A 57523-nucleotide genomic window follows, 5' to 3' on the forward strand; every position below is an offset into this window, starting at 1 on the left:
GCGATTGTAGCGACTTTTTATTTACAGCAGACTACAATAAGGCATTACAATGCCCACCCTACAATCTATTGTTACTACACAAAGTTGTCGTTTTCTTTCATGAAGAGTTTCTATACCAATCCGAGTTGAGTTAAAATCTCTAATCCACAACAGCGAGTTGACCTGGAAAATGTCAAAATTAAATGAGTTTTGCGTAGGCGCATACTCCTACGGAGAAGCAAGCTACGCGTAGCGTCTCCTTGGCGCAGCCTCTCGTAGAGAAGAGTTGCGACTTGTCGCCAGACATCGCCACTTTACATAACGTGGATTTGAGATAACTAAGTTGAAATTTATGGGCAAGCAACGTGTTCTTTCTGGAGTTCAACCAACAGGCAATTACCATCTAGGCAACTACTTGGGAGCCATTCGCAACTGGGTAGAAGGTCAGAGCGAATACGAAAATTACCTTTTTGTGGCTGATTTGCACGCGATTACAGTGCCACACGACCCAATACAGTTGGCCGCTGATACCTACACCCTTGCTGCGCTCTATCTAGCTTGTGGTCTTGATTTAAATCACTCCACCATCTTTGTCCAATCCCACGTTTCCGCCCACAGTGAACTTACTTGGTTGCTCAACTGCATTACACCTCTAAACTGGCTGCAAGATATGATCCAGTTCAAGGAAAAGGCACTCAAGCAGGGAGAAAATGTGAGTGCAGGCTTATTGGATTACCCTGTGCTAATGGCGGCTGATATTTTGCTTTACCAAGCCGATAAAGTCCCAGTGGGTGAAGACCAAAAGCAACACTTGGAATTGACACGGGATATTGCAGCTCGGTTAAATCACCAATTTGGTAAACCAGATCAACCAGTTCTGAAGTTACCAGACCCTTTGATTCGCAAGGAAGGAGCAAGGGTGATGAGTTTAGCAGACGGTACACGCAAAATGTCGAAGTCCGATCCTTCAGAGTTAAGCCGAATCAGTTTGCTAGATCCGCCAGAGCAGATTCAATACAAGATTAAGCGTTGTAAAACTGATCCGATTCGTGGGCTGACTTTTGATGATCCAGCGCGTCCAGAGTGTAATAACTTGTTAACGCTCTATACATTGCTTTCTGGTAAGAGAAAGGAAGATGTAGCAGTTGAGTGTCATGATATGGGCTGGGGACAATTTAAGCCATTATTGACAGACACGATAATTGAGTCCCTGAAGCCAATCCAAGAAAAATATCAGTCAATAACGGCGGACAAAAGCTATTTGGAATCTGTGTTGCGGGATGGAGGGGAAAAAGCTAGAGCGATCGCAAATCAAACTTTATCACAAGTAAAAACTGCTTTAGGCTACTCTCTTCCTTTATAGGTTTTCCCTTCAGGTGTGATTTGCTATACCATTTAATAAATGGAAATTCTTAATTTTATGCATTACACCCATAGCCGCACAGCCTTCAAGAGAGCTGTACAAGCAGGTGAATTTTTAGTTACCGCCGAGGTAGCACCGCCGAAAGGGGGAGATCCAGCCCACATGATTCAAATGGCGGCGACTCTTAAGGGAAGGGTTCATGCTGTTAATGTTACTGATGGTAGCCGTGCAATGTTACGGATGTCTTCATTAATGGCGTCGGTGATTTTGTCACAAAACGGCATAGAGCCGATTTGTCAAGTTGCTTGCCGCGATCGCAACCGCATTGGTTTACAAGCTGATTTGATGGGCGCTCATGCTTTGGGCATCCATAACATTTTAGCTTTGACTGGCGACCCAGTAAAAGCAGGCGATCATGCAGATGCCAAATCAGTATTTGATTTGGAAGCTGTGCGACTGCTGCAACTAATTCGGAAGATGAATCAAGGCGTTGATTGCAACGAGAAACCCTTGACTGATGGAGCGCTAGATTTATTTGTTGGTGCAGCGGTAGATCCGCAATGTAAAAGTTGGTCGGGTTTACAAAGTCGATTTGAACGCAAAATCGAAGCAGGAGCGCAGTTTTTTCAAAGTCAGTTGATTACCGATTTTGACCTGCTAGAAAAGTTTATGGACACAATTGCTGCTGGCTATAAAAAACCGATTTTGGCAGGAATTTTTCTGTTAAAATCGGCGAAAAATGCCCAGTTTATTAATAGGTGTGTTCCGGGTGTAAATATTCCCCAACATATTATTGATAGATTGGCAAAAGCCAAAGACCCTTTTGAGGAAGGGATAAAAATTGCCGCCGAGCAAGTGCAAATAGCGCGGCAATTATGTCAGGGAGTCCATGTGATGGCGGTGAAGCGTGAAGATGCGATCGCGCCAATTTTGGATTTAGCTGGGGTTGCTCCAGTTAATCAGTTGGTATCCAAGTAAACGAAATGATGGATTTTTTTATTAAAGTAGATGGAAGCAACCATCTGCTTTTTTTATGCTGAATCAGATGCGTCAACACTATTTTTGATAAACTTTCAATATCCAATTTTCGCTTGACTAAATCCAGGTGCAAACTGACAAAATATTTTATAGCTTATTTCAAGCTTTTCCTAGCATATTTTTTACGATAATTTGCGATCCGACTGTCAATGTCAACGCCTATGAATTTGTTTCAGTCGAACTAAAAGAAATTGCTTTTAGGATTGATGGGGTATTCATCCCCACAAATCAAACTACAAATCAACCACTGTACTTTGTGGAAGTCCAGTTTCAATTAGACTCAACTTTTTATAAACGCTTTTTTGCCGAAATCTTTCTTTACTTGCGTCAAAACGAATCAGTAAATTTTTGGCGTGCTGTTGTTATTTATCCGCAACGAAGTTTAGATCCCACCGATCAGTTACCGTATGAGTTGCTGCTAAACAGTTCACAAGTGCAACGCATTTATCTAAATGAATTAGATACGGGGGAGAACTCACTTCAAGTTGCGATCGTTAAATTAATTATTGAAAGAGAAGAGACGGCCGTTGACAAAGGTAAAGAATTGATTTTACAAGCAAGACAACAACTGACAGATGAAGCAACCAGAAGGCAAATTGTAGAATTAATAAAGACTATCCTGTTGTACAAATTTACCCGGTTAAGCCGAGAGGAGTTAGCAGAAATGTTGGGTATAGACGATGAATTCAAAAAGACAAGGATGTATCAATCAATCAAGCAAGACGGCTTGGAAGAAGGTCGCCAGGAAGGTCGCCAACAAGCTAAATTAGAAGCTATTCCCCGGTTGTTGGCATTGGGGTTGAGTGCAGAACAAGTGGCGGTGGCTCTCGATTTGACAGTGGCACAAGTACAGGAAGCCCAAAATCAGTCTGGCTGATAGTGGGCGCTACTTGAGTATTGCGCTTTATCTTTGGAAACACTCTGCTATATATTGCTTAAGCAAAGCGTGCAAGATATCAATAAAATTTTTTACCTGAAGTGCGACGCCGAACAGCCCGTCGTCGCAGTTAAACACTTGGGTTACATCTTACCGTGTTGCAGCACTTCTTGTAGATGTCGGCGAACCTCTTGTGCGTGTTCAATATCAGATTGGCGCAATTTTTGGAACAACTCTACACAAGGCTGAGAACCTACTTGCTCTGCATCTTTGATGTAAATATCATAAGCTTTAACGGCTTCAGCCTTGTTGTGCAATACGGTGATAAAATCGTACTCTAAGTTGCTAATTGGTTCTTGAGACTGTCCGTTACCTGTATTTGTAGTCATTGCTTGACCCTCTTTTAGAATTTCTAATTAACTTTATACTCACCCTTCAAGAGCGATTCATCTCCCCAAAAGAGTATAGTTGAATACGTCGGAAGTACCTTATGAGGGTAAGTTAGGTACTAATACTTCTGGCTTAACAGTCGTCAAAAAAACCGATATGGTTTCAACTCTTTCTCCCTACTCTCCCACTCCTCACTCCCTAATTTCATAGAAGTTTATCCAAGAGGTTGATTTTCATCACATTGACGTGAATACTGCAATTCCAACTCATTTTGCCGTTCCCTATCTCCTCTATACACAATCGGGCACAACTTAGTGTTAGCGCTCATACAATCCATGTGTGGCGTCTTAGCACAGACCACAAGTAATCCACCCAAAACAAACAACAAACCACAAATTGCAGCTGTATTAACCCAAGAAATTTCCAGCGCTCCCTGAACTACTACTTCTCGCAGTAGAGATACAATTGTTACCTCAACTGCTACTCCCACAGAGATACTATGTTCTTGCAAGTAGACCATTAACAGTCGAAATAACTCGACTAAAATCAACACGAATAGGATTTTTGCAGTCACATGTTTATAATCCAGTTGCTGCGTAATGGCGATAAATAACCCCCACAATTGCATCAGCATGACGGCAAACAAAGCCAAACACAAGACAATCACAATTAAGTCTTGAAAGGCTTCCATGTTGCGAACAATTGAGTGCCGATCAAGCCAGCGATCAGAAAATAAAAATCGACTCTTCAGGCGCTTTTGCATGTACGTTTCATTCCAATCGGGACAAGTTAAGACAACACCAGCGAGTCAACCCAATAGTTTTATGTTATGCAATATTAAGCTTTTGTGCTTCAGCGAGGTTGGTAATTTAAATTTTGTACCTGTTGTAACAATTGCTCGGCATTTTTTGCCCACTGGAGATTACCTTGAGCATTGTATAAATCTCTGGCAAATTGGAATACTTGTACTGCATCTCCATATTGCTGTAGCTGCATAAAAACTAACCCTGCACCATAATAAGCGTTGGGATAGTTGGAATTAGCTTCGGCTGATTTTCTAAAAGCTTCTAATGCCTCTTGTGATTTGCGTTGCTGAAACAAAATTGAACCAAGATTGTAGTAAGCTTCTGGATACTTCGGATTAATTTTTACTGCCTGATTAAAGGCATTTCTTGCTTGCTCAAGTTTACCTTGTTGGAGATAACACATCCCCATATGATAAGGTGGTTCTGGTGCATTTTTGCTATATTCTATGGCTTTTTTAAAAGATGCGATCGCTCGCTCACAATCTCGTTGCTGTTCTCGCACCAACCCCAAGTTATAATGGGCAAATCCTAGTTTGGGATCAAGTTCTAGGGCGCGTTGCAAATAATCGTTAGCTAACTTTAAATTATTACCTTCTAACAACGCACCACCTAAATTAGCAAAAGCAGGAGCAAATTTGGGATCGGCTTGCGTCGCTCGATAAAATGCATCCGCAGAGGGTTGTAATTGTCCCGTTTGTCGGAATGCTAGCCCTAAATTATAGTGCGCTGGTGCTAATGTCGGATCTAATTGGGCTGCTTGTTTAAAGGCTGCGATCGCATCTTGTACCCTTCCCGCCTGAATTTCCTGTAAACCTTGGTTTAACCAGTTTATGGCAGTTTTACCTTTAGATTGTGCCAGCTTTGAGGGGACAGGAGGAGATAAAGAAAGAGAAGGTGAAGGAATGCTAACAACCAGTAAAGTCAAACTTACTAACCCTGCTATACGATATTTAGATAATGATAATCCCATTGATTTCCTAACTTGCAACACTTTCAGTTAAATTTACTTCATCAGAAGTTTTTTACAAAAATTTTTAATTTGCTATGAAAGTTTGTGATAGTTAACTTTTCTTAAGCTAAATCTTACGACAGACTACAATTTTTTGAAGTTTCGATTAAAGGGAGGATAATAACAAATTAAAGAAGGGGTAATTTTGACTCCAGAGAACCATTTTTTATCCCTGATATATACAGCAGAATAATGCGGTTAGGAAAGACTTACCGCAAGGGGGGTTTTATGAACGAAAAAGTAAAATCGGGTTCGCGGAATGTTGCAATCGTCGGTCCTTATTTAAGTGGAAAAACCACTTTACTAGAAAGCTTGTTATTTGTCACAGGGGCAATTTCCCGCAAAGGGAGTATTAAGGATAGCAATACAGTGGGAGATAGTGCTGCCGAGTCGCGCGATCGCCACATGAGTGTAGAAGTCAGCGCTGCTAGCACTGAGTATAGCGGCATTCGCTTCACTTTTATAGACTGTCCGGGAAGTGTAGAATTTGCCCAAGAAACGTACAATGCTTTAATCGGAGTGGATGCGGCAATTGTAGTTTGCGAACCCATACGCGAACGAGTCCTTACCCTTGCCCCTCTATTTAAATTCCTAGACGATTGGGAAATTCCCCACCTCGTCTTTGTCAACAAAATGGATCGGGCAAATATTCACGTTTTGGAAACATTACACGCCCTGAAAGCAGTATCTAGCCGTCCCCTGGTAGCGCATCAATATCCGATCATGAACGGGGAACAACTCACCGGCTTTATTGATATGGTGAGTGAACAGGCATATCAATATCATCCAGGCGCACCTGCTGACCCCATCTCCTTTCCCGAAAGCTTAAAAGAAGAAGAACATATAGCACGGGCAGAAATGCTCGAAGCATTAGCAAATTTTGACGACCATTTACTCGAAGAACTTTTAGAAGACATCGAGCCACCCCAAGAGGAAATCCTCAAAGATTTAAAAATGGAATTAGGGGCAGATTTGGTAGTGCCCGTTTTCTTTGGTGTGGCAGAACAAGATTATGGTGTTAGACCTCTATTAGAAGCCTTGTTACGGGAAGCCCCCGAACCAGAAACCACAGCAGAACGTCGCTTAAAAAACTTAAAAGGTGATACACCTCTAGCGCAGGTATTAAAAACTTACTACACTCCCCAAGGTGGCAAACTCTCTCTGGTGCGTGTTTGGCGGGGCAAATTAACTGATGGTATTGTCCTCAATGGGATTCGGACTGGTGGAATTTACCGCCTCATGGGACAACAACAGCAGTTTGTTAACCAAGTTAGTGCTGGTGAAATTGTCGGATTGAGCCGTTTAGAAGGAATCAAGACAGGGGATACAATCTCTATAGAACAGCAGTCTGCAATAGAATTACCCAAAGCTGTACAGTTGGAACCAGTGTATGCTCTGGCGATCACACCAGAAAAGCGCAACGATGAAGTTAAACTCAGCGGTGCCATTACCAAGTTATTGGAAGAAGACTGCTCACTTGCGTGGGAACAACACGGCGATACTCACGAAGTAATCTTGTGGGGTCAAGGCGAGATTCATTTGCAAGTCACTCTAGACAGACTGCGCCGCAAATATAACCTACCGATGACAACCCATTTACCGCAAGTGCCTTACAAAGAAACCATCCGCAAAACGGTGGCTTCAGTTCATGGGCGCTACAAGCATCAAAGCGGTGGTCACGGACAGTTTGGTGATGTTTTTCTCGAAATCAAGCCTTTACCACGCGGTACAGGTTTCAATTTTAATGAAACCATTGTCGGCGGCGTGGTTCCCAAACAGTACATTCCTGGGGTGGAAATGGGCGTGCGGGAATTTCTAACGCATGGGCCTTTGGGCTTCCCAATAGTCGATGTGGCGGTAACTCTGACTAATGGTTCGTATCACAACGTTGACAGTTCCGAACAAGCTTTTAAGCAAGCTGCCCGATTGGCAATGCAAACGGGGATACCCCAAGCGGAACCTACCCTGTTAGAACCAATTCTGCGGGTGGATGTGACGACACCTAGCGAATTTACCTCCAAAGTGCTGCAACTGTTGAGTGGTAGACGGGGGCAAATTTTAGGTTATGAGGGTAAAAACGATTGGCAAGGCTGGGATAATGTCTCTGCATACTTGCCACAAGCAGAGATGCAAAACTTTATTGTAGAGCTGCGATCGCTCACTCTTGGCGTTGGTTCCTTCCACTGGGAATATGACCATCTTCAGGAAGTGCCAGAAAAGCTTGCCGAGCGTGTCATTCACAGCAATGGTAATGGTGGTAACGCCAACGGCAAATAATTTTGGATTTTGGATTTTAGATTTTGGATTAATCTAAAATCAACACTAGCCCGGAACTTTAAGTTTCGGGCTAATAACTAAAGTCTAATAAATCGTTGTCAGTCTATATCTTCTTCAGTAAGACCTGCATCCTTTAGCAGTCCTTTCAGTGTTCCAATAGGTAAATCGCGATTGCCATAAACAGGAATAGAGAGAATGACACCTTTGTTGGCATAAATATGGTGACTGCCAGAAATCTGTTTCAGGTTCCAGCCATACCGTTTAAGAATTTTACATAAGGCTTTACCAGAAACAGATTTCATAGAGATATTTCAATCAACTGTTTATCAGGTTCAAGTTCTTCCTGCTGGCTAGCAACTTCAAGCCAACCCTGAATCGCATCTTTAAGCATTTCTAACAAGTGTTCGTAGCTTTCTCCCCATGTGTGACACCCTGGTAGGGCTGGTACTGAAGCACACCACACATCATTTTCTTGCCAGATAACGGCTTTGATTTTCATGATAAATATAAAGAATCTGTAGATTGTACTTCATGTAATAAAAAATACGAAAAATTGTGTAAGATGTTTGTAATCACTTTAGGTTAAGTATTTATATTTATGATGTGAAGTCGTAGGTAAGCACTACCACTAAGCAAGCACTCAAGGAGAAAAACGTTAGTGTCTGAAGCAAAAGTAAATTGTGATTTAAATAATGGCGAAGAACGTTTAGAAAAAAGAATTCTTGTGCTTGGTTCAGCACCTCATACAAGACAGATAAGCGCTTACACTTGGGATAGATTGCCGGAATTTCTTAATGTTGCTGATTATGATGTAGTTATTCTTAACCTAAAACCATTTTTTGATCAGAATTTTGCTGACAACATAAATATAGAGACATTTCCCTCTTGGCAGCAATTTGCCCGACTTGTATTTAGCCAAGCAAGCGAACTGATTATTATTGGAGAGCCTACAATCTACACTGGAAAAAATTCTTATATTGATATTTCCATGTGGCTACCACCATTACTTCCACAGTTGGTATTTGATTTGGGTAAAGAAATTCGCAATATTAACCCTGAGTTTAGCTATTACTTCAAGTATGTGCGTCGATGGTTCTCTCATAGAACCTCTAATTATAATATTCCTAACGAATATATTCGGACTCATTATTTAAACTTAGTTCATCCTCAAGCTGAGAATTTAGAAATTCAATGTCATTCACTTGCACAAACCCGATTTCAAGAAGATATTGCTTTCCGAATGAAGTTTCAAGTATTGAGTGTAGATAGAGGAAACTTTATTGATTCACAGAAACCTCCAGCAGTTCTTCGAATATCAGGTGATGTCATTTGTCTTCCCATACCAACAGAAATTTCTGCCCAGGAAGCAGTTGATCTAATTTTACAAGAAAGATATAAGTTACAATTTGAGTCAACTCCACCAGCATGGGTAGAAGCATACAAACTTCCTCACGAGTTGCCCATTGAAGCTGAGATAGATCGGTGTAAAGATGCAATTAAACAATTGGAAAAGGAACTTACAGCAGCTACAATCCGATTGGGAGAAGAGTCACGATTTCGTAAATTACTTTACGAACAAGGTGAAGCTGCATTAGAACCGGTTGTGCGTGATGTGCTAAGGGAATTAGGTGCTCAGGTTGATGAACCAAAACAGCCAGGTAAAGAAGATGGACGATTAATTGATCCTAAGCAGCGGAGAGGAATGCTAGAAATTAAAGGCTTAACACACCAATTAAAGCTACGCGAGGTGCGTCAACTCGATCAGTGGGTACGGGATGCGCTTATTGATGAAGATTGGGAAAGTAAAGGAATATTAATTGTAAATGCATTCCGTAATGAACCTTTAGGGAATCGAGGTGAGCCTTTCCCGCCTAACTGTATTCAAGCTGCAAAAAAGTCTAATCAATGTCTAGTTACAACAATGCAGCTTTATAACGCCCTTTGTGCCTTGCAAAGAGGTGAACTGAACCTAGAAATATTTTGGGACACTATATTTAGCACAAGTGGTGTTTTTTCTTTACCTGGGCTAGATGTATTATGTACTAATAGCTAATGCTCGTAGATTGATTCGAGTAGAGCAGAGCATTTCGTCAATGGGTAACAAAGCAAATCAACCTAACTTAATGTAACCCTTGCTCTTTTAACAACTCACTCACCCAAGCTGCATTAACTTCTCCAAGGGGCGGAACTGCTTCACGAGTGTAGTCTATAGCCAAATCAAATCCGGCGCGATGGTAAACATAAATTTGCTTACAAATTTTACTTGACACAATTTCAATTCTATGTAATTTATACATCACACTATATTTGCTAGTAAGGTGCGTAGGCTTTGCCCGCCGTAGGCATCGCTCCGGCGTTGCTTCCTTCCACTGGAAATACTAATAGTTAGTATCTTTCGGCTTCCCACCTTGCTGCTAGCTGAATGATACAGTATGAGCGTTGCTAGAAACTGATGACTATGAGCGGCGAGATTGTCGAAAAACTAAAGGAAGCTAGTACTAGCTTGTTAATGATGAGCGAGTCGGATTACCCTTTCGAGGTTGTTCAGTGGGAAGGTGCTGCACCTGCAACACAGGAGAAAATTTTACAGCTAACAGGTTCTCAAGACCTGCCAGTAGAAGTAGTAGACTTGGACTATCTCTTTCGTAATTGTGCATTTGAGCAAGAGTGGCACAATGAATTACAGAAAAAAGATGTTAAAAAATTTCAAACACTTGTCCAGACGCTTAAAGATAATCTTAGTGACATCAGCGTTTATCGGGTTGGACAAACAAATATTGACGCTTACATCATCGGACAAACTAAAGATGGTGACTTAGCTGGAGTAGCAACAAAACTGGTTGAAACCTAGTAAGCAGTTTGGAAATTTTTCTAAATAAAAGCCTAGCCATCTGTGCGGCTAGGCTTTCTCATTTTTGAAATTATCCAAACTTATAAATTGTCAACTTGCGCTTCTATTACAGACTGAATAAATGTTGGAACTTCTGAAAGAAAATTGTATCCAGTTAGGGATTCTAATGAGTCAACGCTAACTCGATAGTTTCTCCAATTCGCTGTTTGCACCCCTTGGGTGTTGGGAATATTGACACTAATTACTCTGGTGCTAGTTGTCACGCCAGCAACGCCTGAATCTGGAGTATTCAGTACAACAATAATTTTCCAAGTTCTATTAGGGACTTGAACCCGTCCATTAGCTATTGTATAGAACCTTCCGTTAGATCCGGTACCGCCCATCCCATATCCACCAGATATGATGTAGAGTTCTTTACCCTGTCCTACTAGAGTTCTGGCATAATCCTCTAAGTTTGCCCAAATCCCCTGATTGTTATCTGGGGCTTGAGCAATCATGTTGCTCATCAAAAAAGTGGCAGAATTATTGGTAACACTACTAGTTCTGTCACCACTAGGTGTCATGTGACCACGATCAAAGCCACTTCCGTTAAAATCGGTAGATTGAACTTGATAGCACCCAAAAGGAAGTGTTGTATCAGCCCGAAAAGTATCTTGCCTTGGTGTGCTACCTAACCAACTACTATTCAACTGCCAAGACACCCAATTTGGTCTACCTATTGGGCAGTTGTAACTAATTACATACTGTGGTTTTACCAGCAAGTAGTTATTTAGGCTGGAAGTTCCAGCGTTGCTGGGGTTGCCAAGGGTTAGGTGAACACTTACTGATGACTGGGCTAGTACTATCAGTGCCAACCCAATTATGAACAAAACTACCGCCACAAATGGCAATAGAAATTTGAAAATCTTGATTTTTTTCATGTTTTTGTACTTTTGATTACAAAAACAGTGTCCGAGTTCTTCACTTAAATATCAAGCATTCAGTGATACAAAAATGAGGAATAATAGTAGCTACTGATGGTTCAAAACGCAGTGACAAAGCTTCCTCAAGATTAGCCAATGCCTCAGTTTCAGTTTCGCCCTGGCTAGCAATATCAATCTCCAAGTACTGTGCCACAAACCAGTTACTTTCCTGCCATACACTTGCAGCAAAAGTTTGTTTCATAAGTTTTTATCGATCGGCACTTTCTTTCGATTTGATTATACGCTAGAAGAAAACCGGAGGTGCATTGAAGCCGCAAACGCTTATTTGCTAAGATTTTCAGTGCGACAACATTGAAACAGGGCAACTTCTGATCACCATGCCAACATCTACAATCGACAGTAAAGACGCAGCAGCCATCCAAGCCGCCAGAGTTGGGGTTGCTATATGCGATCGCTCTGGCTGGGGACGCATCAAAGTGTCTGGCGATGATCGCCTCAATTTCTTACACAACCAAAGTACTAACAATTTCCAAATACTTAAGCCAGGACAAGGTTGTGATACGGTTTTTGTCACTTCCACAGCCAGGACAATTGATTTAGTAACCGCCTACGTTAGAGAAGATGCAGTAATCCTGCTGGTTTCACCCAATCGCCGCCAGTTTCTCATGGAATGGCTGGATAAATATATTTTCTTTGCCGATAAGGTGGAATTATCTGATATCACACAATACACCAACACCTTCAGCCTGATTGGCCCAGGAAGCGACGCTATTTTAGAAAAGTTGGGTATTAGTGAACTCATCGGGCAACCTTACGGTAGTCACAAAGTATACACAATTGCTTCTGCCGAGGGAGTGCGGATTGCTGTGGGTAGTGGGTTAGCGGCTCCCGGATACACCTTAACTTTCCCCTATACTGATAAATCTTCTGTGTGGAACAAATTGTTAGAAGCTGGGGCGGTAGAGATGAGCGATCGCGCTTGGGATGCCTTACGAATCTTACAAGGCCGCCCCGCTCCAGATGCTGAACTCACAGATGATTACAATCCTCTGGAGGTTGGTTTGTGGCAAACAATTTCTTTTAATAAAGGTTGCTATATTGGGCAAGAAACCATCGCTCGATTAAACACATACAAAGGTGTAAAACAACACCTTTTAGGTATCCGCCTCAGTGCCCCGGCGTCAGTTGGAAGTGCGATCGCAGTTGGAGATGAAAAGGTCGGCAAACTTACCAGTTACACAGAAACTGCTGATGGTTATTTTGGACTAGGTTATATTCGCACTAAAGCTGGTGGCGTGGGCTTGAAAGTCCAAGTGGGAGAAACTGAAGGTGAAGTAGTAGAAATCCCGTTTGTTTCTCAGGAATACCCATAAGCAATTCAAATCAAAATATCTTTCTCTTTATCCCGAGCGCCGTAACAGAATTCATCTACCCAAGAAGCTAGACTACGGGCATTACTGGTTGGTATTAAATTAACTTTGCTTTTAACGTGTTGTGGTTGGATATTCGGATGTTTCCCGTTACTCTTAACCTCGGTAGTAATTGCTAGCGATGCTCCTGAAGGGAGCCGCCCCTTGGGCGATGTCTGACGACAAGCTGCTTTGCTGCTACGCACTGGTTTGCGGTTACTACAAATCTCAATGGTAGTTGCCAGCAATGCGCCTACAGGGAGCCACCCCTTGGGCGATGTCTGACTACAAGCTGTGCTACTACGCACTGTTTTGTCGTTGCTCTTAACCTTGGTAGCTAATGCCACAGATGGCATAGTTTTGGCTTTGCTGTTAACCTCACTGGTCATTGTCAGCGATGCTTCTGAAGATAATTGACCAGAGTGCGATCGCGCTGGTTGATATTCGCTTATGAAACTAGAGGATGGCGTTTTTACTGGAGTATCAGGAGCAATTTTAGTAGCAAATGCACCTATCAACTCAGGTTTGCCTGTATGAACTACCTCAGTGGTAGCTGTAAATGATGGTACAAGTTGATCGGCGCGTGGCAAGTTGAAGTCTAGAGTCTTGGCAGGAGAATGAGGCGCAATCTGGCTGGCAGTTACAACCGATGACACATGTTGATCCTCAGAATGCTTTTCATGTGGCGACTCGCTTTCAACTTGGCTGGTAGCCCTAGAATGTTCTGATTTTATTAAACGTAACTCTTGATCAGGATTGAAGTTAAGACCTAAAGCGGCGACTATTTTATCTGGATCGTTATTCAGATCCAGCATAAAAGAAAGTATTTCATCAAACTGGGGTTCTAAAACAGACAGTGTTGCCAAAATAAAACCGGACAAAGGACGCCGCAGACCATCGTAAGTCGCCCAAATTCGGATTTTGACCAGCCAGGGAATATTTTGCTCGTAGTAAATCAGCCACTTTTGTTTTAAGGATTGACGCAGCTGCTGGATATTCATTGGATGCCTCACTTCAGTCAACAAGATTACAGACCATGATATTGTTAATTAATTTGATTTCCGGGGATGAAACCGATAATAGAGCATCTGTTCGACTCTTTGACCACCTAGCAAATGATTTTCTACCAGTAAAGATACTTCATCGGGTTGAACTCCGCTATACCAGACCATATCGGGTAATATCAGCACCATCGGCCCATTGCCACATTGTCCCAAACAGCTGCTAGCCGTTACCGTTACACCAGGGATTGGCAAAGCCATAAAAGCTGCTAAAACCTTGAGGGCACCTTGCTTTTTGCAGGTGCGATTTTGACAAACTTGTACACATTTAGCAGAAGAGGGTTGGTCTATGATCGGGAAGTTTGATGGTTGAGTTATATTTGACATTTTTTAACGAACCGTTCCAGACGCAGAGGATACAGAGGAGGAGAAAGGGGATAGAAAAGAAGCAGGGGAGCAGAGGGGCAGAGGGGCAGAGGGGCAGAGGAGAATAATTAATAACCAATACAACTCTTGGAGACGCTACCGCCCGAAGCGTAGCTATGCCGTAGGCTTTACGGCGTCGGCTCCATCGAGCGTACCCCTACGGGGAAGCAAGCTACGCGTAGCGTCTCCAAGAGTTGTCGAGATGCTCAGTCCAAGTGCCCAATGCCCCATAACTAATCTATTGAAAGTCCTTTTGAGGCTAGCCATTCAGGGTTGAATATCCGCGACTGATACCGGGAACCACTATCACATAAGATGGTGACAATGGTATGTCCTGGCCCCAACTGCTTCGCTAGGGCAACAGCTGCGCCAACATTAATACCTGTTGAACCGCCCATTAACAGCCCATCTTTCCTCAGCAGTTGGTAAACTACCCGCAAAGCCTCTTTGTCATCGATTTGGATAGCATCATCAGCAGGTGCGCCTTCCATATTGGCTGTGACACGACCATTACCAATGCCTTCGGTGATGGAATTTCCTTCTATGTTAATTTCGCCGGTTTTGATATAGCTATAAAGTCCACTACCCAGCGGATCAGCAACAACGCATTTAATCACCGGATTTTGTTCTTTCAAGTACAATGCCACACCAGCAAAAGTACCACCAGTACCAGTTGCAGCCGTCCATCCATCTATTTTACCATCTGTCTGCGTCCAAATTTCCGGCCCTGTGGTTTCGTAGTGGGCGCGGCGGTTGGCTAAGTTATCAAACTGATTCGCCCAAATGGCATTTTCTAACTCAGCAGCGACTCTGCCAGATAGCTTGACGTAGTTGTTCGGGTCTTTGTAGGGTACAGCGGGGATGGGACGAACTTCTGCTCCTAGTGCTGTCAGTGCGTCTATTTTTTCTTGTGACTGAGTATCGGGAATAATAATTAGGCATTTGTAGCCTTTGGCGTTGCAAATATGTGCTAGCCCAATGCCAGTATTACCAGCGGTTCCTTCTACAACGGTGCCACCGGGTTTGAGTAAACCTCTCTCTTCAGCATCTTCGATGATGTAAAGTGCGGCGCGGTCTTTGACGGAACCGCCAGGATTGAGGAATTCTGCTTTACCAAGGATTTCACATCCTGTTTCTTTGCTGAAGCTGTTTAAGCGAATCAGAGGTGTATTACCAACAGCGCCGACGAAGCCATTTTTAATATCCATTTTGACTGTACCTGTGTGAGTATCTATAAAAATTTTGGCTTATAGCGGTGGCATGATTTATAGCTTCTTTACCTAAATGTAATGCATACACCTTCGGGGTTGCCGTTGGCGTACCCCTACAATACAAGCAAGCTACGCCATAGCGTCTCGTTAGAGAAGCCTCTGTCTACGACACGTTACGTGAATACAGAGAAGGCATCGCTTATTTCTATTTTCAAAGCAAGTACGTAGCAGTGTAGCGGTTTGTTGTCCAAAATTGCTACTGCATCTTACTCAAATTTAGAACGAAGCTTGGTGAGAAGCGATCGCCTCTCTGTAGTAATAGCTATTCACATTCACAAATATTATTTTTACACTACCAAACTTTACTCATTTTCAAAACAAACCCAGGTAATACTAACTTTTGGTGATCCGGTAATATTCGTTTTCGCCACAAATTTCCGGAAAGCAAGTGCATTTTGGGGGATCTAACTCTAGCTTAAGTTTACCAGGCAATGAAAATGAAAATAGTAATTTTACTGGGGATTGAAAATATCCAAGTGAGTTAATATACAGCATAATTAATGAGTAAATGCTGATATCATTTCATTGTCTTATATGGGGTGGACACCGATGACATCTGAAAGCGATCGCCAAAAAGAACTTGAACACCGGCAACGTATACAACGAGAAGTTGATTTGCGGCTCCAGGAAATGGAAGCTAAAATGTATGCTCCCGATGCAGCTTTGGATGAAACTGTGAAGCATCAGCCAGAAAATTCCCAGGAACCTTGGATGAAAAAAGTGATTTTCGGTGGGAAGCTGTTTGTTCTTGGTGTGGTAGGGCTGGTTGCAGTGAAAATAGCCTCACTGGTGGCTGGGTTTATTGTTGTTGCAGCGCTGGGGTGGGTGTCTTATAAATTATTTTTTGAATCTAAAATAACCAATCTTCAATAAAGGTGTAACTATTATGATTGAGCAGGTAGCAACTGACAGATTTATCCAAGATTTAGAGCGTGTTGCTCAAGTGCGCTCTGAGATTTCTGTGTGTTTGAGTAAACTGGCTGAAACAATTAATAAAGCTGAGTTGGCTGGAGACTCTTCATCAGGAAAACTCAGTTTAGAGCAAGATATTGAAGATATTACAGTAGCTAGTAAAAACCTCCGTCAAGGTGTATTTCGCCTTTTAGTTTTGGGCGATATGAAACGGGGAAAAAGCACCTTTCTTAACGCCTTAATTGGAGAAAATTTACTACCGAGCGATGTTAACCCTTGTACCGCAGTGTTAACAGTTTTACGCTATGGGCCAGAAAAGAAAGTCACCATTCATTTTAATGATGGGAAAAGTCCGCAACAGCTAGATTTTCAGAACTTTAAATATAAATATACCATTGATCCAACTGAAGCTAAAAAACTAGAGCAGGAGAAAAAAAAAGCATTTCCAGATGTTGATTATGCAGTAGTTGAGTATCCCTTAACGCTACTAGAAAAGGGAATTGAAATTGTCGATAGTCCAGGATTGAATGATACAGAAGCGCGAAACGAATTATCTTTGGGTTATGTAAATAACTGCCATGCAATTCTATTTGTAATGAGAGCTTCTCAACCTTGTACTTTGGGTGAGCGTCGCTACCTAGAAAATTATATCAAAGGTCGAGGATTGACGGTTTTCTTCTTAGTTAATGCTTGGGATCAGGTGCGGGAATCATTGATTGATCCTGATGATCTAGAGGAGTTAAAAGGATCTGAGGAGAGATTGCGGCAAGTATTTAACGCGAATTTAGCAGAATATTGTACTGTAGAAGGTCAGAATATTTATGACGAACGCGTATTTGAGCTTTCGTCAATTCAAGCACTCAGACGACGGTTAAAAAATCCCCAAGCTGATTTAGAGGGGACTGGCTTTCCGAAGTTTATGGATTCGCTTAATACTTTTCTTACCAGAGAACGGGCGATCGCAGAACTCCGTCAAGTCAGAACCTTAGCAAGACTTGCCTGCAATCATACCCGCGAAGCAGTTGCTAGACGCTTACCATTACTTGACCAAGATGTAAATGAATTGAAAAAACGGATCGATTCAGTAGAACCTGAGTTTAACAAACTCACAGGTATCCGAGATGAATTCCAAAAAGAAATTATCAATACAAGAGACACTCAAGCAAGAACAATTTCGGAATCTTTTCGTAGCTACGTTTTAAACTTAGGTAATACCTTTGAAACCGATTTCTTACGCTATCAGCCAGAATTAAACCTGTTTGATTTTCTCAGTAGTGGTAAACGAGAAGCATTTAACACCGCACTGCACAAAGCCTTTGAGCAATATATAACTGATAAATCTGCTGCTTGGACATTAACTGCTGAAAAAGATATTAATGCAGCTTTTAGAGAACTTTCTCGTAGTGCTGCACAATATGGCGCATCTTACAGTCAAGTCACAGACAAAATTACAGAAAAGCTCACCGGACAAGACGTCAAAGTAAATACCACTACTACTGAAGATGATAACTCTCCTGGCTGGGCAAAATGGGCAATGGGATTGTTATCACTATCTAACGGAAATCTTGCTGGTTTCGCACTAGCCGGGGCTGGATTTGATTGGAAAAATATCTTGTTAAACTATTTCACTGTAATTGGCGTTGGCGGGATAATTACCGCAGTGACAGGTATTTTTCTTGGCCCCATCGGGTTTGCGCTGCTAGGTTTGGGGGTAGGATTTTTGCAAGCAGATCAAGCGCGTAAAGAGTTAGTTAAAACTGCTAAAAAAGAGTTAGTTAAACATTTACCCCAAGTGGCACATGAGCAATCCCAAGTTGTATACAATGCCGTGAAAGAGTGTTTTGGCTCTTACGAAAGAGAAGTGAGTAAGCGGATTAACGATGATATTGTATCTCGCAAATCTGAATTAGATAATCTAGTCAAGCAGAAAGAAACCCGCGAAATAAATCGTGAGAGTGAGTTCAAACGTTTAAAAGATTTACAGGAAAATGTAATAGCTCAGTTGCAAAAAATTGAGGCAGCTTATAGTAATTTATTAGCTTTCTATAGCTAATACATCTCATTACTCTCGTTCCCATCTGAAGCTAGGAATGCCTACTGGGAGGCTCCGCCTCCCATAACCATAAGTAGCTAAACGTAAATAAATTAAAGTTTTTAGTAAGGGTTTTAGTCCTGATAAACTTTGCTATGAGCGATGATTCGCTCACTACGAACTAGAATTTTATTGTATGTTTAATTATGCCTATAGCAGTCCTAAATCATTTGTAAAAATAAATTAACCGCAGAAGCGCAGAGGAGGGCAGTTGCATGGGCGGGTTTCCCGACTTGAGCAAACTGCCCGTAGCGCAGAGAGAGGAATCAGAGATTTTCACGACTCATTTAGGATTGCTATAGCATAAACCATAAACATAATAATGTGAGGCAAAGCCTCAACTATATGCATTTCCAGCTAGAAGCTGGGAACGAGAAACTAACGAGGAACTATGCAACAACAGTATGAAGGTTATAAGGATTTAGCAGATTCTCTCAAATCTGCATCGGCATTACTGAATTTAGAACGCAAATCGCAACTGCATCAAGATATAATTACCATTTGCAATCATTTAGTTAATCCTAGCTTTCGCATTGCGGTATTTGGTCCCTTTAATCATGGCAAATCTACCTTACTGAATGCCATGCTAGGGAATCGTACCTTACCAATTGATTTAATTCCCACCACAGGCGCAGCAATTACTGTCAAGTATGGCTCTGATCTGCAAACTCGTATCATGTTGGTAGATGATACAGAAATCTATCGCAGTGGCACAGAAGTTTTACAAGAATTTGCAATTCTTGATAATAATAGACAGATGCGAAAAGATGTAGTATCTGTAGAAATTTTTTGTTCGCATCCCTTCTTAGAAACAGGTGTAGAATTCCTCGATTTACCAGGAACAAATGATAGGGAAGAACAAGATAATTTAGTCCGAGAGCAACTATTAAGTGCAGATTTAGTCATCCAATTATTAGATGCACGGAAGTTAATGACTTTGGGTGAACGGGAAAATTTACGAGATTGGCTATTAGATCGCGGTATTAAAACAGTTATATTTGTTGCTAATTTTATTAACTTACTCGAACCCGACGAGCAAAAACAAGTCCAAAATCGCCTGGTGTTTGTTGCGGAAAGCTTTCGAGCCGAATTACCTCCAGGTTTTAGTAATTTATATCGCGTTGATGCTTTACCTGCCTTAAGAGCCAGATTAAAAGGCGATGTTGCTGCTGCCAATAGTAGCGGTTTAGTAGCTTTTGAAACAGCTTTGCAGAATATTGTGGAGATTTTGCAACCAAATCGTGGTAGTGTGCGTTTGCCAAGAGTGCAAGCGATCGCTTCTCAAATCCAACTCTCATTAAAAGCTAAAATTGACCATATTGCTATTGAAATAAAATCTTTTGATGATAAACAAAATACTAAAATTGAAATTAAACAAAAAGCAGCCAACTTAATTTATAAAGGTTTTGCTATTAGTGTGGGAGAGTTACGAGATTGGCTAGCATTACCTAACCTGCTCACAAAATATCAAGCTGAGGCGGCAGTTGCATTAGCAGAAAATAACTTTACATCTTGGCAAACAAATACTCTTAAAAAAGACTTGACTCAGTTGCAATTGGCTGCGGGGAAATGGCTTGATCAAGCTTACGAATTTTTCCACGAAGAACGACCGCAAGATTTATTAATTCCCTTTCCTATCGAACCACATGTAATACTACCCTCAAAGTCAAGCAATACTGATGATTTGAGTGAACCAGGTTCCATCGCTGTTGGTAGTGGTATTGGTTGGTTGTTAGGCGGCCCGGTGGGTGCTGCTGTTGTCGGGAGTATTTCTTATTTGTTAAACAAGAATATCCAAAACCAAGACGAACAATTAGCAAAGGATTCTTATCATCAAAAAGTTGCTAAACTTTGTATAACTGCAATTGAAGATTATTTATCTCGCTTCAGCGCTCAAGGGTTATCAATTTTGATTGAATATGAGCAGAAAGCCGAAAAAATAATTTGTTTTGAACTCAGTCAAGAACCGTTAGAGATTACTAATAAACGTGAAACTTTGCAGCGGTTACAAAACGGTTTTAATCAGTTGCTACAAGAGTTAGAAAAAGTAAAAATCCTCTCAAATCATCAACTTTATAAAGAAATACCAAAATCCACGAATATCAATAGAAAATATTCGCCACAGCCAGAGAGAGTTAAAACTTTCTCACAAAAAGATCCTGATATTAAGCAACAACATGAAAATAGTGCTAAAAATACTGGGACAAGGGTAGAATTTGTTTCTCCACCACCGCCAAAAGCTTCTCCCTCTCCACGTCCAGAAGAGTTGGAGGCGAAATTTCGTGATTGGGAACTCAATGAGGAAATAGCGCGAATGAAAGCAGAGATGCGAACGCCTGGTTCTCAAACTAGCAAACAGCAAAATACAACTCAAAGCAACAAAACACCCAACCAAGCCCAAACAGATAAGATCACTCACGCCTACGACATTTTAGGATTGCAAGCAAATGCTTCTCAGGCTGAGGTAAAGCAGGCTTATCGAACTTTAGTAAAGAAATGGCATCCCGATTTGTTTGTGAATCAGCCGCAACTGTTAAAACAAGCACAAGAGAAAATGCACTTAGTTAATGAAGCTTACACAATTTTGAGTGAGAAATGAACAACCAGATCCCCGACTTATTTGAAAAGTCGGGGATCTTTAGATTTCATCCTAATTTGATTACAATTAGGAAATTGTTTAGGTGAGATTTATGCAACTGTTATCTTTGAGGAATGGCTTTTTGGCGTTAACCTTGACTGCGATCGCCTCAGCCGGCGGGTTAATTACAGCCTGTAGCAATACGGCTTCCCAGAACCAAAGCCAAACCCCAAACGCAACCGTTACCAATGTTAGCGACAAGCAGATGAATCACAGCATGGCTATGGATTTAGGCCCAGCCGACGCTAACTTTGATTTACGATTTATCGACGCTATGATACCACACCATCAAGGGGCTGTGGAAATGGCTAAAGAAGCGCAGCAGAAATCAAAACGTCCTGAAATCAAAAAACTAGCGGACAATATCATCAAATCACAAGATCAAGAAATCACTCAGATGAAGCAGTGGCGACAAGCTTGGTATCCCAAGGCGGGAGATAAACCAATGGCTTATGACAGTCAAATGGGTCATATGATGGAGATGTCGTCTGACCAAACTAAAACCATGATGATGAGTCAGGATTTAGGTGCAGCTGATGCTGAATTTGATCTGCGCTTTATCAATGCGATGATTCCTCACCATGAAGGGGCTGTAACAATGGCAAAAGATGTATTGGGTAAGTCTAAGCGTCCTGAAATCAAGCAATTAGGCCAAGAAATTATCAAGGCACAAAATACAGAGATTAAGCAAATGCAGCAGTGGCGAAAAACTTGGTATAACAAGTGAGCCTAAGTACAGTTTTGCATAAAATCGTAGTGTTTTTAAATGCAGAGGGACGCATTGGCATTGTAGAGGGACGCATTGGCATTGTAGAGAGATGCATTGGCATTGTAGAGAGATGCATTGGCATTGCAGAGGGACGCATTGGCATTGCCAAATTTAATTCGCTACGAATTAATGAAATGCTGTATTAAGTATTTGTGTAGATTCGCCAGCAACCCCCTACTGCCTAATCTCTCTTTCCTGATGAAGTGCGGCGCATTCTCAATTGGCAAATAACAAAATTTGTTTTGGCTGCGTCATAGTTGTCATAGATACTCATTTCCGGGCTATCTCAGTCATCTGCAAAGGTTGCTAAATGCGATCGCAAAATCTCAGCTTGCGCTTCGTTAATTCCTTGAGAGGCTAGTACCGCAAGGCGGAAGTCACTCATTCAAAAGTCAAAAGTCAAAAATATTACGGAATAGGCTTTTCAGGGTTTTTGAATGGTTGCTCTATTTCCCCCGTGGCGTACTAGGTTAATCTCATCCGACCTGATAAAAATTACAATTACTCGCATTCCTTCACATACATCGGTAGGTTGTTCAGTGAGTTCCACTCGACCATTACGATATGTCCCTTCAACACTAGTTAACATTTTTAACCTTGTTGCTTGTGAATAATAGGACTTACGCAAAAAACCTCTCAAACTCTCATTCCTCCGTGTACTCTGTGTCTGGAGTGGTAGCCTGCGGCAAGCCGCTTCTCTACGAGAGGCTGCGCCAATGCGTCTACGTTCTTTCATGACCCGTGCGTAAGTTCTGAATAAGTTAAACTGCTTTATAAAACTTTCTCTACCAAACTTTACTCATATTGAGATTAAACCCAGGCAATACCGACTCGCCGCTTACACTACCAGGATTATCCAAATATTCCTCTGGCAATCCAGGACGATAAATATAAACTTTACGCTGTTTACGATCAATTAACCAGCCTAACTGTATTCCTGGCTCATTCATATATTCCTCCATTTTTTCCTTCAAAGTTTAGAGGTTGTCGCTAGGAGATTTGAGTTCGACTACAAAATCCGGACAAATAGGTACAAACCTTTCTTGTTGTTTTGGAGATAGAGAATTCCACCGTTCTAGTTGAATCCAGGAAGCATCTGGCGATCTGTTTGCACCTGTTGATAACTTAAATCCGGTACTAGAGTCAAAAGTTATACCTGTACCATCTTGTTCCGACCACACCCATAACTGCCCAAAGATGTTGCCTCCACGGTTGCCTGTTGTCCCTCCTGTAGGTGGCATAATTGATATTTCTCCAAATTTATTCCGCTCAATGCGTAAGTCACGATTCACCTGACAAAACTCAAAAAATTGTTCGTCTGTCATTTGCATTGATGACGGAATTTGTAAAACCAAAGGGGATGAAAACATCAAGATTTCCTCCAGGTTCAGATGCCTAGCCGAGTTAACTATATTCTCACGCAAATAAGAAAAGACGCCAAGATATAACTTTGCGCCTTTGCTTTTTTATCCGAAATCATTTTCAGATTTACTTGTTAGGCTGAGGAGTTACCCGCAGATAGGGTTTAACTTCTTCATAACCTTTGGGGAATTTCTCTTTGAGTACTTCTGGATCTTTCAGTGAGGGGACAATTACAACATCCTCTCCATCTTTCCAGTCAGCTGGTGTCGCCACGCTGTAATTATCAGTCAATTGCAGAGAATCAATCACCCGCAAAAGTTCATCAAAGTTGCGTCCCGTACTGGGGGGGTAAGTGAAAGTTAGACGGAGTTTCTTATTGGGGTCAATCACGAAAACCGATCGCACTGTTACAGCCGCATTAGCATTGGGGTGGATCATGTCGTAAAGGTCAGAAACCTTGCGATCCGCATCCGCCAAAATTGGGTAGTTGAGGGTGGTGCTTTGAGTTTCTTCAATGTCTCCCACCCAGCCTTTGTGGGATTCAACGTTATCAACACTAAGTGCGATCGCTTTGACATTGCGCTTGTCAAATTCTGGTTTGAGCTTGGCAACTGTGCCGAGTTCTGTTGTGCAAACAGGTGTAAAATCAGCAGGGTGAGAGAACAGCACTACCCAGCTGTCACCTGCCCATTGGTAAAAATCGATGTCGCCGTGTGTTGAGGCTTGCGTAAAGTTGGGTACTGTGTCACCTAAACGGAGAGCCATGTGAGATTCCCTGTAGTTAGAAAAGCATATGTGTTCTACTTTGCCATCATGACATAAAACCCCTATTCCCCAATCGGGCTTTAGCGGTTTGAAACAAAATTTTAGGTTGTCAGCACTCTCGTCCCTTATCCGAGAGTGAGGTAAAACTTATTGACAAAAATACACATATATGCTTTTAATTAGTATGTTTTCCCTACAGGTTTTTCTTTACATTTCAAAAATCAAATAGGAATCCTATAGTTATAAATTTCCACGCCGACTTACTTATCTTAGCTGTGAATGTGTAAGTCTATATCAACTTTACCTTGTTTGACTTGAGCAACGCATCGTAACCACTCATGCCAAACAGCAGGATCAGCAGTTTCACTATCTTCTATAGTACTCATGTCTCCAAGTAATCCTCCCAAGTCATTTGATTGGGTTCTTTCATACACTTGAACTAAGAAGGCGTACATTGCAGTATAAGCTTCTTTTTCAGTCAGATTGATACTCATTAATTACTTCCTCCTGGTGTGAGACTGGATAAGCCTGTATTGGGATTATATTGTCAAAGCGGTTCTAGCACCTATTTGGCAAAAACTTTTATTATCTGCGTTGAGTTAAATTAATTTGTTCGTCAGAATTTCCTGGTAGGCTTGGATTGTTTGCCTAGCGATCGCATCCCAGCTAAAATTTTCCAATGCATATTTTTGGGCGTTTAATCCGCGTCGTTGGCGTTCTGCGGGATTTTGCAAAGCTTCTTGCAGTAACTCTACCAGTGCTTGGACATCTGTTGCACATACCCAACCCGACTCACTATCACGCACCTGTTGACAAATATGCACTTGGTCAGAAATTATTACAGGTGTTCCTGCTACCATCGCTTCAGCTACAGCAATCCCAAAATTTTCGTAGTAGGAAGGCAAAACAAATAAATCAGCAGATTGTAGTAAACTAACTTTTAGTTCACCAGTGACAAAGCCGGTAATTGTAGTGTGCGATCGCAGCGGTGAATTTTGAATTTGGGATATTATCTTTTGTTCGTAATCTGGATCTTGGGGATTTGTCCCAGCTAAGACAAAATGAAACTTATAACCAACTGCTAATAGCTTCTCTAGCGCCGGAATCAACAAATTTAACCCCTTTTTCGGGTCAATTCGTGACATAAATAGCACTAAAGGCACATCCTTTGGTATTTCTAACTGAATACATACATTTTTAAGGGGCGATTGAGGGGGAATCACACCCAAGGGAATCACCAAATCTGGCGTAGATACTCCAAATCGTTCTGATATTTTAGCTTCTTGATCGCTGGTAAAATGAATTGCTGCGGCACCAGCTAAATTTTGACGTTCTATAATTGCAATATAAAGCTGTTTTAATTGCTTTTTCTTCCGTAAATCAGCCGGGTCGAGAGTACCTAAAGGACGGAAAATATAAGGTAGCTTTTGCTGACGACACACAATAGCAGCAGCACTACTTATAGGAGAGAATAGAGCATGAATATGTGCTATGTCAAACTCATGAGCATGACGTTTTAGCCAGTTTAATAAATCTAGGGAAAATTTGTAGCGACGAAATGGGGCACAACGAAAGTAAATTATTTCATAGCCATCTTGTTTAATTGGGCGATTTAAAGGAATATTCAAAGGTGTTTGACCATTATCGCCATTACTATCAGTTGTGAGAATTGTAACTTCCACTCCCTCTTTTACCAACGCTGGAGCTAATCCTAGTACCATTTGACTGGGACCGCCGTAAATCAGAGAAATTGAGGGGACAATTTGTAATATTTTGATTTTTTTGTCATTTGTCATTTGTTAATAACCCATGACTCTTGACTATTAACTAATTCTTGATAAAACTCTAATTGCTGTTTAGCCAAAGCTTTGTTTGTATATTTAATCATTACTTTTTGATAACCCATTTCACCCAGAGTGTGAGCAAAATAGGGTTTATCTATTAATTGAACTAAGCAATTAGCAAGGGCTTGAGCATCTCCTTCGGGAAATACTAAACCAGCATCGCCAATTACATAAGGAATTTCACCAGAATCAGAACCAATTACAGGTACTTGGCAAGCCATTGCCTCAATTATTACATGACCAAATTGTTCTTTCCAGCCAACAGAAGTTAAGGTTTTAAACTTAGAAGTTCTTTCTGAAGGCAGTACCAAAGTACTCATTAAATTGATATAGTTTGTAACGTGATCATGAGGGACACTTTCTATCAAAATTAACCGTTCTTTAATATTATTTTCTACCGCTATTTTGATTAACTCAGTTTGCAACTCTCCCCGTCCCAACAACAGTAATTTCCAAGGTTTATTTTTCAAAGTCACTAAGGCTTGCAAAAGTGTTAACAAACCCTTTTCTTGTACAAATCGTCCAACAAAACCTACTACAAAATCCTCTTGATTAATGCCTAAATTAGCTGCTAACTCTGGTTGGGCTTTGGGAGTAAATAAACTTTCATCTACACCCAGTTGTGGCATGACTTTAATTGCTCCTTTATATCCCCGTTGTCGCAAAACTTCTGCTCCATCTTGATTGCCAGAAATGATCCCGTGGCTGTGATTGAGGTTATATTTTTCTAATAAAGCAACTGGTAATTTAAGTTCATAGGGTAAATTCCACCAGGTAAAAAATATATTTTTTGCCTTGAGTCCTAATAGCTTATTTAAGGCAATCATCTGAGTATAAGCCAGTCCTCTAGACCCTTGTTCCACTTGGATGATTTGGGGACGAAATTGTTTTAACAAAGATATTAAATCAGTGCCAAAGGTAAGGAGTCCCTGATGATTTTGACTGAAATTAGAAACTGGAACTATTCTAAATGTGCCTTCATCACGGTATTCAGTTTCAATAATTCTGTTTTGCACGCCACCTGGTTTCCAGCGCTTTGGAACTACAACTGTCACTTCAACTCCCGGTTCTAGTTGAGATAAAGCGCGTAATTTTTCACAGTTGAGGTCTACGATATAAGTGTGACTAGCAACTAAGATTTTCATTGATATTAATTATTATTTATTTTTTGTCAGTTGTCCTTTGTTTTTGATTAACTTCTAACTCCTGTACAGACGCGATTAATCAGCCAGCGCGTTGCGGGGGTTCCCCCCGTTGTAGCGACTGGCGTCGCGTCTCTACTCCTAACTAAACTTGTTCATCCAATCGACTGTAAATTTGACCATCGTTCCATATTGATTGGATGACGGTACCCAAGGCTTTGAAAAAACCCAAAGTGTAGAAAAAAGCGCGAGTGGCAATTTTGATGGGGGAACCGCTTTTATTACAAGGTGGGCGTCCCAGGACGTGACAGTCAAATAAACGGCCGTATAAGCGTAAAGCTTGAATAGGAGTAAGGTTTTTCAGCCCTAGCAGGAAATGGTTGTGATAAAAGGTGAGTTGATATTTGAGCGATCGCATACTAATATCATGACAACCCCCTGTTTCTTCGCCTAGATGCACCAAGTGGGCCTCTGGGTCGTACCAAATCTTATATCCTGTTTGTCGCACCCGCAAACAAAAATCTGACTCTTCGCGCACTGCACTACCGCCAAACCTCTCATCAAATCTCAGCCCGTACTTAGTAAAAATTTCACGGCGAAATGACATATTGCAACCCCTTGCTGTCAGCACTTGCTGGGGTTTGATGGTATGTACTAAATCAATATGATACCAAGCAATTCCTGGGTCCATTGCTTCGGGAGGCAGATATTCAATCTGTAAATCTCCCCCAGAATCACCCAATTTCATTCTGTCAAATACCCGTCCGGCCACAGCCCCCACTTCTGGATTTTGCAAATAATTTTTCGCATGGGCTGTTAACAATTCTGGGGTTAGCTGAACATCATCATCAATAAATAATATTATTTCACCAGAAGACCGCCGCACAGCGTAATTTCGCGCCCCTGGCAAACTCGCCCAATCTAAGCGCAACCATTTAATTTTACCTGCCCCCCCCATCTCTTCTAGGTAGGCTTGAATTTCTGGTTGGTGTTTTGGGGTTTGGTCTACCACTAAAACTTCAAAATTTGGATAGTCTTGTTTCAGGACATCTACAATGCTATCCTGTAGCGCTTCCTCTCGACCATAGGTCGGGATAACTACAGTAATTAAAGGATAATTATTCATGATTTTTATTAAGCAATTTTTCTACTTTGATAATAACCTTATAAAAATTAATTTTGATTAACTTTAGTAAGCTACTATTGTCTTAATTTAAATTCAGTCAACAGCTCAAGGACTGGCTAAAAGGTTGTTTGAAAAGTAATGCAAGAGTGTCTTATGCCGTAGGCTAACGCACCATCCTAGATTTTCGGTGCGTTAAGACTAATGTCCATAACGCACCCTATTAAATTCTTTGTTGGTTTTTCCACATGACCTGAAAAGTCATAATTCACATTCAGTCAATTGTTCATGCTGCTGCTGCATAGAGATTATCAAATAACTCATTTTGCTTTTCGGAGTTATGCACAATTTGCGCTTGAGCTAATGCTCCTGCACTTAAAAATTCGTAATGTTCTCGTTTATCACTTCTATCAAGAAATTGAATGATTTGTTGCAATGCTTGCTCTGCCAAATAGTCATAGGTGCTGTTTAGAATTTCCCAATATTCATTAGTTTTGATTTTATCTCCATGCAACCAATTGCTCCAGTGCCTAAGTTCATTAATTGGTAATTCTAAAATATAGCCATTTTCGCCATGACGAATAAACTCTGGTAAAGCACATACATTTGTTGTAATCGCAGGAGTTGCAACGGAAAAGCCTTCGATGATACTATAACCATAAGTATCATGTAATGTCGCCATTATTTGAAAATGACTTTGCGATAATAACTCAATAACTTTGTCATTAACAATATTGTTATAAAACACAACATTATTTAATTTTAGTAACTTTAAATCCTCTACATATTTCGTAGTATCGGGAAAATCAGTCGGGACTCCTGAACCATGCCCCATATCTGAAATTATATGTACAGTAATAGGTAAACCTAATTTTTCAGCTTTCTTGGCGAGTCTTAAAGCAACAACTCCACCTTTGCGGGCAATGTGGTTTCCGATAAATACAAGCTGGAGATTTTGCTGTTCTTGATATAGTTTCGGTTGGCTAACTCTGACTGGGAAGTTTGGATGAATAACATCTAATTTATTGCTTACTTTTTCTTCTATCTTCCAGCCTTCTATCCGCTTAATTAATCTCAACTTGGCATAATCGGAGATAGCGCTAAGTTTTTGGCAATTGTCTAATGCTAACCGATTATTTAATAATTCATAAATTGCAGCTTCGCTTTTATTTTGAGGATTTCTATATAAAACACGATGATCTTCAAAGGTGAAAAACCAAGGTTTATTTGTATATAAAATTCTGTTGAAAGAATGAATTGCTTGGTATCTTCCCCATACAGGTTGCCAAGCCATAAAGCTGCTTAAAGGATACCAAATTTTTTCTATAGGATATCTGCCTGCGGGGAAAGGCTTGGGGCGGATGAGTGTATGCCGAGAATTTCGAGGTAGGTTTGGAATGCTGAGGTGTTTTTGACCTGCTATGATAACTTTTGCCATTTTTATTTCATTTAAATTGTTTTTAGACGTTTTCTCTTGTTTTTTTGCTGAGGGTTGGCATCTTCTTGATCTTGTTTCTCCAGTTCTGGCAATTTAAAAAGAACTCCGGCAAAAAACCAATAATAGACAGCAACTGGATCAACATCCAGAGGATAGTAGTAGGTGTTGTAGCTAATAAACAATATAAACACCCACAAAGCTGCTCCGTAACTGCGGAAATTACGGTTTTTTATAGAGCGATAGGTCTTAAAGCCAATAATTGTTAAACTTGTTACCAAACCCAAAAAAGCTAGTACTCCAACAATTCCAACTTCATAAAGGACTTTGGGATAGTAGGTTTCTACGAGTTTGGTTGAACCCATTACACGAGCAGAGTTAGTTGCTCGACCTAAGCCACTTCCCAAGGGGCCGTCTACGTTTTTCCAATTCTCTTGAAATTGCTGGACGATAAAATCTTGAGGTGGTGAAGCGTCCCAGCGACTAGTAAAACTCTCGGTTCTCTCTTGCACGACAGCAGGGTTAGTCACCATCACAATTCCCAAAACTAGAGCAAGTCCTATCCCTATGGGGATAAATCGTTTAAGGTTGCCAATTTGTCCAGTGAGCAATAGCAAAATCCCGAAGCAGGTTGGTACTAAAGCTAAGGCGATTCTCTGTCCAGAGATTACAGCATTGATAAAGACTGTCACTAAAGAACCTAAACCGACCAGCCGCCATATGGGGGAAGGGTCGGTGAAGCCGGTGGCAAAGGTAAAAAAGGTACTGGCAATTAAGAACCATGCCCACTGCCAAGGGGCTACAAATGTCCCTGGTAGGCGAATAACCCCTTCGTCGGGACTATATAAGAGCGCTCCACCAAAATAACACCGGGCTTCTAGTGATGTAACAAATAGGGCATTTCCTTCAAGACCTCTAGTGCCTTGACATACACCAGTTAGTAGTAACAGGTATTGAATAAATCCCAGCACACAGCAAATCAGTGTAAGGGCAATCTGGAGGCGCGATAAAAATAGAAAATCCCGCTTATCACGAATTAGATAGTAGGCACAACCAATCAGAGGGACATAGCCTAAAAATACTTTCAGCCCCAGAATTCCCATTCCTAAGGGTATTTCTGTCTCTGCTTTTTCCAATAGTCCCACACTGGGCGGGTTAAACTGCTGTCCACCATTGATAAACAACAGCGTTAGCAGACTGCAACCCAAAACAATATAAAGTGGGATTTTAATGCCTTGGGGAATAATTAGGGGTAGCCCCTGTTTACGGCAAGTCTGCCAAAGTCCAATTAGCGCTGGAACATAAAAAGCATCTTTAGCTAATTGGAGTATGGGACTATTGCCCAAGTAGTAAGTGATAGTACCCCCAATTGGTACGTAAATGATGAAGGCATATAGCGCTTGGCGCGGGTATTTGTAGGAAAGGGAGATGACGAGTATCCCCAAGACACCAGGAACTGCTGCTTTAATTCCACCTACAAAAAAAAGCACAATGCCAAAGAAGACACCGCCAATAGTGGCGGTGGTGAGTACGCTAATGAATTCTTTACGTGCTAGGGCTACTTTGCGCTTTTGGGCTAACTGTTCTTTGAGGCTAAGGGTAGAAGTTTCCTTTTTAGCCTGCTTTTTCGACTTTTTAGATGGGCGGGATTTTGACTTTCTTTTCGGCATAGTAATGCTGTAGCCTATCAGCCTTAGAGAATCTATTATAGTTGACAAATTTCTTTAGATTGCTGTAAGTCGTACAATCCGAATTCATCTCTAACTGATGGATTTAAGAATTTACGATTAAAAATGCTAAATTTTAATCTTTTTGAATTATCAAAAAGATTTTCTCCTGTTTCCAAAATATAAACTGCACCTGGAAATGGTAATGATTTAATGGCTTTTGCTTTGTTCTTTAAAATATCTCTAACTTTGGCATGATCTATATAGTATCTATAGTATCCGTAGCCACGATTGTATTCTGCGGTCTCTGGCAAATCATTCAAATCATATCGAATAATGTTACAACTGCCGCACATTTTATAAAATTTGCTTCTTTTAATATATATGTAATTACTGCCTTCTTGATATTTATAACCTTTATTTATAAACCATCCATTAGAATCGGGATGTTGTTGAATAAATTTGGCTAATTCTTTACTGACACAATCGTCAGCATCAACTGTCATAGTGTGAGTGGGAGAAAATTGACGAGCATAAATCAATCCTTTTAATATTTTACGCCCTTTATCTGTGTCTCCTTTAGCTACAGGGTCAGTCTCGTTTGGAGCGGAAAAATCAACTATAATGTATGTGATATGAGGATGAGTGAATTCTATTTTTGGCTTTTCGTGACAAACTACAATAACGCGAAAGTTAGGTGAGGTTTGATTGCAAACTGATTTAATGCATCTTTCAAATAATTGTGTAACACGCTCCCAAGAATTGGAAACTTTTGCACTTTTGAGTGGAATAACAAAAACAAGCATTATATTATCTTAGAGCAGATAGCTAAAAATCTCGAAGTAAATAATAACACGTTCCGACTGATACCAGGACTAATTATGGGGACGTGGTGAGTTCTTTTGACAAGTAGTTAGTCGGACATGATCTAACAATACAAATGTCACAGCTTCTACAGATAACCAAGGCTGGTTAATTTGCAGAAGCTGTGACGGAAAATTGGCGCTTGTTAAAAGCTGAGATATTAGCTAATTTAGTCCATCAGATGTTGCTGGACTTTTGAAACTAATTCATTTGTCCAGTAGTTGGTAAGTTCGGCATTGGCGGCTTCTACCATAACTCTGATCACTGGTTCTGTACCAGAGGCGCGAACCAAAATTCTGCCGGAATCACCCATTGCAGCTTCAGCAAGAGCGATCGCTTGTTGTACAGGTTGGCAATCTTGCCATCCTAAACGGCGATCGCGATCTACGACTCGCACGTTCCGCAACAGTTGCGGATAGGTCTGGAAGCTTTGATCTACTAATTCTGCTAGGGAAATATCCGCCTGTTTCACCAAAGCTGCTACATGCAAGGCTGTTAACAAGCCATCTCCAGTCACGGCATAATGACGGCAAAGAATATGACCCGATTGTTCGCCGCCTAACATTCCCCCAGTCCGCAGCATTTCTGCTTGCACATATTGGTCACCGACTGCGGTGCGAATCAGGTTACCACCAATTTGTTGCCAAGCTTTCTCAAAACCTAAATTAGCCATGACTGTAGATACAATCAGGTTATCTGGCAGTTGTTGGTTTTGTTGTAATTGGCGTCCCCATAGGTAGAGAATGTAATCGCCGTTAACTTGCCTTCCGGTATTGTCTACTGCTAAGACGCGATCGGCGTCGCCATCAAAGGCAAAGCCGATGTCAGCATTGTGTTCTTGTACTGTTGCTGCAAGAATATCTAGGTGAGTAGAACCGCAGTTAACATTAATGCGATCGCCATCTGCTTCGTTATGCAAGCAGATCACCTCTGCCCCCATTTCTGTAAATACTGATGGTGCTAATCCTACTGCTGCTCCCCACGCCAAGTCTAAGACAATCTTCATTCCCTGAAGATTTAGGGCACTGTTTAAGGGTTTTTTCAACGCCTCGCTATAATGCCCCACTAACTCCAAACGTGAGTAATGCCGTCCGCAATTACTGATAGCAATAGGTGATATCTTGCCACGCAGTCCCGCTTCAATTTCTGCCTGCAATATTTGAGGTAACTTCCCACCATCCGCACCAAAAACCTTAATGCCATTATCCTCTGGGGGATTGTGGCTGGCAGAAATCATCACTCCGCCAATGGCATCACTGATGCTGGTAAGATAGGCAACGCAAGGAGTGGGACATAATCCCAAATACCAAACCTCTAACCCCGCTGCTGTTAAACCTGCACTCAAAGCCATTGCCAGCATATCGCTGGAGTTTCTAGAGTCCTGTCCGAGAATGACTGGCCCTATTTGAGTAGCATTGTTACGTAAAACAATACCTGTCCAAAAACCAACTTGTAATGCTAGGGGCGCACTTAGTAATTCTCCGACTCGTCCGCGAATACCATCTGTGCCAAATAAGGGATTTGCTGGTAATGGGATTAAATTCAATGCAAAACTGCTCTCAATCCCTTTGTCCAATTCGTCAGCTTCGGAAGCAGAATCCCCAGGAATGCCTGGTGTCCGAGTTATAGATGAAACCATATGTTTAAATACTCCACACAATCACACTGAAAAATAGCACTTAAGACTTTATTCAGCAATTTCGACATGCTTTTTATCTTTAGAAATTCATTCTAAATCAAAATTTTTGTACGTAATAATACTTAAGTAACTTTAATTGTAAATCTTTCATAAAGTCAGTATTAGTTTTTCCGTTATTAGTAAAATTTCCACATTTTAAATAATTGTTCCTTTTATGCTCTCAACTTTAGTCTTGATTTTTATCTGTATTAATTCACACCTTACAATTTTACTTCTTTAGAAACATTGTAACAACTATTACCATACTTCTCTCAGAAGTGTTTTCCGGAAAGCTGAGAATGAAAGCAAAATTTAACTAATAACAACAAAAAATTGTAAAGTTATATCCCCTTCTTTGTGAAACTGCACAAAATCAAGCTAGCTTGGTCAGACTTGGGGCAAAATTCCCTAGCTCCGGAGCAACCTCACAGGTAATTGGTGTTAGCGTTGTTGCTGTGTAAAAAACTACAAAACGATGGTGGCTTAAAAAATTTTAATATAAATTCTCATCAAATAGTTTTAAGGTAACGTTTTAATGGCTTTTTTAGCCGTTAGTGAATCGAAACTCCGGCAGTTAACTTTTTAAAGTTGAGAATTTTAGCATGAGCAGCAATTTAGCAACCAAATTACGTGTAGGCACTAAGAAAGCCCACACAATGGCAGAAAATGTAGGTTTTGTCAAGTGCTTTTTAAGAGGAGTAGTCGAGAAAAACTCTTACCGAAAACTAGTTGCTAACTTCTACTTCGTCTACTCAGCGATGGAAGAGGAAATGGAAAAGCATAGCCAGCACCCAATTGTTTCTAAAATTAACTTTCCCCAGCTAAACCGTAAGTATACTCTAGAGCAAGACCTGGGTTATTACTTCGGTGCTAACTGGAGAGAGCAAATCAAACTATCTCCCGCAGGTGAAGCTTATGTAAAGCGCATCCGAGAAATATCTGCCACAGAACCGGAACTGTTAATCGCTCATTCATATACTCGTTACTTGGGTGACTTATCTGGGGGACAAATTCTCAAAAATATTGCTGTAACGGCGATGAATTTGTCTGATGGGCAAGGAACAGCCTTTTATGAGTTTCCAGAGATTCCTGATGAGAAGGCATTCAAAGCGAAATATCGTCAAACTTTGGACGAATTACCCCTTGATGATGCTACAACCGATCGCATCGTTGATGAAGCTAACGCTGCCTTTGGCACGAACATGAATATGTTTCAAGAATTGGAAGGCAATTTGATCAAAGCGATCGGTGTGATGCTGTACAACAGCCTTACACGGCGTCGTACACGCGGTAGTACTGAACTTGTCACCGCTAAGTAAATTTTATTAAGTAAAATTTTGTAAATCTAGGGGTAACCTCTCTGGGTTCACCTGAATAAAATCAGGCGATCGCGGGGATGTTGCCCCTACTGCTGTTTGTTAGTTAATTCTATCTACAGAATATATAAACACTGATTTCTAATCTAGTCAGCGATCAGGGAAAATATAAACAGGCACAATTGATTAAATAATGGCAACAAAAATTCCTGTCACAGTGATCACAGGCTTCTTAGGTAGTGGAAAAACCAGCCTAATTCGCCACCTGCTACAAAACAATCAAGGACGCCGGATTGCAGTTTTAGTCAATGAATTTGGCGAACTCGGAATTGATGGCGAATTGTTAAAATCCTGTCAAATTTGCCCGGAAGATGCTGAGGGCGACAGTAATATCTTTGAATTAACCAACGGCTGCTTATGCTGCACTGTGCAGGAAGAGTTTTACCCGACGATGCAAGAGTTAATCAAGCGACGAGATAGCATCGACTGCATTTTGATTGAAACCTCTGGTTTAGCCTTACCAAAACCGCTGATCAAGGCTTTTCGGTGGCAGGAAATTCGGAATGCGGCCACTGTGGATGCCGTGATTACGGTAGTCGATTGTGCGGCGGTAGCAGCAGGGACATTTGCCAGTGATCCAGAGGCGATCGCAGCCCAGCGCCAAGCAGATGATAGTCTAGAACACGAAACACCTTTGCAAGAACTGTTTGAAGACCAACTTGCTTGTGCAGACTTGGTGGTGTTAAATAAAATTGACTTGGTAGATGCCGAGACAAAAGCTAGAGTTGAGGAATTGATTAAACAAGAGTTGCCCAGAGTGGTGAAGATTGTCGAGAGCGATTGTTCTCAACTTGATGCATCTATATTATTAGGATTCCAAGCCGCAGTTGAAGACAACTTAGATTCTCGTCCCAGTCATCACGATACCGAAGAAGACCACAATCACGACGAAGAGATTACCTCAGCTAATTTAATTTTGGATCGTACCTTTGACCCAGAAAAGCTGCAACTGCTGTTGCAAAGATTGGCACAACAACAAGAAATTTACCGGATTAAAGGCTTTGTGGCAGTGCCAAATAAATCCATGCGCCTAGTGATGCAGGGTGTGGGAACTCGATTTGATAAATTTTACGATCGCCCCTGGAAACCAGAAGAGGCCAGGCAAACCCGCTTAGTTTTCATCGGTCGTGATTTGAAATCCTCAGAAATCGAATCGCAGCTAGTAGCTTTATGAGTACTTATAACTCCTAACTTAAATTCTCAATCCTCACTTTACAAAACTATGACTATTTCTCAACTATTTAACGTTGCCAATCTTTTTGTGTTGCCTTTTTGGACATTGATGATTCTCTTGCCAAATTGGAAAGTGACACGGTGGATAATGGAATCATATCTGCCTTTTGTGCTGTTAGCTGGAGCATATTTGTATTTGTTTATCAACAGCATTACGCCAGAAAATGCCCAAGCTTTATCGAATCCCCAATTAGCTGATATTGCGCGATTTTTTGCAAATGAAACAGCTGCTGCAACGGGTTGGATTCATTTTTTAACGATGGATTTATTCGTCGGTCGCTGGATTTATTGGGAAGGGCAAAAAACAGGTATTTGGACAATTCACTCCCTTGCACTGTGTTTCTTTGCTGGGCCTTTGGGATTACTATCTCACATCTTGACTGGCTGGATTACTAAGACATTTTTCCCGAAGTTTCAGCAGAATGAAGCGGTGACGGTAGGAGAAAAAGCTGCATCATCTGGCACATAGTTATATTTATATATAGTAATCATAAACTGTTTATGAAAAAGCAGATCCCCGACAACTTTTGCGAAGTCGGGGATCTGTGGCTTGATAATTAGGGAATCAGTTTACTCTCATTACCAATTATCTGATTTTAAAATTATTAAGTGTTGTCATGTCTATAGTCGGCATCTAACCAACAGCGTGGTAGAACTTCACCTGAAGGGAAAATAAGATTTTCTTTTTTAAAAGTTTCAGGTTGCTGTTCTTCTTGACCTTCTTGGTCTTTTGCCTGAACAACATCACTATTAGGGTCAAGTAATTCCTGAATTTCAAGAATTTTTACCAATTCTCCACTATCTTTGACTTGTAAAAGCATAGAAATTGCCTCAATGAGTTTGCATGAAAGTCCAAAACGAGTCTGAAGATAAACTTGCTCAGATATCAACTGATTTAGAACACTGACATTCCTTAATTGTTAAAGGAAATTTTCCCACATACATATAAACTATCCGAAATTCATCTATATGTATTTGTAGTTTTTACTGTGATAAAATTTACATAACAAATAAATCCCCAATTCAGCATCTCAATTTTAAACTGAATAAGGGAATGCTGAGCGATAAAATTATATAATTAAAATAATCTTAGTTTTAGCGATTAGATTTCGCGTTGATATTTTTCTAGAATATCTACTAAGGTGACCTGGGATTGCAGTGGTAGTAAATCGATTAAAGGAAGTTCGCTTTTACCTCCACCAATTTTTACTGGAATTGATTTCAAGACTTTTATAACTTGGTCTTCATTTACATTGTTGGAAGTAATTAAGGGATACAACTGTTCAGCAACAAGGGTATGCAGTTTGGCATTAGATAAATAAAGATGCCATTTGGCAATGTCTATGTAGACGTTTTCGCCAATTTCAGCTGCTAGGGCTTCTAGTAGTTCTGTGGTGTTAGTCTTAGCCATAAAAATAACCCTACATTCAAAAAGAGCGCGAAATCTCAGGCTTTTTTACATTATCGCTCCATTAACAGGCTAATCCTACTACCACAGGTTACAATCGCCCCAGCATCAGCAATCCGTCTTCAGATGGATTTAGATGGATCACTGTAGTTAGCGATCGCAGCAATATAAATTAGATGTACTAACAATATTCCTGTCCAAGTTAAAGTCACCCCAGGCAGCCACTCCCAGGTAGTGGCTTTCAAGATGTGGAAAAACCACAAGCCAGAATTAATACTAGCAGCGATCGCCACATGGATGGCAAAATTCATCCGGTCATCTATCTTGCGGTAATCAGGGTCTTTGCGATCGGGTTCGCGAGGCCAACGAGGAGGCATAAATATTTGTTACAAATTTAAATACACTTACTCATTCTAAGGTATTTGGGGCAACGGTTGCTATTAGACCTCTAGAACCAGTGATAATCTAATTAAAAGTCAAGAGCAGATGGGTTAAATCCTATGACTATCTTTGAGCAAATAGATCCCGATCTCCTTTATCCAGATAGCGACGGGAAACCAATGGCAGACAATACAGAGCAATATCGTTGGATTGTCCTGATTAAGGAGAATTTAGAGATTCTGTTTGCTAATAATGACAATGTTTTGATTGCGGGAGATTTGCTCTGGTATCCCGTCCGTTCTCGGCTGATTGCACCGACTGCACCTGACGTGATGGTTGCCTTAGGTAGACCAAAGCAAAAACGTCGTTCCTATCGTCAGTGGCAAGAAGACAATATTCCACCGCAAGTAGTCTTTGAGATTCTCTCTTATAGTAATGATACCAAAGAGATGGATCGCAAGCTAGAGTTTTACGATACCTATGGTGTTGAAGAATACTATTTATATGACCCTGAAAGTTTTCAACTAGATGGCTGGTTGCGGCAAAACAACCATTTGAATAAGCTATGGCAAATGGATGATTGGTTCAGCCCCCGCTTGGGAATTAGATTTCAAACTGGGCAAGGAGAGTTAATAATTTACCGTCCAGATGGACAGAGATTTTTGAATTCGCTGGAACTCAATCAACGGGCAGAACAGGCTGAGTTATTGGTAGAGCAAGAACGTCAACGGGCAGAACAATTGGCAGCATATTTACGTAGTCTCGGTATTGACCCTGATAACCTCCCATAACTGAACTGTGGATTATTGTGAAACAATATCAAAGATTTTTTTCAAAGTAAAATGCGCCCTTATCTAATGCTCTTGCAGGAAATAATCTCCTGATTTCCCGCCACTCTTACTGATTAAACGAATCGATTCAATTTGAATCGACTTTTCTAGGGCTTTTGCCATATCGTATAAAGTCAGGGCAGCCACAGAAACGGCAGTTAAGGCTTCCATCTCTACACCAGTTTCAGCTTTGGTTTTGACTGTGGCTTGAATTTGATAACCAGGTAGTTGCGGATCGGGTATAATTTCAACTGCGATTTTTTGCAAAGGCAACGGATGACACAGAGGAATTAAAGTGGCTGTTTGCTTGCCTGCCATAATCCCAGCCAATCTTGCAGTCGCTAACACATCTCCTTTTGGCACATTTCCGGCTTGAATGGCAGCGAAGGTTGCAGGCAGCATCCGCACATTGGCAGCGGCTACTGCTTGGCGGACGGTGAGTGCTTTGTCAGACACATCCACCATCTGTGCCTGTCCTTGGCGATCTAGATGGGTTAAGTTGGCAAAATTAGATGGAGAATTATCTTGCATCATTTAATTAGAACGTGTTAATATAGATTGTCGGTGAGGGCGTGTAGCTCAGTGGACTAGAGCACGTGGCTACGGACCACGGTGTCGGGGGTTCGAATCCCTCCTCGCCCGTTTTTCAAAGTTAAGAGTTGAAAGTTAGGAGTGAGGAATTAAAGTTCCTCACTCCTAACTTTTAAGTTGTTCAAGGCGTAGGCATCTGGAGCTAAACCTAGTGCAAAGCGCAGAGAGTTGGATAAGTTTTTGCTCGACTGGGTGAGGAAAAGGACAAGTGCAACAGAAGTGCTCGCAGCACCGTAGCCAAACATATCGCGGTAGCCTACCTGTTCAGCGATGATACCCAGAAGAGGAGCAGCGATCGCAATTCCCAGGTCAAGTCCAGCTATGCATAGAGCAAAAATTTGCCCCCGTTCTTGCGGCAGTGAGCGGTCTGCCATCATCGTGATCATCATGGAGATCAGTGTACCACCACCAGCACCTTCAGCGATCGCAGCCAGTAAGAAAAAGATTACGCTGTGAGCCTGCCACAGCAGTATTAAGGCCAAAACGTAGCAAAAAATACCAAAGGTAATAAACAAACCACGACCGAAGCGATCGCTTGCCTTACCAGCAAACACTCTGATACTAAAACTAGAAATTGCCGAAGCTGTAAAAAACAGTCCGCCATTGAAGTCCACATTAGTGGATTTGAGGAATAACGACACAAAAGTGTGTACAGCACCGAGGGACAAACCAACCAACAACATAACTATCGTTGGAACTTTTACCCGTGGACTGCTCAAAATTTGCCAAAAGTTGCGATCGTTTCCCTCTGTTTGCTGTTGTGTCTGCACTGGCGGATTCGTGACTTGTACAATCCCTAAGAGAGCGACAAAACCCAATTCGGCACAGAAGAGAAATAATATCCCGTAACCACTTGTAGCTTCCAAATACCCACCCAAGGCAGGGCCAATTGCTAAACCAAGGGGAGTTGCTAGGGTCATGTAACCAATGATTTCACCACGAGTTTCGCCGGGAGCTAAATCAGCGATTAACGCACTGTAGCCAGTGGTAAAAGCAGCAACACTAATGCCGTGAAAAATCCGCACCAGGATCAACAGTGGAATTGATTGGGTTGCCAAGTAACCAAAGGGTGCGATCGCAGCTACTATCGTACCAATCAACAAGACAATTTTTCGACCATCTTTATCGGCTAACCGTCCCAGCATCGGGCGAGATAGCAATAACCCAATGGCGAAACTGCCCATCACAATCCCAATTTCTTGTTTGCTTGCGCCCACATCATCGATGTAAAGCGGTAGAGTTGGTAAGAGCGAAGATATGCTCGACCAGAATAATAAACCTGCTGTAAATAAAATCAGCAGGTTGCGCCGTAGTCCAGCGTCAAAGGTATTAAATGCTTTCAAAGTAGATGCAATTTAATGAATTTTTTGTCAATAGTTAGGAGTTATATCAATTCTGTGTGAAGATGCGCTAAACCATATTTAAGTGCAAGAAAGAAAAACGTAGACGCAAAGGACGCATAGACACAAAGGGGCTGACCGCAGGGTAGGACACAAAGAAAGAAAGAAAGAAGTTAAAAGGGTTTGGCGCAGCCTCACAAAGAAATGGTATTAGGAGTTAGGAGTCAAGAGTAAACCAATATTTACTCTTGACTGTTTACTTATGCCCAATGTCCAATGTCCAATGCCCCATAACTCAATGGCACTAAGATAAGTCCAAAGTCTTGTTTTGCCTCGTTAAGAGCCTGGACGGCTGGGAAACTATTTTGGGAGGCTCCGCCTCCTCTTTCTTGACCAGAGGCAGAGCCTCTTGGAACTTGTTCCCAGTCTTAAGACTGGGAACAAGGTTACACAAGCCTTTCGGCTTTTCTTAGTGCCATTCCACCATAACTATTGTTACCTTAGTCAATATTTTTTGCTACTACCTCTCGCACGCGATAGATAGGCCTTCCTTGGGATTCATGGTATGTACGCATGAGCAATTCTGCCAAAAGACCGAAGCAAAACAACTGCACTCCAGTTACTAACAAAAGAACTGCCAAAATCAGCAAAGGGCGATTGCCAATGTCCTCATGGAAAGCAAATTTGACGAACGTCAAGTGAATTCCGATCCCTGTCCCCGAAACCATTGAAATCAAGCCCAATAGCCCAAAAACGTGCATCGGGCGGGTAAGGAATCTTTTCATAAACAGAATGGTTAACAAATCCATCAACACCCGGAATGTCCGCCAAATCCCATATTTACTCCGACCAAAGCGACGGGCGTGATGACGCACTGGTATTTCAGTAATTCTAGCTCCTTCAATGTACGCCAGGGCAGGTAAAAATCGGTGTAGTTCCCCGTAGAGATTCATATCTGCCAACAGTTCTGCCCGATAGGCTTTCAGCGAGCAGCCATAGTCATGAATATTCACGCTGGTGGTGCGACGAATTAGCCAATTGGCAATTTTGGAAGGAAGTAACCGATTTACAGCACCATCTTGGCGTTTTTGTCGCCAACCACTCACCAAATCGTAACCTTCGGCCAGCTTTGCTAATAACATCGGGATATCAGCTGGGTCATTCTGGAGGTCAGCATCTAAAGTGACGATCGCTTTACCTACAGCATAATAAAACCCAGCAGCCATAGCCGCAGTTTGACCGTAGTTGCGACGCAAAATCACCGCTTTTAAATCAGTGCGGATTTGCGCCTGTTTTTTGAGAAACTCCCCGGAACCATCTGTAGAACCATCATCCACACAAATTATTTCATAATTTATCTGACTAGAGGATAAAGTAGATGCGATCGCTTCTAGTAAAAGCGGCAAACTTTCCACTTCGTCATGTATCGGCACCACCACCGAAACATCTGGGACAATTGCTGAAATCACCCCATTTTCCTGACTCAACTTTTGCTCAACCAACCCACTCCTCATATACCTGTGCGTCCTGTGCGTCTCTGTGGTTCGTAACTCTTGATAACTCTACCAGCACCTCGCAGCTGCTGATAGTAGGACTGACTAATCGCATCTCCCTGTTCCGAGAGAATATCAATCCCAATCCCATCCCGTCCCTGCTCTTTCCCAGAACTATGGATGTAATAACCATCCGCCAAATAAAGTCCGACATGAGTTGCTTTTTGACTAGTTCCAAAAAATACTAGATCCCCGGCTGCTAATTCTGCAATAGTAATTGGTTGAGTGAATCCTTCCTGTTGATAAGCATCTCTGGGTAACCAAATGCTCACCGAAGCAAATGCCGCCTGGATCAATCCAGAACAGTCATAATTTGGTGCTACTGTACCACCCCAAAGGTAATAATTGGATTGTTGCATCGCTTTTTGAGTAAAGGCGATCACCTTTGCTAGGAGTTTTTTAATTTCAGATTCAGAAAATGTTGCAGCCTGATAAGGTACAGTAGCAGATTGTAATGAATCAAAATCTGAAAGGGATACCCATCCCGGATAGTCATCTTCACACAAATACAGCTCAACCGCTGAATTTTGATAATTTGATGTTACCCACAAATGTCGCCCAGATGCGGCTTGAGTTGCCAAGCGTGTACATTCAGGAGAATCATATAAGTTCAGGTTAGCGAGACACTGATATTCCCCTGATTTTGGATTTGGGATTTTGGATTTTAGATTAAAGGACATTATTCGAGAATGATTTTTTTTAATAAAGACGAACAACTCGAAAATCTTGGGTTAGGCATTTTAGATGCAACTTGGGCAGCATTTGGGACTTTAGCCCGTAACCAAATTGCGTTAACTTGGGTTGTTTACGATCCACCAGTGCTAGTAAATACTGGTGGCGCTCTGACTCCCAAAGCTTTTTGGGATCACCCAGTTCGTGGTTTCACTTATCGCGGTGTTGAGCGGATTTATCCCGCCAGTGTAGTCAAGCTATTTTATCTGGTGGCGGTAAACGAATGGTTAGAAAAAGGCATGAGTCAAACCTCCAAGGAGTTGGAGCGAGCCTTGCGGGATATGATTGTAGATTCTAGTAATGATGCTACCAGCTTGATTGTGGATATTTTGAGTGGCACCACCTCAGGGCCACATTTACCAACTGGGCCCTTTGAAACCTGGAAATATCAGCGTAATATTGTTAACCGCTATTACCAATCCTTGGGTTGGGAAGAAATGGAGACGATTAACGTCTGTCAAAAAACTTGGAGTGATGGTGCCTATGGACGAGAACGGGCGTTTGTGGGAGAGTTACTGGAAAATCGCAATATGTTGACAACAAATGCGATCGCTAGGTTACTGCATAGTATTGTAGGCGGGGTGGCAGTTTCAAGTGGGCGATCGCAAGCAATGATGGCTTTGCTCAAACGGAATCTCAACGATTTGCCCACTGACAGAGACGAGGATCAGGCAACAGGTTTTTTAGGCGGTGGACTCCCTAAAAATGCTCAAATTTGGTCAAAAGCAGGTTGGACAAGTCAAGTTCACCATGATGCCGCCTATATTGAGTTACCAGAACAGCGCCCTTACCTCTTAGTGGTATTTACTGAAGGGAAAGCGCAGGCTAAGAGTCGGGATATTTTGCCCTTTGTTTCTAAACTAGTTGCCGAAGCGATCGCTAGTCTATAATTCCAAATTGCCTCGTTCCCAGTCTTCGACTGGGAATGCCTACTCAGAGGCTCCGCCTCCCTCATTAGCGGCAGCAGCCCAATGAAATAGCATTTCCAGATATAACCTGGAAACGAGATTTTCAAAAGTTTTGGCTTAAATTGACATCTGTGCATTGGTGTGCATATATACTATTTCAACTTAAATTCATCAAACTTCAATACTTCCGAATCCGGCTTGCGAGTATCGAAACGATAACTACTTATCGTACCCGTCCCCGTATCAAAGATACTGAAAACCGTAATATCATTACTCGTAATATAAGGCATCGGCTTCCCATCTTCGCCCAGCAAGGGAGCAATTGTTGGCACTATCGGCTCTAAACCATTGGGATCACCAAGCTTAACATAATCCTCTTGATACCCAATTGGTACTTCTCGCTTTCTGTCACCCCAAGCAGCACCGTAAGTATTGCCCACATTAGATGTTTCCAGAAAGTGCATTCCACTGCGACTAACAAAGCGGTTCCACAAATGGGAATGCCCATAGAATACCAATTGCACATTAGCCGTTTCAAGTATTGGCACAACATCGCGGATAATATAATCTGCGTCTTTTGGGTATTCGTAACGCACTGCTTTGATATTATTACCATCCCGTTCAATTATTTGAACTGGATCTGTATAAGCAGGAACTATATTATCACCCAGAGTGTGAGGCGGATGATGGAACATCACAACTTTGTATTTTGCTTGTTTAAACTCAGGGCTGTCGAGTTCTGCCTCTAACCAATTGTACTGCTTGCTGCCTTTAGCAATTGGCTCATAAATCAGCTGTCCATAACCCCAATTTTCAGGATTATTTAAATCCTTTTCTGCTTCCTGATATCTACCCTTACGCTTTCCATCTAAACTGGGAGTGCGCCACATATTCGTAGTGTACAGTACCACCAAACGCACATCACCAAAACTGACTGCATAATACCTTTTTCCACCCTCTTTACTTTTTGGTAAAGAGAAAATCTCTTCGTAGGTATTAGTATTAAAAGAATTATCTATTAAAGATTTGTCCCGGTAGATTTTTTGAGCAACGACACGGGGAATTGTATCATCAAATTCACCATCTAAACTTCCTATCCTGGCAAATCGCCCCATCACCTCATGATTACCAACGCAAGTAAACATGGGTGCATGTTGAATTATTTGTCCACCAGTATAGGTTGTCTTAACACCGTTATGCGTCATGTCATATTTAGCACGACCTTGTAAACCGGGAAACAATGCACCACCACTATTATTATCAAACCATTCTGAGGCGCGATCGCTAACGTTGACCAAATCACCGGCAAACCATACCCCATCGACTCGTCCAATTGTTTCTACCACCTTTTGCAGATTTGCAGATGTCATCGGCTTTAACTGATGGTCAGAGGTGAGTAGAATTTTTAATGGTGTATTCGGTTTTGGAGTAGCTGCGAGGCTAAAAATATCACTGCTAACACTCTCGCCGTCTTCTCCCCCACTCGTAACACGATAGTTTAGCCGCACACCAGGAGTTAATCCAGTCACCTCAGCTTCATGTCGCCAAATGTGGCGCTGGACGGGTTTTTGATAAACTTGGTTATTTTTGGTTTGGTTTGCAACTCTTGACTCTTGGTCTTCACGCGTGCGACTAAGTTTGGTAGTATTTGCCTTAGCAGTTTGTTTGAGATTTTCCCCGTAGGTTACTGTGTGATTAACACCAGCAAACTCAGTAAACCAAACTACTCGCACTGAGGTTTCAGTTGGCAGTTGTAAAAATGGGTCGGTGAGCAGTTGGGGTGCTGATGTCATAATTGTTTGCCCAAATAAACGCACACTTACCATAAAGCATATAACAAGGGCAAGCATAGCCACTGAGGAGATTTTACGGCGGCTTTTGCGTCTGAGCATAAGTAATATACTAAATTTTTGAGAGTATTCACTGACTGAACGCAATCTTATTATTAGCCTTTTTTGCGGACAGGATTTAAAACTTATCCTCCATAGCGCTTTTCATTTGTTTGCAATACACTTTGACCTCACTTCCATTCCTCTCTCCTAAAAGGAGAGAGGCTTTGAATTTACTCCCCAACGCTAGTAGGGAAGGGGCTGGGGGTTAGGTCTGTATTGGACTCAACCCAGAAGCGCTATAGTTTCAGCATTACGCTTCATCTGTAAACTTCTCCAGCTTTTATAAAGTTTTATACTCAACCTCAGCTAATTCAGTGTAATTACTGCACAAAATATCATGCGGATAAATTAAATTTATATAATTTGTAGCTTTGTTGAAACATACTACTTCTATAAATATCTCATTGCAGATTAATTGTTTTTAATTTAGAGGTATAGAACAATTTAAACGCAGCAGATTCTTATCTGACTAGCGGCAGTTTTTGATATTTTAAAACCCTTGGAAATACTGCGATGTGTAAGCTTCGTGGTCAGAGTTTACTGCGCGTTTTTTGATAAAAATACACAATATTTATGTCAGTATTAGAACTACAACAATCTATCTTAAATTCACTTCAAAACCTGAAAAGTCTTGATGCGCTCAAAAAATTATTTTGGAATCAGTTGAACTACGAACGAGTTAATAAAGAACTTTCTCAGCGAAAATTGACTGATGCAGTTGCTAATGAACTTACAGATGATCCGTTATTATTAGCATCAGGTGGTGCTAATAATGCTTTTCACATTATTTATGCACGCTTGAGTTCAGAAGAGTTGTCAAGACAAAGTGAAAGAAGAGTTGTCGATTATCTTTTGAAAGAACATCCCTATGCACTCTTTGTATTTTCTAATAAATTGCGATCGCAGTGGCACTTTATTAATGTCAAATATGACAACACCCTGCAAAAACGCAAGCTATTTCGGCGCATTACCGTTGGAGAAGGGGAACAATTACGCACAGCCACAGAAAGAATCAGTTTGTTAGATTTAGAAAAACATTCTAATGCTTCAGTCTTAGATATTCAGACACTTCATGATGAAGCATTTGATGTTGAAAAAGTTACCCAGGAATTTTTTAAAGAATATCGTAAAACTTTTGAGAAAGTTGAAGGATTAATTGACTGGAATATAGACAAGGAACGTAAACGGTTATTTACCCAAAAGTTATTTAACCGTCTAATGTTTATTGGATTTATTCAGAAAAAAGGTTGGTTAAAATTCCAAGGAAGCATAGATTATCTATCAGCTTTATGGGAAGCTTATCTAAAAGATGATACTACATCAAATAAAAACTTTTATAAAGATAGACTTTCTCACCTTTTCTTTTTAGGACTGAATAATCCCCAAGAATATGATATAGCAAGTATTAATAATGGTGGTTTACTTAAAGACCTGATTGGTCATGTACCCTACCTCAACGGTGGTTTATTTGAGCAAGATGAAGATGACATCAACGATGAAATTATAGTTTCAGATGATTGTATAGACAGTATCATTCATGACCTATTTCAACGTTTTGCTTTCACCGTCACCGAGAGTACACCGCTAGATGTAGAGGTAGCAGTAGATCCAGAAATGTTAGGTAAGGTGTTCGAGGAACTCGTTACAGGAAGGCATGAATCTGGCAGTTATTATACTCCAAAACCGATAGTTTCGTTTATGTGTCGTGAGGCACTAAAGGGATATTTAAAAACCCAGGTATTAGGAGAAACAACCGATAATATATCAGAATTTGTTGATGAACATCATCCAGATAATATTAAGAATCCAGAAGCAATATTAGAAGCATTGCGTTGCGTCAACTGTTGCGACTTAGCGGCTGGAAGCGGTGCTTATATACTCGGAATGCTTCATGAATTATTAGATTTGCGTCAATGTTTATTTGCTAACAAAGGTCTAGATTGTAATACTGTCTATCAGCGCAAATTAGATATTATCGAAAATAATCTTTATAGTGTAGATATTGATATTTTTGCAGTCAATATTGCTAGATTACGATTATGGCTATCGCTGGCTGTAGAGTATGAGGGAGACAACCCGCCGCCACTACCAAACCTAAAATACAAAATTGAAGTGGGTGATAGCCTGATTGCACCAAGTCCTGCAACTACAGGAGTAATTAGACATGAGTTTATCAGCCAATTGTGTCAGAAAAAAGCTGAATATATGCGGACTCATGAAGGGGGTAAGAAGCAAAAGTTAGAGCAGCAAATTAATGAGTTAAAAACTCAAATTACGCTGATACATTATGGAAATCCAAAAGTACCTGAAGGTTTTGATTGGGCAGTAGAGTATGCAGAAGTATTTGCAGATGGTGGGTTTGACCTTGTGATAGCAAATCCGCCATATGGTGCAAGTGTAGATGATAATATGCGTAATCTCTATTTCGATCGTAGAAGTGAAGGCGCACAATCAAAAGATACTTATGGTCTGTTTATGGCTCGTGGTCTACAATTGTTAAAACATAGTGGTCAATTATGCTACATTATTTCAGACACTTGGCGGACGATCAAGAGTCATAAACCATTAAGAAAGCGCTTACTAGAAAATACGAGTATTGTTCATATTATTGACTTACCTGCTTGGATTTTTAATGCTACTGTAAACACTTGCATTTTTACTGCCAACATAAGTAAGCCATCAGAAAAACACAATTTAATTGCTGCTGATTTGCGTAGTATTAAGGGCGGTGACTGGCAAACTTTAACTGCAAATCTCAATGCTATAGCTAATCGCAGTATAGATTTACAACCATTAAATTATGCTCGCTATACCTATCCACAATCATTAATTTATACATACGATAATTTATCATTCTTTATTGCCTCTCCAAATCTTTATAAGTTGATGAATGATAATCGTTTTTCTCGGATTGGGAGTATTGCTGATGTAAAACAAGGTCTAGCAACTGCGGACAATGAATATTACATACGTAAACGAAAGGCAGTACGTGGGAACTACCAAATTTTAGATGAGAGCAAGTTGTTAACAGCACAAGAAATTTCTCAATTAAGAGAAGATGAAAAAGTCAATGGTGTAGATGCAAAAGACTATGGAGGACACTGCTTTTTACCTTATGATAAGGGTGGTGAGAGTGACACTGATGAAGGTTGGTTGCCTAATTATTATGTGCCGACACAATATTTTATTGACTGGTCAAAAGATGCCGTTCAACGTCTTAAAACAGCCACTATTGCTGATGTAAAGGAACGTAAAGGGCAGAGTAGTAAGATGAATCCAGGAGATAGCACAAAACGCGCGGCTGTTATTCGTAACCCTCATTATTACTTCCAACAAGGCTTAACTTTCTCACCTACAGGTATTTACAGTCCAACATTTCGCCTTGGTTGCGGCGCTATATTTGGAAACAAGGGTTCGACAATCTTTTTTAGAGGAGTAGACCCAAAAGTTATGCTTGGTATTTTAACAAGTACTCTAAGTCGATATTTGCTCAAGTCTTATGCCTCTCATACAGTTGAAACTGGAGAGGAAGTATTGACACGATTAATATTACCTAAATTAGATACAAGTTCTACAAAGAGAATAAAAGGTCTAGTTAACCAGATTATTCAAAAACAAGCTGATAATCCATACTACCGATACTGTCTTTACGAACAAAAGGAGATTGACGCGGTTATTTACCAACTTTATGGACTAAGCGATGAAGATATTCGTGAAGTTGAATTATGGTATTGTCGCCGATATAAAAAATTAGCCAAAGCACAGGGCTTACTTGCTGAAGTATCCGAAAAATATGCTGAATACTTAGCACTTTGCAACCAAGGTTTAGAACAGCAACTAACCATAGTGTCACATACCCAAGCAACAGAAGGTGATGAGCAAGTTACTAAAATATTATATAGTTTATAGGAAAAGATAGAAAAGAAAAAATCTTGCTTTCAGTATCATTCTTTGCTCAAATAAAACTTATCTAAAAATATGTTTTAATTTACTAATATAAAATCAGAGAAATCTATCCTAAAGAAACTTAAAGCAATTGGTTACTGTAAATTTGGAGAAAGGACAATAGACTAATATTAAACTCAATAGGGTTAACCCTAACAATGGCAAATATTTACAAAGATGTCTTAACTATATAAGGTTAAAAAAATCATGTTAGCAGCTTTACGCATCACAACTAAAGTTTTACCAGGAAACAAAATAGAAATAGAACTTCCAGAAGCCGAGATTGGTGACAGCGTTGATGTATTTGTGATTTTGCCAGAAAAGCCTGCATCAAAACGGGGTTCCGTCTTAGAGTTAATAGAACAAGCCCGCAGTAAACACGCTTTCAGAACCACCGAGGATATAGATAGACAACTGCAACAACAACGCGATTCATGGGACAGCTAATACTTCCTTCTTCTGGCGTTATCTATGTAGACACATCAGTGGTGATAATTATTTTTTCAAAGATTCTAGATATTTCAAAATTCTCTGATTTTCCAGCATTAACTCTCTAACATCTGCCGTATTATCATCAATTCTTCTTTGATTATCAATCATTTGGCGTTGTGTATTAACCATTTGCCGTTGCATCTCATCTAATCTCGGTAAAATGCTACTAGATAAATCAGTCAATGCTTGAATTGCTTTAGCGTTAGATTGAATAAGTTGATTTGATTGTTCTGTCAATGCTTGAATTGCTTTAGCGTTAGATTCAACCAGTTTCTCTATCCGTTCTGAATCGCTCATAATTTTATTCAACTACTACCTATAGAACTTATGCCTATACATGATATTATAGATAACCGCAATCAAAAATTAGTAGACCAAATCAACTGCATTCTCGACTCATCAACAGCAGCCCATTTTGCGGTAGGTTACTTTTTCCTTTCTGGCTTCACCGCTATTGCAGAACGCCTCACGAATATTAAAGAACTACGCTTACTAATTGGTAATACCAGCAACCGCGAAACCGTCGAACAAATCGCCCAAGGATATCGACGACTAGAATTAATTGCAGATAAAGTTGAAGCTCAAAAATATCCGAAACGCAGTGAAGAAAAACGGATGGCTAACGATACAGCAGCCAATATCCGTTCTAGTATAGAGCTAATGGATCAGACAGATGAAGCTGAAACACTGGTAAAAAATCTAGTGCAGATGATTGAAGAAAAACGGCTTCATGTCCGAGTTTACACCAAAGGAACTTTACACGCCAAAGCCTATATTTTTGATTATGGTACTATCTATGATGACAAAGGTAGAGCTTTAGAACGCACAGAAAAAGGTATTGCTATTGTTGGCTCATCTAATCTTACCCTTTCTGGTATCACCCATAATACTGAACTCAATGTCATAATTCACGGAAACGACAATCATACAGAATTAACCAACTGGTTCGAGGAACTGTGGAACGAGGCGGAAGATTTTAATGAAGCCTTGATGCGTGAAATGAAACAATCTTGGGCGGGTTCTCCAGTCCGTCCCTATGATGTTTACATGAAAACTCTCTATAGTTTAGTCAAAGATAGATTGGAAGATACCACCCCAAAAGACCTGATTTTAGAAGACGAAATTACTAAACAATTAGCAGATTTTCAAAAAGTTGCTGTTAATCATGCTGTGCAAAATATCCGAGATTATGGCGGCGCTTTTGTCAGTGATGTAGTCGGACTAGGTAAAAGCTTTATTGGTGCTGCAATTGTCAAACATTTTGAACAAACAGAACGCGCCCGTCCCTTAATTATTTGTCCTGCACCACTGTTAGAAATGTGGGAACGTTACAACGAAGTCTACCAGCTAAATGCTCGGATTTTATCAATGGGAATGCTCAAAGAAGACGATGAAAGCGGTTTCAAACTTTTATTAGATGATTTTAAATATAAAGATAGAGATTTCGTATTAATTGACGAAAGCCATAATCTCCGAAATCACACTACTCAAAGATATAAAGTAGTAGAAACATTTTTAGCCACAGGTAAACGTTGTTGCTTATTGACAGCAACTCCCCGGAATAAAAGCGCTTGGGATATCTACTACCAACTAAAACTATTCCATCAAGATGACAAAACAGATTTACCGATAGACCCTCCCGACTTAAAACAATACTTCCAGTTAGTGGAAAAGGGCGAAAAGAAATTACCAGAGTTACTATCTCATATTTTGATTCGTCGCACCCGCAACCATATCTTACGTTTTTACGGCTTTGACGCACAAACCCATCAAACAGTAGACTCAGCTAACTTCCGAAAATACCTTGACGGAACCCGACGCGCTTACGTAATTGTCGGTGGTAAACATCGATTTTTCCCTAAGCGAGAACTAGAAACCATTGAATATAGCATCGAAGACACATATCAAGGGCTTTACCAAGAATTACGTCAATATTTAGGCATATCTCGCAAGCGTCAACTAGCTAAACCACTAGTCAATGAACTTAGCTATGCTCGTTATGGGTTATGGAATTATGTTTTAAAAGACAAACAAAAACAAGAGCCTTATAACACTTTACAACGCGCTGGCGCTAACCTGCGAGGATTAATGCGGGTGCTATTATTTAAGCGCTTTGAGTCAAGTGTTTATGCCTTTCAAGAAACTATTAAAAAATTATTGATAGTTCATGAAAGGTTTCTGAATGGACTATCTCAAGGATTTATTCCCGCAGGAGACGAAGCGCAAATCTTGCTATCAGTAGATTATAACCAAGCTGAAGAACAAGATTTGATGGATGTATTACGTCAGGTATCTGGTAAATATGACTTGGCGGATTTTAATGGACAGAAATTACAACAGCATATTGAGCATGATATTAACCTACTCAAAAAAATTCAGGCATTAGTTGAACCAATTACACCTGATAAAGATGCCAAATTACAGACTCTGATAAATTCGTTAGATAAACCTATACTCAAAGATAAAAAACGGCTGATTTTTACTCAATATGCTGATACCGCAAAATATCTGCATGAGAATTTAAACCCACAAGATAAGCAAGATGATATTGATGTTATTTATAGCGGAAGTAATAAGAATAAAACTCGTGTAGTTGGCAGATTTGCACCTAAAGCCAATAAAGAATATAAATTTAAGCTAGGTGAGTCTGAAATTAATACACTCATCGCTACCGATGTATTAGCAGAAGGTTTAAACCTCCAGGATGGCGACCTCATCATCAATTATGATTTGCATTGGAACCCAGTGAAACTAATTCAACGTTTTGGTCGCATTGACAGAATTGGTAGCGATAAAGATGTAATTTATGGATACAACTTTTTACCTGAATTAGGCATTGAACGTAATTTAGGCTTGAAACAAAAGCTCAAAAATAGAATTCAAGAAATTCATGACTCAATTGGTGAAGATGCTGCAATTCTTGACCTAACTGAACAATTAAATGAAGAAGCTATGTACGCCATTTATGAGCAACAAGGTAAACAATTGAGCCTTTTTGATATGCAAGAAGAAGACGATTTTTTGGATTTAAATGAAGCTGAAGAAATTCTCAGAAAACTACAGAAAGAAGACCCAAGTGAATTTGAGCGGATTGCTAGTTTACCACATGGTATTCGTACAGCTAAATTCTCTATGCAGCAGAAGGGGACATACGTTTTTTGTGAAGCTTCAGACCCCAATCGACCTGAAATCAAAGGCTATCAGCAGTTGTTTTTATTAGACGATAAGGGAAATATAATTTCTAGAGATATCTCTCGTATCCTGGGTGCAATTAAAGCAGATTCTACTACTCCCACTTTAACAGTTTGCAAAGAACATAACTCTGCTGTGATGCGTGTCAAATGTCAATTTGCAGAAGAAGTGAAGCATCGCCAAGCAGAACGGGAATTTAACCAGCGCTTGACTCAGGGACAACGTTATATTCTCCGTGAACTGAGAATATTTTTTAAATTAATTACAGACGAAGAAGTAAAAGGTCAAGTCAATATTCTAGAAAAAGCGTTTCGCAGTTCTATTACTCAAGTAATCAACCGAGAGTTAAATATACTGCGACGTAATGGTTTCATCGGTCAGGAATTGTTTAATCAATTGGTGCAAATTTACCGTCAACATAATATGCGCGAATTGCTAAATAATAATAGTTTGCTTACACTGTCTGTGCCAATTCCAATTATTATTTGTAGTGAAGCTTTGGAATGATTTTATGCTAAAGATTTGGTATCATCTGGCAGACATGATTGAAAAACCTGCCAATCTTTTGAAAAGACTAGCAGGCATGGCTTATCATCAATCGGAGCGGCGGGATTCGAACCCACGACCTCCACTACCCCAAAGTGGCACGCTACCAAGCTGCGCTACGCCCCGGTCAGAATTACTATTCTATAACAAAACTCTAGGATAATCAATAGGCAAATTTAAAAAACCTTAAGTATCCCAGTAGCTTGCAGTAAATCTGGAACAGCAGAAGCATCCCATTTACCTTCTACACACCGCCCTGTATTCAAGATGAAGCGCAGACTGTAAGCATGAGGATAACCTTCCACCTCCATCCATAACAAATCGCTTTCAGCTTCACAAGCAATTTTTTCCTCTTCCATCAATTCAATTGCGAGTTGCTTCATCGTGTCTGCTAGCTGTGCTAGTAGACGGCAAAAATCATTCAACTCGGCTTCGGTTAACTCAATTGCCCAATCATCTGTACCGACTAAACCTTTAAAATCAGGTGCTTCGGGTTTCCAGCCAATACGCCAGCCAGATCCGCTTTTTACAACGCGTTCCATAAAAAGTTAAGAGTTAGGACTTATTAATTTACAACTCATAACTTTCCCATTACTTCAGTAATTCGGCACCTCCTCGTTGGGGTGGCTGTGGGGTAGTTGATGTACTAGGATTGGCTATGGTATTCGAGTTAGGCGATAGGGTATTTTGAGAAGTCGGATTAAATATATTGACTAAGACTTGCACTAAGGCATCTCGCTGGCTGCGGGTGAGACGACTGATGGCTTTGCGATCGCCTTCTAGAGGATTTTCCCGTAGTGAATCATTTCCTGGATAGCTAGCATCATAGATAATTTCGTTCGCGCCCAGGTAATCAGCTAAAGTTAGCTTCCAATCTAAGCGATAAATTGGGGCACGCCCTTTGGTATAAATGTGATATTTAATCAGGCGATTTACTAAGGTGTTGTTTTCGGCAACTTTTCCATTTTCTTTGCTGATATACTTATTTTCCCGTGGTAAATTTGGCAATTGCTGATATACTTGCTGCCAAACATCGCCAGGAGTGATTCTCTGAGCCATCGCAGGTTGGATGCTAAATAAATTTGTCTGTATTGATTTGTCAGCCCCTGAACTCAAAACAATTACACCCACTACCATTAAGGCAGTGAGTGTCTGCCAGGGCTTGAGTAGGGGTGGAATGAACGATAAATTTTTGCTCATCCTACCTTCTCTAAAGTCTTTTTTTATATTTCACCAATAATCTCTGGCTGAGTCAATTCATCGGACATTTCGATAATTGCCCTTAGCACTGGTTTCATCATCACATCTTCGTTACTTTCAAAGTCTTCATAACGCCGACGTTTAGCACGATTTGCCACCTGAACCGTAATGCGGTAACGATTTGAGGCTGCACCAATCAGCTCCTCAGCCCGGTGCATAATCTGAGACTGAGTTGTCTCGAACTTAGAACGCTTTAGCATAATTAGTGGTTCTTGGGGTCATTCCCCAGTGTAGCAGTCCTAATAAATCTGCTGCTGTGTATTTAATCGCTAGCAACCTCTGTGTTGATAGAGATTGAGAATGTTTTAATCACTTTATAAGTTAAGTTACTTATAATATTACCTAACTAAAGTGACATACCCTTATGGCTGACCTTTTGGAAACTGCTGTCAACGCGGGAAACTTCAAGACCCTGGTAAAGGCTGCTGAAGCTGCAAATCTCATAGAAATTCTGAAGAGTCCTGGTTCTTTTACACTATTTGCACCAACTGATGAAGCCTTTGCGAATCTGCCAGAGGGAACTTTAGATTCACTACTACAAGATATCCCCAAGCTCAAGAAAATTGTGGCGTATCATATCGCTAGTGGGGATGTTCGGTCTGATGACTTAGTACAGATTAATGAAGCAGAAACGCTTGAGGGGTCAATTGTAGCCATTGAATCTGCCGACGGCAAATTTAAGGTAAATAACGCCAATGTCCTCAAAACAGATATTTTGACAGACAATGGCGTGATCCATATTATTGATGGGGTGTTGATGCCTGCAATGGTGGCGGGAAGCTAATGCATTGGTTATGGGGCATGGGGCATTGGCAAAGAAAACTACTATTCCCCAGTCCCCAGTCCCTAGTACAGCAGGGCGTAAATAAGCAGACCATTGAAAAGTCCTAAAGAGCTTATTCCATAATCCTTTTGACTTTTGACTTTTGAACGCCAGTTGCTTCAAGTCGGCAGAGCCGCCCAACGCACTGGCTCCTTTTGACTTCCGCCTTGCGGTACTAGTCCCCAGTCCCCAGGATGCACCCACTGCGTTCAGGAATAGTTAATGACAACTGCTGAGTTTCTGCTTCACCATTCCAGTCAACCTCAGCAGTGCCATATAACAGCTTGTTGGGTTGAGTACGCAAACTGACGACATCTGCATTCGCTGTTGCCGAACTTGTGCCAGCGTTGATGGCAATTATCAATTCCTCTGTCCCCAAAGTTCGCGCAAAGATATAAAGTTGTCCTTGAGCATGGAGGACTTGGTAATCACCTGTACGCAACGCTGGGTAAGTGTGGCGCAGGGCAATTAATTGACTATGACTATTGAAAATTTCTCGCTCCCACTTGGCTTCTAAAGGAAAGCTACGACGTGAGTCTGGATCTATGCCACCAGGTAAACCAACTTCATCACCATAGTAGATGCTGGGGGCACCGGGAAAGGTGAGTAACAGTAGAGTTGACAATTCGACGCTAGCTTTATCACCGCCTGCAATGGTCATCAATCGGGCTGTATCGTGACTTGCGAGCAAATTGAGTTGAGTTAGCTGAATTTCCCAAGGGTAAAGTTCCAGTAGTTCCTGGATTTTAGTGGCATACTCGGCAGCAAATAAGGGTGGGTAGGGTTGATAGTCGCGGCTTTGAACTTGTTCTAAGACTACGCGATCGCCACCCGTAAAGGCAATTGTTGGCCCGGTAAATAGATAATTCATTACCCCGTCAAATTGCGTCCCATCCAACCACTCCCGAGAATCTCCCCAGACTTCGCCCACAATGTAAGCTTCGGGATTGACTGCCTTAACGCGATCGCGGAATTCCTGCCAAAAGCCAGGAGTTTTTATTTCAAATGGTACATCTAACCGCCAACCGTCGATGCCGAATTTAATCCAGTATTCGGCAATTTCCATAATGTATTCCCGTACTTCTGGATTGTCGTGGTTAAATTCTGGCA

The 57523-nt window shown here is 40.9% G+C and carries 55 protein-coding genes, 2 tRNA genes and 1 pseudogene (1 of these 58 only partly in view); 22 read left to right on the forward strand and 36 right to left on the reverse strand.

Going from position 1 to position 57523, the window contains the following annotated elements; translation table 11 throughout:
* Positions 1 to 331: 331 nt before the first annotated feature.
* The 3 genes from trpS (at position 332) to Q0541_RS22090 (ending at position 3257) form a co-directional block, all read left to right on the forward strand.
* The gene (gene trpS / locus Q0541_RS22080) at positions 332 to 1342 is read left to right on the forward strand and encodes a tryptophan--tRNA ligase (protein WP_298915368.1); all 1011 of its coding nucleotides are present in this window, start codon (positions 332 to 334) and stop codon (positions 1340 to 1342) included.
* Positions 1343 to 1399: 57 nt separating this feature from the next.
* Positions 1400 to 2320 carry a methylenetetrahydrofolate reductase gene (locus Q0541_RS22085; protein WP_298915371.1) on the forward strand — a complete coding sequence of 307 codons (921 nt, stop codon included), beginning with the start codon at positions 1400 to 1402 and terminating at the stop codon, positions 2318 to 2320.
* A gap of 127 nt (positions 2321 to 2447) precedes the next feature.
* Positions 2448 to 3257 (forward strand): Rpn family recombination-promoting nuclease/putative transposase, encoded by an 810-nt coding sequence (locus tag Q0541_RS22090; protein WP_298915373.1) that lies wholly within the window; start codon positions 2448 to 2450, stop codon positions 3255 to 3257.
* Between the two features lie 143 nt (positions 3258 to 3400).
* Here the strand turns inward: Q0541_RS22090 and Q0541_RS22095 are convergent, their stop codons facing one another.
* From Q0541_RS22095 to Q0541_RS22105, 3 genes are all read right to left on the reverse strand, one after another.
* Positions 3401 to 3646 carry a hypothetical protein gene (locus Q0541_RS22095; RefSeq protein ID WP_298915376.1) on the reverse strand — a complete coding sequence of 82 codons (246 nt, stop codon included), beginning with the start codon at positions 3644 to 3646 and terminating at the stop codon, positions 3401 to 3403.
* A gap of 215 nt (positions 3647 to 3861) precedes the next feature.
* Entirely contained in the window at positions 3862 to 4410 is a 549-nt protein-coding gene (locus Q0541_RS22100; RefSeq protein WP_298915379.1) for a phosphate-starvation-inducible PsiE family protein, read from the reverse strand.
* An 89-nt stretch (positions 4411 to 4499) separates the two neighbouring features.
* Positions 4500 to 5423 (reverse strand): tetratricopeptide repeat protein, encoded by a 924-nt coding sequence (locus Q0541_RS22105; RefSeq protein ID WP_298915382.1) that lies wholly within the window; start codon positions 5421 to 5423, stop codon positions 4500 to 4502.
* 267 nt (positions 5424 to 5690) lie between these two features.
* On the opposite strand from Q0541_RS22105, the gene Q0541_RS22110 reads away from it, so the two are divergent.
* Complete coding sequence (locus tag Q0541_RS22110; protein WP_298915385.1) at positions 5691 to 7739, forward strand: elongation factor G; 2049 nt, start codon at positions 5691 to 5693, stop codon at positions 7737 to 7739.
* 98 nt (positions 7740 to 7837) lie between these two features.
* On the opposite strand, the gene Q0541_RS22115 is transcribed toward Q0541_RS22110, so the two are convergent.
* Together Q0541_RS22115 and Q0541_RS22120 are read right to left on the reverse strand one after the other, a co-directional pair.
* On the reverse strand, positions 7838 to 8041 hold the full coding sequence (locus tag Q0541_RS22115; RefSeq protein ID WP_298915388.1) for a type II toxin-antitoxin system HicA family toxin: 204 nt from the start codon (positions 8039 to 8041) through the stop codon (positions 7838 to 7840).
* Complete coding sequence (locus Q0541_RS22120) at positions 8038 to 8238, reverse strand: type II toxin-antitoxin system HicB family antitoxin (RefSeq protein WP_298915391.1); 201 nt, start codon at positions 8236 to 8238, stop codon at positions 8038 to 8040. Before Q0541_RS22120 ends, Q0541_RS22115 begins: the two co-directional genes overlap by 4 nt.
* A 159-nt stretch (positions 8239 to 8397) precedes the next feature.
* On the opposite strand from Q0541_RS22120, the gene Q0541_RS22125 reads away from it, so the two are divergent.
* Positions 8398 to 9792 carry a hypothetical protein gene (locus Q0541_RS22125; protein WP_298915394.1) on the forward strand — a complete coding sequence of 465 codons (1395 nt, stop codon included), beginning with the start codon at positions 8398 to 8400 and terminating at the stop codon, positions 9790 to 9792.
* 67 nt (positions 9793 to 9859) lie between these two features.
* Here the strand turns inward: Q0541_RS22125 and Q0541_RS22130 are convergent, their stop codons facing one another.
* Positions 9860 to 10009, reverse strand: a complete 150-nt coding sequence (locus tag Q0541_RS22130; RefSeq protein WP_298915397.1) for a DUF4058 family protein — start codon at positions 10007 to 10009, stop codon at positions 9860 to 9862.
* A 188-nt stretch (positions 10010 to 10197) separates the two neighbouring features.
* On the opposite strand from Q0541_RS22130, the gene Q0541_RS22135 reads away from it, so the two are divergent.
* Positions 10198 to 10590 (forward strand): nuclease A inhibitor family protein, encoded by a 393-nt coding sequence (locus Q0541_RS22135; RefSeq protein WP_298915400.1) that lies wholly within the window; start codon positions 10198 to 10200, stop codon positions 10588 to 10590.
* Between the two features lie 80 nt (positions 10591 to 10670).
* On the opposite strand, the gene Q0541_RS22140 is transcribed toward Q0541_RS22135, so the two are convergent.
* A complete protein-coding gene (locus Q0541_RS22140; RefSeq protein ID WP_298915403.1) occupies positions 10671 to 11510 on the reverse strand; it encodes a DNA/RNA non-specific endonuclease in 840 nt (279 codons plus the stop codon).
* Between the two features lie 40 nt (positions 11511 to 11550).
* Entirely contained in the window at positions 11551 to 11754 is a 204-nt protein-coding gene (locus tag Q0541_RS22145) for a type II toxin-antitoxin system HicB family antitoxin (RefSeq protein ID WP_298915406.1), read from the reverse strand.
* 136 nt (positions 11755 to 11890) lie between these two features.
* On the opposite strand from Q0541_RS22145, the gene Q0541_RS22150 reads away from it, so the two are divergent.
* Positions 11891 to 12886 (forward strand): folate-binding protein, encoded by a 996-nt coding sequence (locus tag Q0541_RS22150; RefSeq protein ID WP_298915409.1) that lies wholly within the window; start codon positions 11891 to 11893, stop codon positions 12884 to 12886.
* A gap of 5 nt (positions 12887 to 12891) precedes the next feature.
* On the opposite strand, the gene Q0541_RS22155 is transcribed toward Q0541_RS22150, so the two are convergent.
* The 3 genes from Q0541_RS22155 to Q0541_RS22165 all read right to left on the reverse strand — a co-directional run bounded on the left by Q0541_RS22155 (position 12892) and on the right by Q0541_RS22165 (position 15557).
* On the reverse strand, positions 12892 to 13923 hold the full coding sequence (locus Q0541_RS22155; RefSeq protein WP_298915410.1) for a DUF5331 domain-containing protein: 1032 nt from the start codon (positions 13921 to 13923) through the stop codon (positions 12892 to 12894).
* A 48-nt stretch (positions 13924 to 13971) separates the two neighbouring features.
* Positions 13972 to 14310 (reverse strand): (2Fe-2S) ferredoxin domain-containing protein, encoded by a 339-nt coding sequence (locus Q0541_RS22160; RefSeq protein WP_298915413.1) that lies wholly within the window; start codon positions 14308 to 14310, stop codon positions 13972 to 13974.
* A gap of 272 nt (positions 14311 to 14582) precedes the next feature.
* A complete protein-coding gene (locus tag Q0541_RS22165) occupies positions 14583 to 15557 on the reverse strand; it encodes a cysteine synthase A (RefSeq protein WP_298915416.1) in 975 nt (324 codons plus the stop codon).
* 612 nt (positions 15558 to 16169) lie between these two features.
* Here Q0541_RS22165 and Q0541_RS22170 point away from each other — a divergent pair.
* From Q0541_RS22170 to Q0541_RS22190, 5 genes are all read left to right on the forward strand, one after another.
* Complete coding sequence (locus Q0541_RS22170) at positions 16170 to 16493, forward strand: DUF3040 domain-containing protein (RefSeq protein WP_298915419.1); 324 nt, start codon at positions 16170 to 16172, stop codon at positions 16491 to 16493.
* A gap of 13 nt (positions 16494 to 16506) precedes the next feature.
* Positions 16507 to 18585 (forward strand): dynamin family protein, encoded by a 2079-nt coding sequence (locus Q0541_RS22175; protein ID WP_298915422.1) that lies wholly within the window; start codon positions 16507 to 16509, stop codon positions 18583 to 18585.
* Between the two features lie 430 nt (positions 18586 to 19015).
* Entirely contained in the window at positions 19016 to 21223 is a 2208-nt protein-coding gene (locus tag Q0541_RS22180; protein WP_298915425.1) for a dynamin family protein, read from the forward strand.
* 91 nt (positions 21224 to 21314) lie between these two features.
* Positions 21315 to 21989 (forward strand): DUF305 domain-containing protein, encoded by a 675-nt coding sequence (locus tag Q0541_RS22185; protein ID WP_298915428.1) that lies wholly within the window; start codon positions 21315 to 21317, stop codon positions 21987 to 21989.
* Positions 21986 to 22177, forward strand: coding sequence for a hypothetical protein (locus Q0541_RS22190; protein ID WP_298915430.1), 192 nt, complete (start codon positions 21986 to 21988; stop codon positions 22175 to 22177). Before Q0541_RS22185 ends, Q0541_RS22190 begins: the two co-directional genes overlap by 4 nt.
* Before the next feature lie 278 nt (positions 22178 to 22455).
* On the opposite strand, the gene Q0541_RS22195 is transcribed toward Q0541_RS22190, so the two are convergent.
* From Q0541_RS22195 to glmM, 11 genes and pseudogenes are all read right to left on the reverse strand, one after another.
* Positions 22456 to 22767: a hypothetical protein gene (locus Q0541_RS22195; protein ID WP_298915433.1), complete on the reverse strand. Its 312-nt coding sequence runs from the start codon at positions 22765 to 22767 to the stop codon at positions 22456 to 22458.
* 49 nt (positions 22768 to 22816) lie between these two features.
* Positions 22817 to 23401 (reverse strand): annotated as a pseudogene (locus Q0541_RS22200) (Uma2 family endonuclease).
* A 118-nt stretch (positions 23402 to 23519) separates the two neighbouring features.
* The gene (locus Q0541_RS22205; protein ID WP_298915436.1) at positions 23520 to 24158 is read right to left on the reverse strand and encodes a peroxiredoxin; all 639 of its coding nucleotides are present in this window, start codon (positions 24156 to 24158) and stop codon (positions 23520 to 23522) included.
* Between the two features lie 269 nt (positions 24159 to 24427).
* Positions 24428 to 24652 (reverse strand): hypothetical protein, encoded by a 225-nt coding sequence (locus tag Q0541_RS22210; protein WP_298915439.1) that lies wholly within the window; start codon positions 24650 to 24652, stop codon positions 24428 to 24430.
* A gap of 105 nt (positions 24653 to 24757) precedes the next feature.
* Complete coding sequence (gene hpsP / locus Q0541_RS22215) at positions 24758 to 25936, reverse strand: hormogonium polysaccharide biosynthesis glycosyltransferase HpsP (protein ID WP_298915553.1); 1179 nt, start codon at positions 25934 to 25936, stop codon at positions 24758 to 24760.
* 14 nt (positions 25937 to 25950) lie between these two features.
* Positions 25951 to 27147 (reverse strand): hormogonium polysaccharide biosynthesis glycosyltransferase HpsO, encoded by a 1197-nt coding sequence (gene hpsO / locus Q0541_RS22220; protein ID WP_298915441.1) that lies wholly within the window; start codon positions 27145 to 27147, stop codon positions 25951 to 25953.
* A 142-nt stretch (positions 27148 to 27289) separates the two neighbouring features.
* A complete protein-coding gene (gene hpsN / locus Q0541_RS22225; RefSeq protein ID WP_298915445.1) occupies positions 27290 to 28270 on the reverse strand; it encodes a hormogonium polysaccharide biosynthesis glycosyltransferase HpsN in 981 nt (326 codons plus the stop codon).
* A 283-nt stretch (positions 28271 to 28553) separates the two neighbouring features.
* The gene (locus Q0541_RS22230; protein ID WP_298915448.1) at positions 28554 to 29705 is read right to left on the reverse strand and encodes a glycosyltransferase family 4 protein; all 1152 of its coding nucleotides are present in this window, start codon (positions 29703 to 29705) and stop codon (positions 28554 to 28556) included.
* 11 nt (positions 29706 to 29716) lie between these two features.
* Positions 29717 to 31372 carry a hormogonium polysaccharide biosynthesis protein HpsL gene (hpsL, locus tag Q0541_RS22235; RefSeq protein ID WP_298915451.1) on the reverse strand — a complete coding sequence of 552 codons (1656 nt, stop codon included), beginning with the start codon at positions 31370 to 31372 and terminating at the stop codon, positions 29717 to 29719.
* A gap of 35 nt (positions 31373 to 31407) precedes the next feature.
* Positions 31408 to 32175 (reverse strand): glycosyltransferase family A protein, encoded by a 768-nt coding sequence (locus Q0541_RS22240; RefSeq protein ID WP_298915456.1) that lies wholly within the window; start codon positions 32173 to 32175, stop codon positions 31408 to 31410.
* A gap of 227 nt (positions 32176 to 32402) precedes the next feature.
* Positions 32403 to 33872 (reverse strand): phosphoglucosamine mutase, encoded by a 1470-nt coding sequence (glmM, locus tag Q0541_RS22245; protein ID WP_298915459.1) that lies wholly within the window; start codon positions 33870 to 33872, stop codon positions 32403 to 32405.
* 641 nt (positions 33873 to 34513) lie between these two features.
* On the opposite strand from glmM, the gene Q0541_RS22250 reads away from it, so the two are divergent.
* The 3 genes from Q0541_RS22250 to Q0541_RS22260 all read left to right on the forward strand — a co-directional run bounded on the left by Q0541_RS22250 (position 34514) and on the right by Q0541_RS22260 (position 36989).
* Positions 34514 to 35230 (forward strand): heme oxygenase (biliverdin-producing), encoded by a 717-nt coding sequence (locus tag Q0541_RS22250; RefSeq protein WP_298915461.1) that lies wholly within the window; start codon positions 34514 to 34516, stop codon positions 35228 to 35230.
* Between the two features lie 190 nt (positions 35231 to 35420).
* Positions 35421 to 36461 carry a cobalamin biosynthesis protein CobW gene (gene cobW / locus Q0541_RS22255; protein WP_298915464.1) on the forward strand — a complete coding sequence of 347 codons (1041 nt, stop codon included), beginning with the start codon at positions 35421 to 35423 and terminating at the stop codon, positions 36459 to 36461.
* Between the two features lie 48 nt (positions 36462 to 36509).
* Positions 36510 to 36989: an ABA4-like family protein gene (locus Q0541_RS22260; protein WP_298915467.1), complete on the forward strand. Its 480-nt coding sequence runs from the start codon at positions 36510 to 36512 to the stop codon at positions 36987 to 36989.
* A 136-nt stretch (positions 36990 to 37125) separates the two neighbouring features.
* On the opposite strand, the gene Q0541_RS22265 is transcribed toward Q0541_RS22260, so the two are convergent.
* From Q0541_RS22265 to Q0541_RS22275, 3 genes are all read right to left on the reverse strand, one after another.
* Positions 37126 to 37341: an acetyltransferase gene (locus tag Q0541_RS22265; RefSeq protein ID WP_298915471.1), complete on the reverse strand. Its 216-nt coding sequence runs from the start codon at positions 37339 to 37341 to the stop codon at positions 37126 to 37128.
* Between the two features lie 281 nt (positions 37342 to 37622).
* Positions 37623 to 37931, reverse strand: coding sequence for a DUF3181 family protein (locus Q0541_RS22270; protein WP_273767386.1), 309 nt, complete (start codon positions 37929 to 37931; stop codon positions 37623 to 37625).
* 119 nt (positions 37932 to 38050) lie between these two features.
* A complete protein-coding gene (locus tag Q0541_RS22275) occupies positions 38051 to 38305 on the reverse strand; it encodes a hypothetical protein (RefSeq protein WP_298915478.1) in 255 nt (84 codons plus the stop codon).
* A gap of 123 nt (positions 38306 to 38428) precedes the next feature.
* Here Q0541_RS22275 and Q0541_RS22280 point away from each other — a divergent pair, with 123 nt between their 5' ends.
* The gene (locus Q0541_RS22280; RefSeq protein ID WP_298915481.1) at positions 38429 to 39100 is read left to right on the forward strand and encodes a Uma2 family endonuclease; all 672 of its coding nucleotides are present in this window, start codon (positions 38429 to 38431) and stop codon (positions 39098 to 39100) included.
* 63 nt (positions 39101 to 39163) lie between these two features.
* On the opposite strand, the gene moaC is transcribed toward Q0541_RS22280, so the two are convergent.
* Complete coding sequence (gene moaC, locus Q0541_RS22285; RefSeq protein WP_298915556.1) at positions 39164 to 39670, reverse strand: cyclic pyranopterin monophosphate synthase MoaC; 507 nt, start codon at positions 39668 to 39670, stop codon at positions 39164 to 39166.
* Between the two features lie 37 nt (positions 39671 to 39707).
* Here moaC and Q0541_RS22290 point away from each other — a divergent pair.
* Positions 39708 to 39781 (forward strand) — tRNA-Arg (locus Q0541_RS22290).
* Positions 39782 to 39819: 38 nt separating this feature from the next.
* Here the strand turns inward: Q0541_RS22290 and Q0541_RS22295 are convergent.
* The 3 genes from Q0541_RS22295 to Q0541_RS22305 form a co-directional block, all read right to left on the reverse strand.
* The gene (locus tag Q0541_RS22295; protein WP_298915484.1) at positions 39820 to 41073 is read right to left on the reverse strand and encodes an MFS transporter; all 1254 of its coding nucleotides are present in this window, start codon (positions 41071 to 41073) and stop codon (positions 39820 to 39822) included.
* Between the two features lie 497 nt (positions 41074 to 41570).
* The gene (locus Q0541_RS22300) at positions 41571 to 42584 is read right to left on the reverse strand and encodes a glycosyltransferase family 2 protein (protein WP_298915487.1); all 1014 of its coding nucleotides are present in this window, start codon (positions 42582 to 42584) and stop codon (positions 41571 to 41573) included.
* Complete coding sequence (locus Q0541_RS22305; RefSeq protein ID WP_298915490.1) at positions 42581 to 43303, reverse strand: C40 family peptidase; 723 nt, start codon at positions 43301 to 43303, stop codon at positions 42581 to 42583. Before Q0541_RS22305 ends, Q0541_RS22300 begins: the two co-directional genes overlap by 4 nt.
* A gap of 9 nt (positions 43304 to 43312) precedes the next feature.
* Here Q0541_RS22305 and Q0541_RS22310 point away from each other — a divergent pair, with 9 nt between their 5' ends.
* Positions 43313 to 44245, forward strand: a complete 933-nt coding sequence (locus Q0541_RS22310; RefSeq protein ID WP_298915495.1) for a serine hydrolase — start codon at positions 43313 to 43315, stop codon at positions 44243 to 44245.
* A 170-nt stretch (positions 44246 to 44415) separates the two neighbouring features.
* Here the strand turns inward: Q0541_RS22310 and Q0541_RS22315 are convergent, their stop codons facing one another.
* The gene (locus tag Q0541_RS22315; protein WP_298915497.1) at positions 44416 to 46056 is read right to left on the reverse strand and encodes a metallophosphoesterase; all 1641 of its coding nucleotides are present in this window, start codon (positions 46054 to 46056) and stop codon (positions 44416 to 44418) included.
* Positions 46057 to 46728: 672 nt separating this feature from the next.
* On the opposite strand from Q0541_RS22315, the gene Q0541_RS22320 reads away from it, so the two are divergent.
* Both Q0541_RS22320 and Q0541_RS22325 read left to right on the forward strand, forming a co-directional pair.
* Positions 46729 to 50064 (forward strand): N-6 DNA methylase, encoded by a 3336-nt coding sequence (locus Q0541_RS22320; RefSeq protein WP_298915501.1) that lies wholly within the window; start codon positions 46729 to 46731, stop codon positions 50062 to 50064.
* Positions 50065 to 50307: 243 nt separating this feature from the next.
* On the forward strand, positions 50308 to 50547 hold the full coding sequence (locus Q0541_RS22325; protein WP_298915504.1) for a hypothetical protein: 240 nt from the start codon (positions 50308 to 50310) through the stop codon (positions 50545 to 50547).
* A gap of 48 nt (positions 50548 to 50595) precedes the next feature.
* On the opposite strand, the gene Q0541_RS22330 is transcribed toward Q0541_RS22325, so the two are convergent.
* A complete protein-coding gene (locus tag Q0541_RS22330) occupies positions 50596 to 50889 on the reverse strand; it encodes a hypothetical protein (protein WP_298915507.1) in 294 nt (97 codons plus the stop codon).
* Positions 50890 to 50919: 30 nt separating this feature from the next.
* On the opposite strand from Q0541_RS22330, the gene Q0541_RS22335 reads away from it, so the two are divergent.
* On the forward strand, positions 50920 to 54291 hold the full coding sequence (locus tag Q0541_RS22335) for a helicase-related protein (protein WP_298915509.1): 3372 nt from the start codon (positions 50920 to 50922) through the stop codon (positions 54289 to 54291).
* A 91-nt stretch (positions 54292 to 54382) separates the two neighbouring features.
* On the opposite strand, the gene Q0541_RS22340 is transcribed toward Q0541_RS22335, so the two are convergent.
* The 4 genes from Q0541_RS22340 to Q0541_RS22355 all read right to left on the reverse strand — a co-directional run bounded on the left by Q0541_RS22340 (position 54383) and on the right by Q0541_RS22355 (position 55790).
* Positions 54383 to 54456, reverse strand: a tRNA-Pro gene (locus Q0541_RS22340).
* A 50-nt stretch (positions 54457 to 54506) separates the two neighbouring features.
* Entirely contained in the window at positions 54507 to 54872 is a 366-nt protein-coding gene (locus Q0541_RS22345; protein ID WP_298915511.1) for a DUF1818 family protein, read from the reverse strand.
* A 49-nt stretch (positions 54873 to 54921) separates the two neighbouring features.
* Complete coding sequence (locus Q0541_RS22350; protein ID WP_298915513.1) at positions 54922 to 55530, reverse strand: hypothetical protein; 609 nt, start codon at positions 55528 to 55530, stop codon at positions 54922 to 54924.
* A gap of 23 nt (positions 55531 to 55553) precedes the next feature.
* Entirely contained in the window at positions 55554 to 55790 is a 237-nt protein-coding gene (locus tag Q0541_RS22355; protein WP_273767371.1) for a DNA-directed RNA polymerase subunit omega, read from the reverse strand.
* Between the two features lie 164 nt (positions 55791 to 55954).
* On the opposite strand from Q0541_RS22355, the gene Q0541_RS22360 reads away from it, so the two are divergent.
* A complete protein-coding gene (locus Q0541_RS22360) occupies positions 55955 to 56374 on the forward strand; it encodes a fasciclin domain-containing protein (protein WP_298915516.1) in 420 nt (139 codons plus the stop codon).
* Positions 56375 to 56588: 214 nt separating this feature from the next.
* Here Q0541_RS22360 and Q0541_RS22365 read toward each other — a convergent pair whose 3' ends face one another.
* On the reverse strand, positions 56589 to 57523 hold the 3' portion of the coding sequence (locus tag Q0541_RS22365) for a glycoside hydrolase family 13 protein (protein ID WP_298915519.1). 532 nt of this gene lie beyond the right edge of the window; the window shows 935 of its 1467 coding nt (coding positions 533-1467); its start codon lies beyond the right edge, outside the window; its stop codon occupies positions 56589 to 56591.

Source organism: uncultured Nostoc sp. (assembly GCF_937863485.1).
In the GTDB taxonomy this organism is placed as follows: Bacteria; Cyanobacteriota; Cyanobacteriia; order Cyanobacteriales; family Nostocaceae; genus Nostoc.

Excerpts from the sequence above, each read along its gene's own strand:
- trpS (WP_298915368.1), top strand. The coding sequence starts at position 332 with ATGGGCAAGCAACGTGTTCTTTCTGGAGTTCAACCAACAGGCAATTAC.
- Q0541_RS22085 (WP_298915371.1), top strand. The coding sequence starts at position 1,400 with ATGCATTACACCCATAGCCGCACAGCCTTCAAGAGAGCTGTACAAGCA.
- Q0541_RS22095 (WP_298915376.1), bottom strand. The coding sequence starts at position 3,646 with ATGACTACAAATACAGGTAACGGACAGTCTCAAGAACCAATTAGCAAC.
- Q0541_RS22100 (WP_298915379.1), bottom strand. The coding sequence starts at position 4,410 with ATGCAAAAGCGCCTGAAGAGTCGATTTTTATTTTCTGATCGCTGGCTT.
- Q0541_RS22105 (WP_298915382.1), bottom strand. The coding sequence starts at position 5,423 with ATGGGATTATCATTATCTAAATATCGTATAGCAGGGTTAGTAAGTTTG.
- Q0541_RS22110 (WP_298915385.1), top strand. The coding sequence starts at position 5,691 with ATGAACGAAAAAGTAAAATCGGGTTCGCGGAATGTTGCAATCGTCGGT.
- Q0541_RS22115 (WP_298915388.1), bottom strand. The coding sequence starts at position 8,041 with ATGAAATCTGTTTCTGGTAAAGCCTTATGTAAAATTCTTAAACGGTAT.
- Q0541_RS22120 (WP_298915391.1), bottom strand. The coding sequence starts at position 8,238 with ATGAAAATCAAAGCCGTTATCTGGCAAGAAAATGATGTGTGGTGTGCT.
- Q0541_RS22135 (WP_298915400.1), top strand. The coding sequence starts at position 10,198 with ATGAGCGGCGAGATTGTCGAAAAACTAAAGGAAGCTAGTACTAGCTTG.
- Q0541_RS22140 (WP_298915403.1), bottom strand. The coding sequence starts at position 11,510 with ATGAAAAAAATCAAGATTTTCAAATTTCTATTGCCATTTGTGGCGGTA.
- Q0541_RS22145 (WP_298915406.1), bottom strand. The coding sequence starts at position 11,754 with ATGAAACAAACTTTTGCTGCAAGTGTATGGCAGGAAAGTAACTGGTTT.
- Q0541_RS22150 (WP_298915409.1), top strand. The coding sequence starts at position 11,891 with ATGCCAACATCTACAATCGACAGTAAAGACGCAGCAGCCATCCAAGCC.
- Q0541_RS22155 (WP_298915410.1), bottom strand. The coding sequence starts at position 13,923 with ATGAATATCCAGCAGCTGCGTCAATCCTTAAAACAAAAGTGGCTGATT.
- Q0541_RS22160 (WP_298915413.1), bottom strand. The coding sequence starts at position 14,310 with ATGTCAAATATAACTCAACCATCAAACTTCCCGATCATAGACCAACCC.
- Q0541_RS22165 (WP_298915416.1), bottom strand. The coding sequence starts at position 15,557 with ATGGATATTAAAAATGGCTTCGTCGGCGCTGTTGGTAATACACCTCTG.
- Q0541_RS22170 (WP_298915419.1), top strand. The coding sequence starts at position 16,170 with ATGACATCTGAAAGCGATCGCCAAAAAGAACTTGAACACCGGCAACGT.
- Q0541_RS22175 (WP_298915422.1), top strand. The coding sequence starts at position 16,507 with ATGATTGAGCAGGTAGCAACTGACAGATTTATCCAAGATTTAGAGCGT.
- Q0541_RS22180 (WP_298915425.1), top strand. The coding sequence starts at position 19,016 with ATGCAACAACAGTATGAAGGTTATAAGGATTTAGCAGATTCTCTCAAA.
- Q0541_RS22185 (WP_298915428.1), top strand. The coding sequence starts at position 21,315 with ATGCAACTGTTATCTTTGAGGAATGGCTTTTTGGCGTTAACCTTGACT.
- Q0541_RS22195 (WP_298915433.1), bottom strand. The coding sequence starts at position 22,767 with ATGAAAGAACGTAGACGCATTGGCGCAGCCTCTCGTAGAGAAGCGGCT.
- Q0541_RS22205 (WP_298915436.1), bottom strand. The coding sequence starts at position 24,158 with ATGGCTCTCCGTTTAGGTGACACAGTACCCAACTTTACGCAAGCCTCA.
- Q0541_RS22210 (WP_298915439.1), bottom strand. The coding sequence starts at position 24,652 with ATGAGTATCAATCTGACTGAAAAAGAAGCTTATACTGCAATGTACGCC.
- hpsO (WP_298915441.1), bottom strand. The coding sequence starts at position 27,147 with ATGAAAATCTTAGTTGCTAGTCACACTTATATCGTAGACCTCAACTGT.
- hpsN (WP_298915445.1), bottom strand. The coding sequence starts at position 28,270 with ATGAATAATTATCCTTTAATTACTGTAGTTATCCCGACCTATGGTCGA.
- Q0541_RS22230 (WP_298915448.1), bottom strand. The coding sequence starts at position 29,705 with ATGGCAAAAGTTATCATAGCAGGTCAAAAACACCTCAGCATTCCAAAC.
- hpsL (WP_298915451.1), bottom strand. The coding sequence starts at position 31,372 with ATGCCGAAAAGAAAGTCAAAATCCCGCCCATCTAAAAAGTCGAAAAAG.
- Q0541_RS22240 (WP_298915456.1), bottom strand. The coding sequence starts at position 32,175 with ATGCTTGTTTTTGTTATTCCACTCAAAAGTGCAAAAGTTTCCAATTCT.
- glmM (WP_298915459.1), bottom strand. The coding sequence starts at position 33,872 with ATGGTTTCATCTATAACTCGGACACCAGGCATTCCTGGGGATTCTGCT.
- Q0541_RS22250 (WP_298915461.1), top strand. The coding sequence starts at position 34,514 with ATGAGCAGCAATTTAGCAACCAAATTACGTGTAGGCACTAAGAAAGCC.
- cobW (WP_298915464.1), top strand. The coding sequence starts at position 35,421 with ATGGCAACAAAAATTCCTGTCACAGTGATCACAGGCTTCTTAGGTAGT.
- Q0541_RS22260 (WP_298915467.1), top strand. The coding sequence starts at position 36,510 with ATGACTATTTCTCAACTATTTAACGTTGCCAATCTTTTTGTGTTGCCT.
- Q0541_RS22265 (WP_298915471.1), bottom strand. The coding sequence starts at position 37,341 with ATGCTTTTACAAGTCAAAGATAGTGGAGAATTGGTAAAAATTCTTGAA.
- Q0541_RS22270 (WP_273767386.1), bottom strand. The coding sequence starts at position 37,931 with ATGGCTAAGACTAACACCACAGAACTACTAGAAGCCCTAGCAGCTGAA.
- Q0541_RS22275 (WP_298915478.1), bottom strand. The coding sequence starts at position 38,305 with ATGCCTCCTCGTTGGCCTCGCGAACCCGATCGCAAAGACCCTGATTAC.
- Q0541_RS22280 (WP_298915481.1), top strand. The coding sequence starts at position 38,429 with ATGACTATCTTTGAGCAAATAGATCCCGATCTCCTTTATCCAGATAGC.
- moaC (WP_298915556.1), bottom strand. The coding sequence starts at position 39,670 with ATGCAAGATAATTCTCCATCTAATTTTGCCAACTTAACCCATCTAGAT.
- Q0541_RS22300 (WP_298915487.1), bottom strand. The coding sequence starts at position 42,584 with ATGAGGAGTGGGTTGGTTGAGCAAAAGTTGAGTCAGGAAAATGGGGTG.
- Q0541_RS22305 (WP_298915490.1), bottom strand. The coding sequence starts at position 43,303 with ATGTCCTTTAATCTAAAATCCAAAATCCCAAATCCAAAATCAGGGGAA.
- Q0541_RS22310 (WP_298915495.1), top strand. The coding sequence starts at position 43,313 with ATGATTTTTTTTAATAAAGACGAACAACTCGAAAATCTTGGGTTAGGC.
- Q0541_RS22315 (WP_298915497.1), bottom strand. The coding sequence starts at position 46,056 with ATGACATCAGCACCCCAACTGCTCACCGACCCATTTTTACAACTGCCA.
- Q0541_RS22320 (WP_298915501.1), top strand. The coding sequence starts at position 46,729 with ATGTCAGTATTAGAACTACAACAATCTATCTTAAATTCACTTCAAAAC.
- Q0541_RS22325 (WP_298915504.1), top strand. The coding sequence starts at position 50,308 with ATGTTAGCAGCTTTACGCATCACAACTAAAGTTTTACCAGGAAACAAA.
- Q0541_RS22330 (WP_298915507.1), bottom strand. The coding sequence starts at position 50,889 with ATGAGCGATTCAGAACGGATAGAGAAACTGGTTGAATCTAACGCTAAA.
- Q0541_RS22335 (WP_298915509.1), top strand. The coding sequence starts at position 50,920 with ATGCCTATACATGATATTATAGATAACCGCAATCAAAAATTAGTAGAC.
- Q0541_RS22345 (WP_298915511.1), bottom strand. The coding sequence starts at position 54,872 with ATGGAACGCGTTGTAAAAAGCGGATCTGGCTGGCGTATTGGCTGGAAA.
- Q0541_RS22350 (WP_298915513.1), bottom strand. The coding sequence starts at position 55,530 with ATGAGCAAAAATTTATCGTTCATTCCACCCCTACTCAAGCCCTGGCAG.
- Q0541_RS22355 (WP_273767371.1), bottom strand. The coding sequence starts at position 55,790 with ATGCTAAAGCGTTCTAAGTTCGAGACAACTCAGTCTCAGATTATGCAC.
- Q0541_RS22360 (WP_298915516.1), top strand. The coding sequence starts at position 55,955 with ATGGCTGACCTTTTGGAAACTGCTGTCAACGCGGGAAACTTCAAGACC.